At 68.0% G+C, this 56,637-nt stretch carries 50 protein-coding genes, 1 tRNA gene, 1 pseudogene and 3 riboswitches (2 of these 55 only partly in view); of the genes and pseudogenes, 26 read left to right on the forward strand and 26 right to left on the reverse strand.

What is annotated here, in order from left to right; genetic code table 11:
- Positions 1 to 116, forward strand: the end of a protein-coding gene (locus QE379_RS16930) for a bifunctional transcriptional activator/DNA repair enzyme AdaA (protein WP_307002272.1). It extends 718 nt beyond the left edge of the window; the window shows 116 of its 834 coding nt (coding positions 719-834); its start codon lies beyond the left edge, outside the window; its stop codon occupies positions 114 to 116.
- Here QE379_RS16930 and QE379_RS16935 read toward each other — a convergent pair.
- Positions 92 to 1,576: a S1C family serine protease gene (locus QE379_RS16935; protein WP_307002274.1), complete on the reverse strand. Its 1,485-nt coding sequence runs from the start codon at positions 1,574 to 1,576 to the stop codon at positions 92 to 94. The two genes, QE379_RS16930 and QE379_RS16935, sit on opposite strands and share 25 nt — an antisense overlap.
- A gap of 139 nt (positions 1,577 to 1,715) precedes the next feature.
- Between QE379_RS16935 and QE379_RS16940 the strand changes: the two genes are divergently transcribed.
- The 3 genes from QE379_RS16940 (at position 1,716) to QE379_RS16950 (ending at position 5,965) form a co-directional block, all read left to right on the forward strand.
- Positions 1,716 to 3,242: a CpaF family protein gene (locus tag QE379_RS16940; RefSeq protein ID WP_307002276.1), complete on the forward strand. Its 1,527-nt coding sequence runs from the start codon at positions 1,716 to 1,718 to the stop codon at positions 3,240 to 3,242.
- Between the two features lie 251 nt (positions 3,243 to 3,493).
- Positions 3,494 to 4,654 carry a diguanylate cyclase gene (locus tag QE379_RS16945; RefSeq protein ID WP_307002277.1) on the forward strand — a complete coding sequence of 387 codons (1,161 nt, stop codon included), beginning with the start codon at positions 3,494 to 3,496 and terminating at the stop codon, positions 4,652 to 4,654.
- Positions 4,655 to 4,720: 66 nt separating this feature from the next.
- Positions 4,721 to 5,965: an aspartyl protease family protein gene (locus QE379_RS16950; protein WP_307003278.1), complete on the forward strand. Its 1,245-nt coding sequence runs from the start codon at positions 4,721 to 4,723 to the stop codon at positions 5,963 to 5,965.
- Here the strand turns inward: QE379_RS16950 and QE379_RS16955 are convergent.
- From QE379_RS16955 to QE379_RS16970, 4 genes are all read right to left on the reverse strand, one after another.
- Positions 5,959 to 6,210 (reverse strand): 3TM-type holin, encoded by a 252-nt coding sequence (locus tag QE379_RS16955; protein ID WP_307002279.1) that lies wholly within the window; start codon positions 6,208 to 6,210, stop codon positions 5,959 to 5,961. The genes QE379_RS16950 and QE379_RS16955 overlap by 7 nt on opposite strands.
- On the reverse strand, positions 6,207 to 6,764 hold the full coding sequence (locus tag QE379_RS16960) for a glycoside hydrolase family 108 protein (protein WP_307002281.1): 558 nt from the start codon (positions 6,762 to 6,764) through the stop codon (positions 6,207 to 6,209). The genes QE379_RS16955 and QE379_RS16960 overlap by 4 nt, the downstream gene beginning before the upstream one ends.
- A 198-nt stretch (positions 6,765 to 6,962) precedes the next feature.
- Complete coding sequence (locus QE379_RS16965) at positions 6,963 to 7,862, reverse strand: ROK family protein (RefSeq protein ID WP_307002284.1); 900 nt, start codon at positions 7,860 to 7,862, stop codon at positions 6,963 to 6,965.
- A gap of 101 nt (positions 7,863 to 7,963) precedes the next feature.
- Positions 7,964 to 8,389, reverse strand: coding sequence for a MerC domain-containing protein (locus tag QE379_RS16970; RefSeq protein WP_307002286.1), 426 nt, complete (start codon positions 8,387 to 8,389; stop codon positions 7,964 to 7,966).
- Positions 8,390 to 8,528: 139 nt separating this feature from the next.
- Between QE379_RS16970 and QE379_RS16975 the strand changes: the two genes are divergently transcribed.
- The 6 genes from QE379_RS16975 (at position 8,529) to cobS (ending at position 17,037) form a co-directional block, all read left to right on the forward strand.
- Positions 8,529 to 11,642, forward strand: a complete 3,114-nt coding sequence (locus tag QE379_RS16975) for a glycoside hydrolase family 2 TIM barrel-domain containing protein (RefSeq protein WP_307002288.1) — start codon at positions 8,529 to 8,531, stop codon at positions 11,640 to 11,642.
- Positions 11,639 to 13,903, forward strand: coding sequence for a S9 family peptidase (locus QE379_RS16980; RefSeq protein ID WP_307002290.1), 2,265 nt, complete (start codon positions 11,639 to 11,641; stop codon positions 13,901 to 13,903). Before QE379_RS16975 ends, QE379_RS16980 begins: the two co-directional genes overlap by 4 nt.
- Before the next feature lie 170 nt (positions 13,904 to 14,073).
- Positions 14,074 to 14,266, forward strand: a riboswitch (cobalamin riboswitch).
- A gap of 89 nt (positions 14,267 to 14,355) precedes the next feature.
- On the forward strand, positions 14,356 to 14,763 hold the full coding sequence (locus tag QE379_RS16985) for a DUF1636 domain-containing protein (RefSeq protein ID WP_307002291.1): 408 nt from the start codon (positions 14,356 to 14,358) through the stop codon (positions 14,761 to 14,763).
- Positions 14,760 to 15,770, forward strand: coding sequence for a nicotinate-nucleotide--dimethylbenzimidazole phosphoribosyltransferase (cobT, locus tag QE379_RS16990; protein WP_307002293.1), 1,011 nt, complete (start codon positions 14,760 to 14,762; stop codon positions 15,768 to 15,770). Before QE379_RS16985 ends, cobT begins: the two co-directional genes overlap by 4 nt.
- A complete protein-coding gene (locus QE379_RS16995; protein WP_307002294.1) occupies positions 15,767 to 16,324 on the forward strand; it encodes a histidine phosphatase family protein in 558 nt (185 codons plus the stop codon). Before cobT ends, QE379_RS16995 begins: the two co-directional genes overlap by 4 nt.
- Entirely contained in the window at positions 16,321 to 17,037 is a 717-nt protein-coding gene (cobS, locus tag QE379_RS17000) for an adenosylcobinamide-GDP ribazoletransferase (RefSeq protein WP_307002296.1), read from the forward strand. Before QE379_RS16995 ends, cobS begins: the two co-directional genes overlap by 4 nt.
- Here the strand turns inward: cobS and QE379_RS17005 are convergent.
- Genes QE379_RS17005 through QE379_RS17015 form a run of 3 tightly spaced genes read right to left on the reverse strand, consistent with a single transcriptional unit; the run spans position 17,022 to position 20,381 of the window.
- A complete protein-coding gene (locus tag QE379_RS17005; RefSeq protein ID WP_307002298.1) occupies positions 17,022 to 18,476 on the reverse strand; it encodes a cobyric acid synthase in 1,455 nt (484 codons plus the stop codon). The two genes, cobS and QE379_RS17005, sit on opposite strands and share 16 nt — an antisense overlap.
- On the reverse strand, positions 18,464 to 19,402 hold the full coding sequence (gene cbiB / locus QE379_RS17010) for an adenosylcobinamide-phosphate synthase CbiB (protein WP_307002300.1): 939 nt from the start codon (positions 19,400 to 19,402) through the stop codon (positions 18,464 to 18,466). Before cbiB ends, QE379_RS17005 begins: the two co-directional genes overlap by 13 nt.
- Entirely contained in the window at positions 19,395 to 20,381 is a 987-nt protein-coding gene (locus QE379_RS17015) for an aminotransferase class I/II-fold pyridoxal phosphate-dependent enzyme (RefSeq protein WP_307002301.1), read from the reverse strand. The genes cbiB and QE379_RS17015 overlap by 8 nt, the downstream gene beginning before the upstream one ends.
- 27 nt (positions 20,382 to 20,408) lie before the next feature.
- Between QE379_RS17015 and cobU the strand changes: the two genes are divergently transcribed.
- Together cobU and cobO are read left to right on the forward strand one after the other, a co-directional pair.
- Positions 20,409 to 20,933 (forward strand): bifunctional adenosylcobinamide kinase/adenosylcobinamide-phosphate guanylyltransferase, encoded by a 525-nt coding sequence (gene cobU, locus QE379_RS17020; protein WP_307002302.1) that lies wholly within the window; start codon positions 20,409 to 20,411, stop codon positions 20,931 to 20,933.
- On the forward strand, positions 20,933 to 21,532 hold the full coding sequence (cobO, locus tag QE379_RS17025; RefSeq protein ID WP_373461871.1) for a cob(I)yrinic acid a,c-diamide adenosyltransferase: 600 nt from the start codon (positions 20,933 to 20,935) through the stop codon (positions 21,530 to 21,532). Before cobU ends, cobO begins: the two co-directional genes overlap by 1 nt.
- Positions 21,533 to 21,639: 107 nt before the next feature.
- On the opposite strand, the gene cobF is transcribed toward cobO, so the two are convergent.
- The 6 genes from cobF to cbiE are packed head-to-tail and all read right to left on the reverse strand — an operon-like array spanning position 21,640 to position 26,803.
- The gene (gene cobF / locus QE379_RS17030; protein WP_307002306.1) at positions 21,640 to 22,473 is read right to left on the reverse strand and encodes a precorrin-6A synthase (deacetylating); all 834 of its coding nucleotides are present in this window, start codon (positions 22,471 to 22,473) and stop codon (positions 21,640 to 21,642) included.
- Positions 22,470 to 23,195, reverse strand: a complete 726-nt coding sequence (cobA, locus tag QE379_RS17035) for a uroporphyrinogen-III C-methyltransferase (RefSeq protein ID WP_307002308.1) — start codon at positions 23,193 to 23,195, stop codon at positions 22,470 to 22,472. Before cobA ends, cobF begins: the two co-directional genes overlap by 4 nt.
- Positions 23,189 to 24,496: a cobyrinate a,c-diamide synthase gene (locus QE379_RS17040; RefSeq protein ID WP_307002309.1), complete on the reverse strand. Its 1,308-nt coding sequence runs from the start codon at positions 24,494 to 24,496 to the stop codon at positions 23,189 to 23,191. Before QE379_RS17040 ends, cobA begins: the two co-directional genes overlap by 7 nt.
- Positions 24,493 to 25,257, reverse strand: a complete 765-nt coding sequence (cobM, locus tag QE379_RS17045; protein ID WP_307002311.1) for a precorrin-4 C(11)-methyltransferase — start codon at positions 25,255 to 25,257, stop codon at positions 24,493 to 24,495. The genes QE379_RS17040 and cobM overlap by 4 nt, the downstream gene beginning before the upstream one ends.
- Positions 25,254 to 25,610: a cobalamin biosynthesis protein gene (locus QE379_RS17050; RefSeq protein ID WP_307002313.1), complete on the reverse strand. Its 357-nt coding sequence runs from the start codon at positions 25,608 to 25,610 to the stop codon at positions 25,254 to 25,256. Before QE379_RS17050 ends, cobM begins: the two co-directional genes overlap by 4 nt.
- Positions 25,604 to 26,803 (reverse strand): precorrin-6y C5,15-methyltransferase (decarboxylating) subunit CbiE, encoded by a 1,200-nt coding sequence (cbiE, locus tag QE379_RS17055; RefSeq protein WP_307002315.1) that lies wholly within the window; start codon positions 26,801 to 26,803, stop codon positions 25,604 to 25,606. Before cbiE ends, QE379_RS17050 begins: the two co-directional genes overlap by 7 nt.
- Between cbiE and QE379_RS17060 the strand changes: the two genes are divergently transcribed.
- Complete coding sequence (locus tag QE379_RS17060; RefSeq protein ID WP_307002317.1) at positions 26,802 to 27,545, forward strand: cobalt-precorrin-6A reductase; 744 nt, start codon at positions 26,802 to 26,804, stop codon at positions 27,543 to 27,545. The genes cbiE and QE379_RS17060 overlap by 2 nt on opposite strands.
- Here QE379_RS17060 and cobJ read toward each other — a convergent pair.
- The 7 genes and pseudogenes from cobJ to QE379_RS17095 all read right to left on the reverse strand — a co-directional run bounded on the left by cobJ (position 27,521) and on the right by QE379_RS17095 (position 36,624).
- Positions 27,521 to 28,270, reverse strand: coding sequence for a precorrin-3B C(17)-methyltransferase (cobJ, locus tag QE379_RS17065; RefSeq protein ID WP_307002319.1), 750 nt, complete (start codon positions 28,268 to 28,270; stop codon positions 27,521 to 27,523). The two genes, QE379_RS17060 and cobJ, sit on opposite strands and share 25 nt — an antisense overlap.
- A complete protein-coding gene (cobI, locus tag QE379_RS17070) occupies positions 28,267 to 28,992 on the reverse strand; it encodes a precorrin-2 C(20)-methyltransferase (RefSeq protein ID WP_307002321.1) in 726 nt (241 codons plus the stop codon). Before cobI ends, cobJ begins: the two co-directional genes overlap by 4 nt.
- Positions 28,989 to 29,618: a precorrin-8X methylmutase gene (locus tag QE379_RS17075; RefSeq protein ID WP_307002322.1), complete on the reverse strand. Its 630-nt coding sequence runs from the start codon at positions 29,616 to 29,618 to the stop codon at positions 28,989 to 28,991. Before QE379_RS17075 ends, cobI begins: the two co-directional genes overlap by 4 nt.
- The gene (locus tag QE379_RS17080; protein WP_307002323.1) at positions 29,618 to 30,730 is read right to left on the reverse strand and encodes a cobalamin biosynthesis protein CobG; all 1,113 of its coding nucleotides are present in this window, start codon (positions 30,728 to 30,730) and stop codon (positions 29,618 to 29,620) included. The genes QE379_RS17075 and QE379_RS17080 overlap by 1 nt, the downstream gene beginning before the upstream one ends.
- Complete coding sequence (cobN, locus tag QE379_RS17085; RefSeq protein ID WP_307002324.1) at positions 30,727 to 34,110, reverse strand: cobaltochelatase subunit CobN; 3,384 nt, start codon at positions 34,108 to 34,110, stop codon at positions 30,727 to 30,729. Before cobN ends, QE379_RS17080 begins: the two co-directional genes overlap by 4 nt.
- Before the next feature lie 5 nt (positions 34,111 to 34,115).
- Positions 34,116 to 35,153, reverse strand: coding sequence for a cobalamin biosynthesis protein CobW (gene cobW, locus QE379_RS17090; protein WP_307002325.1), 1,038 nt, complete (start codon positions 35,151 to 35,153; stop codon positions 34,116 to 34,118).
- A 178-nt stretch (positions 35,154 to 35,331) separates the two neighbouring features.
- A riboswitch (cobalamin riboswitch) is annotated at positions 35,332 to 35,530 on the reverse strand.
- A gap of 22 nt (positions 35,531 to 35,552) precedes the next feature.
- A pseudogene (locus QE379_RS17095) lies at positions 35,553 to 36,624 on the reverse strand (HoxN/HupN/NixA family nickel/cobalt transporter).
- A gap of 164 nt (positions 36,625 to 36,788) precedes the next feature.
- A riboswitch (cobalamin riboswitch) is annotated at positions 36,789 to 36,992 on the reverse strand.
- Between the two features lie 112 nt (positions 36,993 to 37,104).
- Here QE379_RS17095 and QE379_RS17100 point away from each other — a divergent pair.
- The gene (locus QE379_RS17100; protein WP_307002326.1) at positions 37,105 to 37,662 is read left to right on the forward strand and encodes a septal ring lytic transglycosylase RlpA family protein; all 558 of its coding nucleotides are present in this window, start codon (positions 37,105 to 37,107) and stop codon (positions 37,660 to 37,662) included.
- A gap of 198 nt (positions 37,663 to 37,860) precedes the next feature.
- Here QE379_RS17100 and QE379_RS17105 read toward each other — a convergent pair.
- Positions 37,861 to 37,937: transfer RNA gene (locus QE379_RS17105), tRNA-Pro, on the reverse strand.
- Positions 37,938 to 38,129: 192 nt separating this feature from the next.
- Between QE379_RS17105 and yajC the strand changes: the two genes are divergently transcribed.
- From yajC to QE379_RS17125, 4 genes are read left to right on the forward strand one after another with little or no spacing between them, the layout of a single operon-like run.
- Positions 38,130 to 38,465, forward strand: coding sequence for a preprotein translocase subunit YajC (gene yajC / locus QE379_RS17110; RefSeq protein WP_307002327.1), 336 nt, complete (start codon positions 38,130 to 38,132; stop codon positions 38,463 to 38,465).
- Between the two features lie 7 nt (positions 38,466 to 38,472).
- Positions 38,473 to 40,077: a protein translocase subunit SecD gene (secD, locus tag QE379_RS17115; protein ID WP_307002328.1), complete on the forward strand. Its 1,605-nt coding sequence runs from the start codon at positions 38,473 to 38,475 to the stop codon at positions 40,075 to 40,077.
- A gap of 16 nt (positions 40,078 to 40,093) precedes the next feature.
- Positions 40,094 to 41,074 (forward strand): protein translocase subunit SecF, encoded by a 981-nt coding sequence (gene secF, locus QE379_RS17120; RefSeq protein WP_307002329.1) that lies wholly within the window; start codon positions 40,094 to 40,096, stop codon positions 41,072 to 41,074.
- A complete protein-coding gene (locus QE379_RS17125; protein ID WP_307002330.1) occupies positions 41,071 to 41,454 on the forward strand; it encodes an Mth938-like domain-containing protein in 384 nt (127 codons plus the stop codon). Before secF ends, QE379_RS17125 begins: the two co-directional genes overlap by 4 nt.
- A gap of 253 nt (positions 41,455 to 41,707) precedes the next feature.
- Here the strand turns inward: QE379_RS17125 and QE379_RS17130 are convergent, their stop codons facing one another.
- Complete coding sequence (locus QE379_RS17130) at positions 41,708 to 42,895, reverse strand: glycosyltransferase (protein WP_307002331.1); 1,188 nt, start codon at positions 42,893 to 42,895, stop codon at positions 41,708 to 41,710.
- Between the two features lie 222 nt (positions 42,896 to 43,117).
- On the opposite strand from QE379_RS17130, the gene QE379_RS17135 reads away from it, so the two are divergent.
- Positions 43,118 to 44,560 carry a S41 family peptidase gene (locus tag QE379_RS17135; RefSeq protein ID WP_373461818.1) on the forward strand — a complete coding sequence of 481 codons (1,443 nt, stop codon included), beginning with the start codon at positions 43,118 to 43,120 and terminating at the stop codon, positions 44,558 to 44,560.
- A 135-nt stretch (positions 44,561 to 44,695) separates the two neighbouring features.
- Here the strand turns inward: QE379_RS17135 and QE379_RS17140 are convergent, their stop codons facing one another.
- A complete protein-coding gene (locus tag QE379_RS17140; RefSeq protein WP_307002332.1) occupies positions 44,696 to 45,520 on the reverse strand; it encodes a phosphoheptose isomerase in 825 nt (274 codons plus the stop codon).
- Positions 45,521 to 45,729: 209 nt separating this feature from the next.
- On the opposite strand from QE379_RS17140, the gene QE379_RS17145 reads away from it, so the two are divergent.
- The 7 genes from QE379_RS17145 to QE379_RS17175 all read left to right on the forward strand — a co-directional run bounded on the left by QE379_RS17145 (position 45,730) and on the right by QE379_RS17175 (position 55,860).
- Positions 45,730 to 46,662 (forward strand): outer membrane protein assembly factor BamD, encoded by a 933-nt coding sequence (locus QE379_RS17145; protein ID WP_307002333.1) that lies wholly within the window; start codon positions 45,730 to 45,732, stop codon positions 46,660 to 46,662.
- A 131-nt stretch (positions 46,663 to 46,793) separates the two neighbouring features.
- Entirely contained in the window at positions 46,794 to 48,458 is a 1,665-nt protein-coding gene (gene recN / locus QE379_RS17150; RefSeq protein ID WP_307002334.1) for a DNA repair protein RecN, read from the forward strand.
- Positions 48,459 to 48,548: 90 nt separating this feature from the next.
- Complete coding sequence (locus QE379_RS17155; RefSeq protein WP_307002335.1) at positions 48,549 to 48,770, forward strand: hypothetical protein; 222 nt, start codon at positions 48,549 to 48,551, stop codon at positions 48,768 to 48,770.
- A 90-nt stretch (positions 48,771 to 48,860) separates the two neighbouring features.
- Positions 48,861 to 50,999: an NAD-dependent DNA ligase LigA gene (ligA, locus tag QE379_RS17160; protein ID WP_307002336.1), complete on the forward strand. Its 2,139-nt coding sequence runs from the start codon at positions 48,861 to 48,863 to the stop codon at positions 50,997 to 50,999.
- Between the two features lie 274 nt (positions 51,000 to 51,273).
- Positions 51,274 to 53,826, forward strand: a complete 2,553-nt coding sequence (locus QE379_RS17165) for a TonB-dependent receptor (RefSeq protein ID WP_307002337.1) — start codon at positions 51,274 to 51,276, stop codon at positions 53,824 to 53,826.
- 100 nt (positions 53,827 to 53,926) lie between these two features.
- A complete protein-coding gene (locus tag QE379_RS17170; protein WP_267435250.1) occupies positions 53,927 to 55,066 on the forward strand; it encodes a sensor histidine kinase in 1,140 nt (379 codons plus the stop codon).
- Entirely contained in the window at positions 55,063 to 55,860 is a 798-nt protein-coding gene (locus tag QE379_RS17175) for a LytTR family DNA-binding domain-containing protein (RefSeq protein ID WP_307002338.1), read from the forward strand. The genes QE379_RS17170 and QE379_RS17175 overlap by 4 nt, the downstream gene beginning before the upstream one ends.
- 113 nt (positions 55,861 to 55,973) lie before the next feature.
- On the opposite strand, the gene queE is transcribed toward QE379_RS17175, so the two are convergent.
- Positions 55,974 to 56,606, reverse strand: coding sequence for a 7-carboxy-7-deazaguanine synthase (gene queE, locus QE379_RS17180; RefSeq protein ID WP_307002339.1), 633 nt, complete (start codon positions 56,604 to 56,606; stop codon positions 55,974 to 55,976).
- A 4-nt stretch (positions 56,607 to 56,610) separates the two neighbouring features.
- On the reverse strand, positions 56,611 to 56,637 hold the end of the coding sequence (gene queC / locus QE379_RS17185) for a 7-cyano-7-deazaguanine synthase QueC (protein ID WP_307002340.1). It continues 669 nt past the right edge of the window; the window shows 27 of its 696 coding nt (coding positions 670-696); its start codon lies off the right edge, out of view; it ends in the stop codon at positions 56,611 to 56,613.

Here is a 56,637-nt window from a genome sequence, read left to right on the forward strand (position 1 = left end):
TGGTCGCCGCCCTCCCGCTACCCGACCCCGCCCTGCCCGAGCAAACCCGGCGCCTCGCCCTGATCGAGGCGGTGACGCAGGGGCTGACCGCTCAGCGTGCCGAACGACAGCTATAGACCAGCTTTTCATTGGGCAGCGGCGGCAGTTGCTGGCGGATCTGAGCCTGTTCGCCTTCCAGATTCTGAAGCGCGGTGTCGGTCTTCACACAGCCCCTGGGCGTGGTCGGCTGGTGCAGCTTGCGGATCGCGTCCATCGTCGCGGCGGGCAGCAGATAGCGCGTCTGGGTATAGCTGCGCGTCACGGGATCGAAGCGCGCCACGGTCACGGTCGGTTCCTCGTCGGGAACGAGGATCCGCTGCCAGTTCCCCTCGCCTTCCAGGAACTGGGTGGTGCCGTCCGCGCAACCGTTCGCGCCCCAGTCGATGCGCGTTTCCGCCGTCGAGGAGATGGTGATCCGGCTGCGATCGGGTTGCAACGTGCAGATCATCGGCCCCAGCGCCTTGCCCGGCGGGGTCGCGCTGGGCAGTGCGGCGGTCTCGCGCGGCAGGGTGATCTCGCCCGAGGGGCGCAGCAGGAAGACGACCACCGCCGCGACGATCGCCACGCCACCGCCCGCGCCGGTCCAGATCGCCCGGCGCCGCTGCCCCCGCGATTCGAGCAGCCCCGCCCCGCCCAGCGCCAGCGCACCGCCGACCAGCAGCAGCGCGGCGATCGCCATGACATTCTCCCGCGTGCGCTCGGCCCCCGCGCGGGCGGCGTCGAGCGCCTCTTCCCGACGGATCGCGGCGGCATTGGCCGCCTCGCGCCTGGCCGCGGCGGCATCGGCGCGCGCGCGGGCATCCGCCGCGCTATCCTCGCGCAGCCGCTCCTCGATCGAGGTGCAGGGCATGCCGACCGAGGTGTAAGGCTGTTGCGCGGCCCGCAGGAATGCCATGAGTTCGGTGTCGGCGATCGCGAAGCCGAAGGTCGAATCGCCGTCATCGGCACGGGTCAGCGCGGAGTTGACCCCGATCACCCGCCCGCACGGATCGAGCAGCGGACCGCCCGAATTGCCCCGCGCGATGCTGGCCGTATGGAGCAGCACCTCGATACCCGTCAGCGCCCGGCGGCCCGAGGCGACACCCTGCGACCGGACGGGAGAGAGCGGGCGGATATAGTCTGCCGCCGATTGTGCCGTCGCCAGGTCGACATTGCCGGGATAGCCCAGTGCGATCACCTGATCGCCTTCGGTCACCGGACCGGTGAAAAGCGCGGCGGGCGGCAGCTTCGCCTCGCTCACCTCGATCAGCGCCAGGTCGCGGCGCGAATCATAGGCGACGACCCGGCCCTGATAGGATTTGCTGCCCTCCGACGGCACGACGCCGATCACGACATTGTCGGGATAGCGCTCCGCCAGTTCGACGACATGCGCGTTGGTGACGATCCGGTTGGGTGCGACGGCGAAGCCCGATCCATGGCCGAACCCCGCCACTTCGTTATCGACCATCGCGATGGTGACGACCCGCACGACGCCGCGCGCGGTCGCGGCGATGTCGTCGGCCCCGGCGACGGCGGGTACCAGTCCGACCAGGGTCAAAAGGATTGCGAGGACGAACCGGCTGAGCATCGGATCAGGGCCATATCCCGCCCTTTCCATCCCCCGCAACCGCGATCGGTTAGGCTTATGGTAAATCTTGGCATTTACTGACCGGGCGCATGTCATGGGAAATTGCGCGATGAATGCCTTTGGTCGTCGTCAGGGTTTGGGTAACGCAACGGGGAGCCGCCCGGCCTTCGGCGTCGCGCGACCGATGCACGGTCCCGGCCCCGCCCCCCGCCCCGAAAGCGAGGCAGGAGGCCCCGGCGGACAGCAATTTCCGCCGCTTGGCGCGCTGTCCGTGGCGGAACACGCGCTGCCCGCCACCGCCGCCGACGCGATGCAGCGGCTGGCCGACCGCCAGGCCGCCGCCGCCGAACCAGCCCCGGCGCGCGGGGAAGGGTTCGAGGCGTCGATCCACCGAATCAAGGAACAGGTGCTCCCCCGCCTGCTCGAGCGCGTCGATCCCGAAGCCGCCGCGACGCTGGGCAAGGACGAGCTGGCCGAGGAATTCCGCCCGATCATCGGCGAGGTGCTGGCCGAGCTGAAGCTGACGCTCAACCGGCGCGAGCAGTTCGCGCTGGAAAAGGTGCTGGTCGACGAGCTGCTGGGCCTGGGTCCGCTGGAGGAATTGCTCGCCGATGCCGACATCACCGACATCATGGTCAACGGCCCCGAGCAGACCTATGTCGAGCGCAAGGGCAAGCTGGAACTCGCCAATATCCGCTTCCGCGACGAGGAGCATCTGTTCCAGGTCGCCCAGCGCATCGTCAATTCGGTCGGCCGCCGCGTCGACCAGACCACGCCGCTGGCCGATGCGCGCCTGAAGGACGGCAGCCGCGTCAACGTGATCGTGCCGCCGCTGTCGCTTCGCGGCACCGCCATCTCGATCCGCAAATTCTCGGCGAAACCGATCACGCTCGACATGATGGCGGCGGGCGGGTCGATGAGCCAGGACATGGCGACGTTGCTGAAGATCGCGGGCGCGTCGCGGTTCAACATCGTGATTTCGGGCGGCACCGGCTCGGGTAAGACGACGATGCTGAACGCGCTGTCCAAGATGATCGACCCGGGTGAGCGCGTGCTGACCATCGAGGACGCCGCCGAACTCCGCCTGCAACAGCCGCACTGGCTGCCGCTGGAAACCCGGCCCGCCAATCTGGAGGGTCAGGGTGAGATCAGCATCCGCGACCTCGTCAAGAACGCGCTGCGCATGCGCCCGGACCGCATCATCCTGGGCGAAATTCGCGGCGCGGAGTGTTTCGATATGCTCGCGGCGATGAACACCGGCCATGACGGGTCGATGTGCACGCTCCACTCCAACTCCCCGCGCGAGGCGCTGGCCCGCATGGAGAATATGGTGATGATGTCGGACATCAAGGTGCCCAAGGACGCGATCAGCCGTCAGATCGCCGACTCGGTCGACATGGTGATCCAGGTCAAGCGCCTGCGCGACGGCAGTCGTCGCGTGACCAACATCACCGAAGTCATCGGCATGGAGGGCCCCGTCATCGTAACGCAGGAGCTGTTCAGCTTCGAATATCTGGACGAAGGCACCGACGGGAAGATCATCGGCGAGTACCGGTCCGCAGGATTGCGCCCCTATACCCTTGATAAGGCGAAGCAATTCGGGTTCGACAAGGCCCTGTTGGAAGCATGTCTGTAACGTTCCGCAACATGGGGAACAATTAATCCGCTATGCCTGCCGAACATTCGGTCCATTTACGACCAGAAGTAAATCGCCGCAATACAGAATGATAGAGAATAGTGTCCATGTGATGGCCATGACGGTGTTGCCGCAGCGTCATTTTTTATACTATTTTCCATCCACGCTTTCTATTTCCCTGGTCGACATTTCGCTCGTCGATGCAGGACGACAGCGGCTGGTCAGGCAGATATATGGAAGGAATGGCGCTGGTGACATATCGCGCGCCTCTGGCGGCCGTCGCAGCCCGGCACAGCGCGCGATATCGCTCGACGGAGGCAGGCTGGGTCGCCTGGCTGACCGCGCCGCTCGATCCGGCGGCGGAAACCCTTCGCCCCGAACTGACGGACCTTCTATTCGGCAACCGGGTCAGCATCCTCTTCGCCGCATTTTGCCTCAGCGCGCTGCTGCTTTGCTACGCTGTGTTCCTCGATGTCGAACTGGCCGTGCTTCTGCTGGCCTTGTTCGCGCCCGCCGCGATCCTGCGCTACGTGACCATCGGCGCGAGCCCCAGCCGCTCCTCGCTCAGGACGCTGTTGTTGGCCGGTCTGTTCTGGGCGGCCACGGTCGGGCTGTTATGCGGCGAGGGGGCCCGAACCGATAACGTCCTGTTGACGGCGCTCAGCGGCATTATCGGCGTCGCTGTCGCCTTTGGCGGCGCCTATAACAACGCTGGCGCGCCGCGCTTCGCGTTTATCCAGACCATTCTCTTTCTTGCGCCCTATTCGATCTTCGCCGCCTCGTCCGGCGTGCCGGGAATGCAACTCTTCCCGATCCAACTGCCGTTCTGGATCGTCGGGATATTCACCCTGATCCGCCAGATCCATGCCACCCATGTAAAGCTCATCCAAGCCCGGCATCTCGCCAGCCATCTGGCGTTGCACGACAGTCTCACCGGCCTGCCCAATCGGGCGCATTTCATGGAAGCATTGGCCGCCGAATGCCAGCGCGCGTCGCGCGACAGTACGAATCGCAGCTATATCCTCTATCTCGACCTGGACGGGTTCAAGCCGGTCAACGACACATACGGGCATCTGACCGGCGACGACCTACTGCGCGCCGTGGCCGATCGATTCCGCAAGGTCGTCCGGGGGCAGGACGTGATCGGTCGGCTGGGCGGCGACGAGTTCGCGGCGATATTGCGCGGCGTCAGCCAGAAGGAGGCCGAGCAGATCGGCGAGAAACTGATCGCGGCGGCACGCGACCCCTTTCATCTCGATGGCCATCCCCCGATCAGCATCGGGGTCAGCATCGGCGGTGTCGCACTGGGCCTGCCCCCCGATGTCCGTCGCACGCTCCATGCCGCCGACACCATGCTCTACGCCGCCAAACGCGGCGGCAAGGGCCTGCTCCGTATCGCCGAGGCGGCCTGAGCCCGATCCCTCCCCCACCGATTTGTCGCGCGCGCAGCTTCCGCTTCGGCTAGGCGTTGGGCCGTGATGCCTCGGTCGATCTACCTGCTTCCCCTGCCCTTGCTGCTTGCCGCCGCGATGATGGCGCCGCTCGCCTCGCGCTCGCCCAGACCCGCCCCTGCCACCGAGGAGGATGTCGTCGCCGCCGCCGCGCGCGATCCCGGCACCATGACGCTGGCCCCCGATGCCGAGGCCCGCTGGATCCCGTTCCAGCTGACGCCCGGCAACCAGGTCCGCTTCAAGATGACCATCGACGGACAGGCCGTCACCGCGATCCTGGATACCGGGGTCAGCTTCACGCTGTTGGCGCAAAATTCTCCCCTGGCGGCGAAGGGCAAGGTGCGCCCCGGCGGGCAGGCGAGCGCGATCGGCGGCGCGGTCGCGATCGGATGGATGCCGACCCGCACCCTGTCGCTCGGCGGATTGAGCCGCAAGGGCGGCGGAGTGGCGGTCGCGCCCCTGCCCGCGCTGGCGACGGGCGATGCGACAGCGGTGGACCTGCTGGTCGGGCGCGACCTGCTGGCGGGGCATGCGCTCGACATCGACTATGCCGCCAAGCGGTTCCGGCTGATCGCGTCGGGCCGGATGCCCTTCACCGGCGCGACCGCCCCCCTGGTCGTCTCGCCCGAGCGGCGCGTCTATGAAAGCGCGGTCGGGCTCGGCGCGGCAAAGCTGTCGCCGGTCATCGTCGATACCGGCGACGGCTCCGCACTGACCGTGACCCAGGCAGCCTGGCGGGCGGCGCGGCTGACCAGCCTGCCGACCACCACGGCGATCGGCTTCGGTTTGGCGGGTCCCTCGGTCAACGATCTCGCCATCGCGCCGACCGTCCGGCTCGGCAAGCTGACCGCACGCGAGGTCGAGGTACGGATCGAGCCGCCCCAGGGTTTCAGCGAGTCGGTGGGCGTCGCCGGGCGGATCGGGTCGGGCTTTCTCCAGCGCTATCGCGTGCTGCTCGACTCCGGCGCGGGACGGATGATCCTGGCGCCGGGGCCGCAGGCCGATGCGCCCGCGCCGCGATCCACGGTCGGGTTGCTGCTGGGCGTGGCGAGCGACCGGTTGCGGGTCCTGCACGTCATGCGCGGCGGCCCCGCCGACAAGAGCGGCTGGCGGGAGGGCGACACCATCTGCGCCATCGATGGACAGCCCATCCCCCGCGACTATGTCGACAGCCCGATGGCACGCTGGACGGTCGGCCAGCCGGGCACGCGCGTCACCTTGCGGACCTGCGACGGACAGGATCGCGTGCTGACCCGCGCCCGCTTCTACTGACGCCGCTTTCCCCATTCGCGCGCGACCGTATAGCCGAGATAGCCGGTGCCGAAGAGCGCGTAGAGCGGCTCGGGAATGGCGGCCAGATACGCCGCCATGCCCCGGATCATCGCCGCCGCCATGGCGGGGCGAAACCCGGCGAGCACCCCCATGGGCACGCTCCAGAGCAGCAGCGCGTACATGACATAGAGGAAGGTCGGCCGCGCCCGGCGGGTCCACGCATCGGCGCTGTCCTCGGCAGTCATGACAGGCGATCCGCCAGCCAGCCATAGAGGAAGGCTTCATTGGCCGGACGCCGCTCGGCCAGGGTCAGATAGCGTTCACCCTGCAACGCCTCGACCGCCTTCAGCAGCACCTCCTCCCCCGGCGGCCCGCGATGGCGCAGGAAGGCTTTCAGCGCGGCGAGCGTCGCCGGGCCGATCCGGCCATCGGGCACCAGATCGGCATAATCGCGCCCGCCGCGATTGAGCGCGTTCAGCGCGCGTTGCAGGAAGCCCGTCGCCACCGCCGGGCCCATATTGACCCCGGTATCGAACAATTCCTCGGCCAGCCTGGGGGCCAGCTCCGCCACTTGGTCAAAGCCCGGCGCGCGCCAGTAAAGCCGGCGATAGAGGGATTCCGCCCGCGCCAGCGGCAGGCGGCGCATCGGCCCGTCATAGCCGTCCGCCCGCGCCATCGCCTCGGTAATGCCGAAGCGGGTCGCGCCGCCGCGATCGGCGGGGTGGTCGCTATAGTCGCCCTCGCGCGCGATCACCTGCGCGATCAGCGCCTCCACCCGTGCCTCGTCCTCGTGCCCCATCTCATCCCTCCCCCATGACGGAGGAATAGGAACCATATCGGTTCGCTGTAGGACAGCGGATTCTGATCCTCCCCGGCACGGGGAGGTGGCAGCGCAAAGCGCTGACGGAGGGGGGCTTCCACCAAAGTCACCCCTGGCGGCGATCCCCCTCCACCATGCTTCGCATGGTCCCCCTGCCCGCACCGGGGAGGAATGGGTTTAGGGTAACACCGACCGCGCCAGCGCCAGCGTGCCCAGCGGCCCCGCCTGATCGCCGAGTTGCGCATGGACGATCCGGTTGGCGACCTGCGCCGCGTCGACGAAGGGCAGATAGCCCGACAACTTCTCGACGGTGGCGGTGCGCACCATGTCGAGCAGATGCGGCTGGCCGACGCCGACACCGCCGCCGATCACGATCCGGCCGCAAGCCAGCGTCAGGAACAGCCCCGCGAAACTTTCCGCCAGCGCATCGGCGACGAAGGCCCAGACGGGATCGTCCGCTGCCAGTTCCTGTGCAGGACGGCCCGCACGCGCGGCGATGGCGGGTCCGGCGACCAGCCCTTCCAGGCAATCGCCATGGAAGGGGCAGGCCCCGGCGAAATCGTCGCCCGCAACGCGGCGGACGCGGACATGTCCCGCCTCCGGGTGCATCCGGCCCGACACCGGCTGGCCGTTGACGATGATCCCCATGCCGACGCCCGTGCCGACCGTGACATAGACATGGTCGGCCAGTCCGCGCGCCGCGCCCCACTGCCCCTCGGCCAGCGCCGCGCCGGTCACGTCGGTATGGATCGCGACCCGATCGCCGAACCCGTCCGCCAGCGCGCCGACCACGTCCGCCCCCGCCCAGCCCGGCTTTGGGGTGGCGAGCATATGGCCATAATCCATGCCGGTCTTGTCGAGCGCGATGGGCCCGAAGCTGCCGATGCCCAGCGCCTCGGGCTTATACTGCTCGTGCCACTCGGCCAGCCGCTGCGCCAGCGCCGCCAGGGTGATCGCGGGAGTGGTGGTGGGCAGGCGTTCGGACACCAATATGTCCCGCCCGCGCCCGATCAGCACAATCGATTTCGTACCGCCCAGCTCGACGCCCGCGACGATCCGATCCTGTGCCTCGGTCATTCCATTCTCCCGCCAGATGCCTTGCGTTTTTGGTATGTCGCGCCTGCGCGAAACCGTGCATCCAGGTCAAGAGGAGCGTCGCAAAAAGCCGGACAGGCGGGTTATAGTGCGACCAGTGCCGCCAGCCGATCCGCGCGAAGGTTCAGGACATGTGCGGCGGCCAGAACCATGCCACCCGCGACGGTCAGCCACGTCCCCGCCGCGCCGCCCTCGAACACCACGCCGAGGATCAACAGGGTCAGGCCCAGTACGCCGCCGATGGCGGGGCCGACCTGACCATGCCGCCGCCACGCCCGCCATAGCGCGATGGTGCTGAGCGGCACGGCGATGGCCAGCATGACGATATGAAAGCCCTCGCCCAGATCGGCCCAGGCCGCGATCGACGGCAGGAAGGCGATCAGGACAGGCAGGACCAGGCAATGGATCAGGCACAGGGTCGAGGCGGAGATGGCCAGCCGGTCCAGTCCCCCATGCGCGCGCGGTGGCAGCGTCATCGCCGCCGTCTCGCCATTGCCTCGTCCGGTCATGCCATGCCTTTCCGTCACCTAGCCCACGCACATGATATTTTGTATCACTGATAACAAGGGGCAAATCGTGTCACCGTCACGCTTTAAATTGTATTCCGTATAATCTAGCATGGGTCGGATAGCGGAGGAGAGACGGCATATGGCGATGAAACGATGGGCCCTGTGGGCGAGCCTTTCGGCCATGCTGGCGCACACCGCATCGGCGCAGACGACCGAACCCCGGCCCGACTGGGAAAATCCCGCCATCAACCATATCGGCGCGGAGCCGATGCACAGCAGCTTTGCCGGGTTCGAGACGCGCGCGACGGCGCTGGCAGGCGACGTGGCGAAGTCGCGCTATCACCTCTCGCTCGACGGGAGGTGGAAGGTGCACATGTCGCCCAATCCCGAGGCGCGACCGGTCGGCTTCCAGGACCCGGCGCGCGACGTCTCGACCTGGCGCGAGGTCGCGGTTCCCGGCATCCTTCAGGCGCAGGGGCTGAGCCGCCCGGTCTTCGTCGGCAGCGGCTATCCCTTTCCCCGCAACGCGCCGTTCATCGAGCACCGGCTGAACGAAGTCGCCTCCTATCGCCGCGACTTCACGGTTCCCGCGCATTTCGCCGGACGTCGGCTGCTGCTGACCGTCGGCGCGGCGGGGGCGGCCTATTATCTGTGGGTCAATGGCGAGAAGATCGGCTATTCCGAGGACTCCAAGCTTCCCACCGAATTCGACATCAGCCGTGCCGCCAGGCGCGGCCGCAATGTCATCGCCATCGAACTCTACCGCCATTCGGACGGCAGCTACCTTGAAGATCAGGATTTCTGGCGGGTCAACGGGATCGAGCGGTCGATCACCCTCTATGCCGCGCCGCAGATCCATATTCGCGACCTGGGAATCGAGGCCGGGCTGACCAACGAGTATCGCGACGGCACGCTGTCGGCGGAGGTCGATCTGGCGGGCGCGGCGCAGGCCACCAGCGTGCGGGCGACCCTGCTCGACGGCAAGCGGACGGTGCTGACCCGGACCGCGACGCCCAGCGGCACCAGCGCGACGATCACGGCGCAGGTTCCGGGCGTGAAGACGTGGAGTGCGGAGGCCCCCAATCTCTACACCCTGCTGGTCGAACTGCTCGACGCGAAGGGCAAGTTGATCGAGGCGACCAGCCGCCGCATCGGCTTCCGCACGGTCGAGGTCGCAGGCGGCGAGGTCCGGGTGAACGGGAAGCGGATCATGATCCGCGGCGTCAACCGGCACGAACATGACCCGCACACATTCCGCATCGTGTCCGAGGAGACGATGCGCAAGGATATCGAGTTGATGAAGGCCGCGAACATCAACGCGGTCCGCACCTCCCACTATCCCAACGATCCGCGCTGGTACGACCTCGCCGACGAATATGGCCTGTACGTGATGGACGAGGCCAATATCGAGAGCCACGGCTATCTCAGCCTTACCCAGGAAAAGAACGACCCGACGCTCAATCTGGGGCACAAACCCGAATGGGCGGCGGCGCATCTCGACCGGGTGCAGCGCATGGTCGAGCGCGACCGCAACCACCCGTCCGTCATCTTCTGGTCACTGGGCAATGAAAGCGGTGTCGGGCCCAATTTCGAGGCGGCGGCGAAATGGATCCGCCAGCACGACAGGACGCGGCTGATCAACTTCCTCGGCTATAGCATGAGCGGCTGGCGACATCCGACCAACGCCTATGTCGATATCTTCGCGCCCATGTATGACGATGTGGAGAAGCTAGCCGACTATGCCCAGCGGCCCGAATTCACCCAGCCGCTGATCCTGTGCGAATATGCCCATGCGATGGGCAACAGTCTGGGCGACTTTCAGGGTTATTGGGACGTGTTCCGCAAATATCCGAAGTTGCAGGGGGCCTTCGTCTGGGACTGGGTCGACCAGACGATGATCCTCAAGGACAAGGACGGTCACCCCTATTGGGGCCAGGGCCTAGACTATGATCCCGATCCCAAGGATGCGGGGCTGCATGGCGACGACAGCCCCGTGGGCGACGGCGTGATCCAGTCAGACCGCACCCCCGACCCCGAATATTATGAGATGGCGCATGTCCAGTCGCCGGTCCACTTCACCCATGAGGGCGGCGGCTGGCAGGTGGTCAACCGCCACGACCATATCGACCTGTCGCGCTTCACGCTGGACTGGACGGTGCTGGAGAATGGCGTCGAGACGGCGCGGGGCAGCATCGCCACGCCATCGGTCGCGGCCGGAGCGAGCGCTCCCCTGTCCTTCGCCCTGCCCCCGGCGAAGGACGCCACGGCCGAACGCTCGCTGATCCTGCGCGCGCGGACCAGGGCGGGGGCGATCCCGCCGCTACCCGCGGGTCATGTCGTCGGCTGGGAGCAGTTCGCGCTCTCCGCCCCGGTCTTCGTCGCCGCCCCCGCCGGATCGGCCGTGCCGGAGGAAAGCCCCGATGCGATGACGCTGAAGGCTGGCAACGCCGTGCTGGAGATCGACCGCGAAACGGGCCTCGTTCGCCGCTATGCCCGTGACGGCAAGACCTTGCTGACCGGCGGCGCGCCCAATTTCACCCGCGCGCCGACCGACAATGATGTGGGTGCTGGCGTGCCCAAGAGCCATGCGATGTGGCAATATTTCTCCGAGCATCGCCGCCTCGACGATATCCAGCGCGACGGCAACGCCATCGTCGTCGATCACGACATGGGCGTGGGATCGGTCAAGATGCGGACCCGCTGGACCATGGCCCCGGACGGCAGCGCGACCGCGACGGTGCGCTTCACGCCGCTCCGCGCGACCTTGCCCGATCCCTTGCGCGTCGGCCTCGCCTTCGCGACGCCGGGGCAGCAATTCGGCCAGGTGAGCTGGTTCGGGCGCGGCCCCTGGGAAAGCTATGCCGATCGCAAGACCGGTGCGATCATCGCCCGCTGGAGCGGCGCGCTGGCGGACCAGTATCACGACTATGCCCGGCCGCAGGAGAGCGGCAACAAGACCGATGTTCGCTGGCTGCAACTGACCGGCACCGGCGTGGGGTTTCGCGTGACGGGGGCGCAACCGCTGTCGGTCAACGCCCTGCCCTTCCCCTATGCCGACCTCGCGATGAAGCCGCCGGGCAAGGCGCATAGTTCGGATATCCGCCCGCATGGCGACGGCACGCTGCTGATCGACGCCGCGCAGGTCGGGGTCGGGGGCGATACCGGCTGGAACCTCGATGGCCGCGCGCACATGCCCTATCGCATCGCGCTCCAGCCGCTGACCTACAGCTTCACGATCGGAGCCGCCCAGTGAAGCGACTTTCCCTCCTCGCCCTGTTGCTGACCACCTCGCCCTTGGCGGCGCAGACCGTGCCCGACCGTATCGCCACGTCGCTGGCGCTTCGCGACCGGTGGCAATGGCTGACCCGCGATATCGCCTCCCCCGCCGAATGGGATGCGGACGGGCGGCATTTCCATTATCGCAAGACGGTGGCGGGCGGCTTCGCCTTTGTCGATGTCGACGCCGCCACCCGCGCCAAGGCTCCCGCCTTCGACGCCGCCGCGCTCGCCCCCGCGCTGTCCAAGGTGACGGGCAAGCCGGTCGAACCTTCCCGCCTGCCCTTCGAGCATTTCGCCTATTCGCCCGACCGTTCGGCGATCCGTTTCTCGATCGGTTATGAGGAGACCGTCTATCGCTGCACTCTCGTCCAGCCGGTCTGCGCGGTCGTCCCGCCCGAGAATCCTGCCCGCCCGCGCGGCTTCGGCGTGGTGCGCGACCTGCGCGTTCCCGCCGACAACCATCCCCGCCTTTCCCCCGATGGCAGGCTGGAGGCGCTGGTCCTCGACGACAATCTGGTCGTGCGGACCGCGAGTGGCGGCAAGGAGGTCTGGCGCTCCCAGGACGGCAGCCCCGCCAATTTCTACGACCCCGAAACCATCGCCTGGAGCCCCGACGGTCAGCATATCGCGCTCCAACGTGTCCGCCCCGGCTATGCCCGCATGGTCACCCGCGTCCTCGCCGCGCCGCCGGGCAAGGTCCAGCCCGAGGTCGTCCAGCAACTCTATCCCAAGCCCGGCGATGCGGTGGATCAGGAATCGCCCGTCCTCTTCCGCGTCGCGGACGGCCAGCGGACCGAGATCGATCCGGCGCTGTTCGCGGGTGCCTATACCCTGTCCGCCCCCGAATGGCGCGCGGACAGCAAGAGCTTCGCCTTTGACGACCTGAAACGCGGCTTCGGCGAGGCCAAGATCATCGCGGTCGATGCCGACACCGGCGCGGCCCATGCCGCCGTCACCGAAACCGCGAAGACCTTCGTCTTCCGCGACCGCATCTGGTCGCACGACGTGAAGGGGCTGGGCCGCGAGATCCTCTGGGCGTCGGAGCGGGACGGCTGGCGGCATCTCTATCTGGTCGATGGCGCGACCGGGCGGGTGGTGCGCCAGATCACCAAGGGCCATTGGCTGGTCCGCGACATCGGACACGTCGATGACGAAAAGCGGCAAATCTGGTTCTCGGCCAGCGGCTTCGTCCCCGGCGAAGACCCCTATTACAAACACTGGTTCCGGGTCGATTTCGATGGCCGCAACCTGACCCGCTTGACGCGCGAGAATGCGACTCACGAAGTCCGCTTCTCTCCCGACATGACCACTTACGTCGACGTCTTCTCCCGCACCGACCTGCCGGAGACGATGGAATGGCGTGACGCCCGCGATGGCCACCTGATCCAGACGCTGGAAAAGGGCGACATCACCGCGCTGACCGCCGCCGGGTTCCGCCCGCCCGAACGCTTCACCGCCAAGGGCCGCGACGGCAAGACCGATATCTACGGCCTGGTCGTCCGCCCGCGCGACTATGACCCGGCCAGGCGCTATCCGGTGATCGAGAACATCTATGCCGGGCCGCACGACAGTTTCGTGCCCAAGGGCTTCTGGCCGTTCGGTGCCTTCTCCGGCGGCGACAAGGTCATGGGGATGCAGCAGCTCGCCGATCTGGGCTTCGTCGTCGTGATGATCGACGGCATGGGCACCGCCAACCGCTCCAAGGCCTTTCACGACGTCGCGTGGAAGAACCTGGCCGATAGCGGCTTTCCCGATCGCATCGCCTGGATGAAGGCGCTGAACGCCAAGGACCCCGCCGCCGATATCACCCGCGTCGGCATCTATGGCGGCTCGGCGGGCGGGCAGAGCACGCTGAACGCGCTGCTCTTCCACCCCGAATTCTACAAGGCCGGGGTCGCCTATGCCGGGTGTTTCGACAACCGGATGGACAAGATCGACTGGAACGAACAATGGCTCGGCTATCCGGTCGACCGGAGTTACCTGGACGCCTCGGGCGTGGTCCATGCCCACCAGTTGCAGGGCAAGCTGATGCTGGTCGTCGGCGAGCAGGATTCCAACGTCGATCCCGCCAGCACGACGCAGGTCGTCGATGCGCTGATCAAGGCGGACAAGGATTTCGACCTGCTGGTCGTCCCCGGCGGCGAGCATACCGCCGGGCGCTCCACCGGCCCGGTCGCGTATGCCATGCGGCGGCAATATGCGTTCTTCCTGAAGGCTCTGCGCGGCGAGGAGTGACTTTCTTCCGCATATCGTGCGCACCACCCCGGCGCAGGCCGGGGTCCAGTTTCGGCGCACAATGGAGCGCACCACATCGCGAACGGCGCCTGGACCCCGGCCTGCGCCGGGGTGGAAAAGAGGAGGAAGGGGCCGGAAGGAAAGAATTGCCTCCCCTCCTCCACACGCCTATCGCTCCTCCCGCGACAGGTTCCCCTTGGCGGGGGATGAAAAGGGAATGGGGTGCGATGCCCCGGCTGCCCCTGCAACTGTAAGCGGCGAGCCGTTCGCCATCACGCCATTGGGGGCAGAACACCCCCGAGAAGGCGGCGGACCGGCCCCGACCCGCGAGCCAGGAGACCTGCCCGTCGCGGTCGTCCTTCGACCGGTCAGGGTGTGCCGGACGGACGGGGGTTTCCCCTCGCGCGGGCGACGGCGCTTTGTGGAGAATGCCCCGTGACCGAGTCCTTCCCATGCTGAAACCCGCCACCAACGGCCCCGCCGTGGTCGCCTGCAACACCTGTCGCCTGTCCGACGACGTGCGCGAGAATGACGAGGGCAAGCGCGGCGGCGCGCTGCTGGTCGAGGCGTTGCGCCGCGTCCAGGCGTCCGACCCCGCTTATGCCGAGGTGGCGGTCGAGGAGATGCCCTGCCTGTTCGCCTGCCAGTCCTTCTGCACCGTCCATCTGCGCTGCCCCGGCAAGGTCGGCTATGTCATGGGCAAGTTCGCCCCCGATGACGATGCCGCCCGCGCCATCCTGGACTATGCGCGGGCCTATGCCGCCAGCGACTGGGGGCAGGTGCCGTACAAGCAATGGCCGCAAGGGGTGAAGGGCCATTTCCTCACCCGCACGCCGCCCGAAGGATTCGTCGTCGAATGAAGGCTTTCCCCACCGTCGCCGCGTTCGAGGCGACACTGGCCACCTTGCCCGAACCCGATGCGGCCGCCCGCGACGCCGCGACGGCACGGCAGGGCCAGTTGACCAAGCCCCCCGGCTCGCTGGGCCGGTTGGAGGAGATCGCGATCTTCCTCGCCGGATGGCAAGGCCGCGAGCGTCCCCGGATCGAACGGGGCCGCGCCGTCATCTTCGCCGGGAATCACGGCGTCGTCGCGCGCGGGGTCAGCGCCTTTCCGGCGGAGGTGACCGCGCAGATGGTCGCCAATTTCGCCGCCGGAGGGGCCGCGATCAACGCGCTGGCGGCGGCGGCGGGGCTGGCACTGTCGGTGGTGCCACTCGATCTCGACCGGCCCACCATGGACTTCACCACCGCACCGGCGATGAGCGAGGCGGAATGCCTCGCCGCGCTGAACGCCGGGGCCGAAGCGGTGGGCGATGCCGACCTGCTGGTGCTGGGCGAGATGGGGATCGGCAACACCACCCCCGCCGCCGCGCTCGCCGCCGCCAGTTTTGGAGGCGATGCGTCCGACTGGGTCGGCCCCGGCACCGGCGTCGATGCGCAAGGCCTGTCGCGCAAGGCTGTCGCCGTGGCCGATGGCCTGTCCCTGCACCGCGACCATCTGGGCAGCGCCTTTGAAATCCTGCGCCATCTGGGCGGGCGGGAGATTGCGGCGATCGCGGGCGCGGTGCTGGCCGCGCGGGCGAAGCGCGTACCCATCGTGCTGGATGGCTTCATCGGCACCGCCGCGATCGCCCCGCTCGCTTTCGCCAATCCCGGCATCGCCGCCCATTGCCTGGCGGGCCATTGTTCGGCCGAGCCGGGGCATGTCCGACTGCTCGACCGGCTGGGGCTGACGCCGATCCTGTCGCTCGACATGCGGCTGGGCGAGGGTAGCGGCGCGGCGGTGGCGGTGCAGGTGATCCGATCGGCGCTGGCCGCGCATGACGGCATGGCGACCTTTGCCGAAGCGGGGGTCGCCACCGCGTGACCGGGTTCCGCCTCCATCTGCTTCGTCACGGCGAGCCCGAACTGACGGGGCGGATGCTGGGACGCACCGACAGCCCGGCGACGGCACGGGGCATCGCCGCCTGTGTCGACCGGGCGCGCGGGGTGGAGGTCGTGCGGCGGATCGGCTCCGACCTGTCGAGAGCCCGCGCCTGCGCCGAGGCGATCGGCCCGGCCGAAATCGATCCCCGCTGGCGCGAACTGGACTTTGGCGACTGGGACGGACTGGCCCCCGACGCGATCGACCGGGCCGCGCTCGATCGTTTCTGGCATGACCCCGACGCCGCACCGCCCCCCGGCGGCGAGCGCTGGTCCGATCTGGTGGCGCGGGTCGCGGGAACCCTGGCCGAGTTGCGCCCCGAACCGACGCTGATCGTCACCCATGGCGGGGCGATGCGCGCCGCCTTGCATGTGCTGTGCGGCTTCGACTTCCGCGCCGTCTGGGCCTTCGCCCTGCCCTATGCCAGCCTGTTGACACTGGAAGTGTGGGACGGCGTGCCGCGCACGGCGCAGGTGACCGGGCTGGTCACGACATGAGGACGCTGGTCGTCGCGCTGGGCTTCCTGACCCGCCTGCCCATGCCGCGGGTGGAGGCGGATTCCGAGGATTTCGCGCGGGCGATCCGGCTCTATCCGGTGGCGGGCTTGGCTATCGGGGTGATCGTCGCGGGCGCGGGCTGGCTGGGGGCGCGGGTCGATCCGTGGATCGGGGCACTGGCGGCGCTGATCGCCTGGGTCTGGGTGACGGGGGCACTGCATCTGGACGGGCTGGCGGATGTCAGCGACGGGCTGGGCGCGGCGCATGGCGACCGGTCGCGGCTGCTGTCGGTGATGGCCGATCCACATATCGGCAGCTTCGGGGTGGTGGCGCTGGTGATGCAGTTGCTCGCCAAGCTGGTGCTGCTCCACCGCGTGCCGCCCGAAGGCTGGACATGGATCGCGCTGATCCCGGCGGCGGCGCGGATCGGGCCGTTGGTCTGGGCCCGGTTCCTCCCGCCGCTCCGACCCGGCGGCCTGGGGGCGATGGTGGCGCGGGCGGTGCGTCCCTTCGACCTGATCCTCTCGGGCGTCGTCGTCACCGCGATCATTGCCTTCTGGCCGCCGCTGGCCGCCCTGCCGCTCGCCATCGGTGCGCTCTTCCTCTGGTTCCGGCGCAAGCTGGGCGGGATGACCGGCGACGTGCATGGCGCGGGGATCGAATGGACCGAGACCGCCCTCCTCCTCGCCGCCGCGCTCTATTCCCTGCCCTGAGCGATCCGCAGCAGCGCGTCGCCATCGACATGCGCCTCCAGCGTGGCGGCGATGGCGTCGAGCGCTTCGTCCATATCGGCCCGGTGATCCGGCCCCGCCCCCTCCACCCCGATCCGCGCGAGCCACGCCGCGCGCTGCGCCGCTTCACCCAGCAGACCGTGGATATAGCTGCCCGCAACCAGCCCATCGGCGCTCATCGCGCCCTCCGCCCGGCCATCGGCCAGATGCCCGATGGGCCGGAGGGTGTCGGGGCCGTTCGTGCGCCCCAGGTGGATCTCATATCCCGAAAAGCCCGCCCCGAGCGCCTCGCCGGTGACGGGGCGAACGGTCTTCTCGCCGGTCAGCACCGTCTCCACGTTCAGCAGCCCCAGGCCATCGACCCGGCCCGCCGGCCCCTCGATCCCGTCCGGGTCCGCGACGCTCCGCCCCAGCATCTGGTATCCGCCGCACAGCCCCAGCACCGGCCGCCCGCGCCGATGATGCGCCGCGATGTCGATATCCCAACCCTGCGCGCGGATGAAGGCGAGGTCGGCGATCGTCGCCTTGGACCCCGCCAGCACGATCATCGCCGCATCGGGGATCGGCTCGCCGGGGCGGACCATGACGAGGTCGACCTGCGGCTCCAGCCTTAGCGGATCGAGATCGTCGAAATTGGCGATGCGCGGCGTGATCGGACAGGCGATCACCACCTGCCCCCCGGCCCCGGCGCGCGACCGTTCCAGCACCACCGCATCCTCGCTGGGCAGGCGCGCGGCATCCGCCAGCCACGGGATCAGCCCCAGCGAGCGCCAGCCGGTATGCTGCGCGATCACGCCCAAGCCATCGGCGAACAGCGCCGGGTCGCCGCGAAACTTGTTGACCAGGAAACCCCGGATCATCGCGGCATCCTCTGGGTCGATCACGGCTTTCGTCCCGACCAGCGAGGCGATCACCCCGCCCCGGTCGATATCCCCCGCCAGCACCACCGGCACCCTCGCCGCGCGCGCGAAGCCCATATTGGCGATGTCGCCCGAACGCAGGTTGACCTCGGCGGGCGAGCCCGCGCCCTCCACGATGACGAGGTCGCACTGCACCTCCAACCGGCGATAGCATTCGACCACCTCGGGCAGCAGCCCGATCCGCCCCTCGCGCCATTTCGACGCAGGCAGCATCCCCCGCACCTGCCCGCGCACGATCAACTGTGAGGTGCGGTCGCCCTGCGGCTTCAGCAGCACCGGGTTCATGTCGACATGCGGAGGCACCCGCGCCGCCAGCGCCTGGGTCGCCTGCGCCCGTCCGATCTCGCCGCCATCCGGCGTGGCGGCGGCGTTGTTGCTCATATTCTGCGGCTTGAAGGGGCGGACGCTCAGGCCCCGATTGGCGAAGAGGCGGCACAGCCCCGCGACCAGCACCGACTTGCCGACGTCCGAGCCCGTGCCCTGGATCATCACGCCAGCCATGCGACACCCCCCGCGATCACCCAGAGGAGCAGACACGCCCGCGCATAGATTTGCAGCGCGGTGACGATATCCTTCGGAGACGCCGCCCGCCCCTCGCGCCCGATCCATGGCTTGATCTGGGTCACGCCGTCATAAGCGACCGGCCCCGCCAGCGCGACGCCCAGCGCGCCCGCCATCGCCGCTTCCGGCCAGCCCGCATTGGGCGAGGCATGGGCGCGTGCATCCCGCCGCATCACCCGCCAGCCCCGCGCGCCCGCAACGCAGACCAGCGCTCCCGCGATCCGGGCGGGCACCCAGTTCGCCCCATCGTCGATCCGCGCCGCCGCCCAGCCGAACGCCCGCCAGCGCGGCTCCTTATGCCCGATCAGGCTGTCGGCGGTGTTGATCGCCTTATAGACCCACGCGCCCGGCAGCCCGAGCAGCAGCAACCAGAATAGCGGCGCGACGATGCCGTCGCAGAAGCTCTCCGCCAGCGTCTCGATCGCGGCGCGCGAGACGCCCGCCTGGTCCAGCCGCCCGGTATCGCGCCCCACGACCCGAGCGACCAGCGATCGGGCGGCAGGCAGGTCGCCGCGAAGCAGGGCCTCGGCGACGGGCCGGACATGGATGTACAGGCTGCGCTGTGCGAGCGCGGGCCAGGCGAGGACGGCGCTGGCGATCCACCCCCAGCGACCGAACAGAAGGTGCGATTCCCGGTCGAGCCACCATGCCACTCCGCCGGTCAGGGCGATCAGGACCACCATGGTCAGGACGCCCAGCCCCCGCCGCACGCCCTCCGGCCGCTTGGGGGAATTGCCCAGCCGCTCGGCACAATTCAGGAACCGCGCGAACGCTCCCACCGGATGCCCGACCCGCGCATAGAGCCGATCCGGCCAACCGATCGCGGCGTCCAGCGCCAAGGCCGCCAGCGCTACGGGGTCAGCCATGGTGCAATGCCCTATCGAGCCGGTTCAGGTCGTCAGCGACCGGCACGCCGAACCGCAACCGCTCGGGTGCGTCGGCAAAGGGCCGGACCAATATCCCCGCCGCCGCCAGTCGCGCGAAGATCGCCGGGGCGTCGGGCGTCTCGACCATGCGGAACAGCGGGCACGCGCCCCGTGCGGTCAGTCCGTGCCGGGCCAGCACCGCGTCCAGCGCGACCGCCCGCGCGGCCAGCGCATCGCGGGTCGCGGCGATCCAGCCGCGATCGGCATAGGCGGCGCTACCCCAGACGATGGCATGACTCGCCACCGGCCAATCGCCCAGCAGGGCGCGCAACCGCGCGAGCCACTCTGGCTCGGCGATGACGAAGCCCAGCCGCAATCCCGCCAGCCCGAAGAACTTGCCAAAGGAGCGCAACACCACCACCCGCTCGCCACCCGCAAAGCCGGGTCCGAGCATGGCGTCGGCGAAGGCTTCGTCCAGGATCAGCCAGCCGCCCGCCCGCGCCTGTGCGTCCGCCAATTGGGTCAATTGCTCCGGTGAGCGATGGACGCCATCGGGATTGTTGGGATTGGCGAGCAACAGGCTCCCCGCCCGCCCCGGCCATTCCTCCAGCACGGCGTGATCGACCCGTGCCGTCGCCACCGCCCCATGCGTGCCATAGCCGGGCCGCACCGCGACGATCGGTTGCGCCACGCCCAGCAGGGGCAGCAACCGAAGCGCCATCTCGCTCCCCGGCACCGCTGCCACCCGTTCCGGCGCCGCACCGAAATGCGCCGCCGCCAGGGCCTCCAGCCGGGCGAGCGTGCTTCGATCCGGCAGCGGCGCGGCATCGACCGCCAATCCGGCAGGCGGCTGCCACGGCACCGGGTTGATTCCGGTCGACAGGTCCAGCCAAGGCTCGGTGACGTGCGGGAACAAGGCCTTGGCCGCATCGATCCGCCCGCCATGATGGGTCAGCGCACCCATTTCCGCTTGCGTCACAGCCCCGCTCCCGCGATGCGGGCGGGCATGACGAAGCCCCGCACCCTATTGGTTCTCGGCGGTGCCCGGTCGGGCAAGAGCCGCCACGCCCAGGCGCTGGCCGAGGCGATGACGCCCACCGGCTGCTTCATCGCCACTGCACAGGCCTGGGATGACGAAATGCGCGAGCGGATCGCACGCCATGTCGCCGACCGCGATGCGCGCTGGACGACGGTGGAAGCCCCGCTCGCTTTGCCCGAGGCGATTGCCAAGCACACCCGCGCCGATCGGGTGGTGCTGGTCGACTGCCTGACGCTCTGGCTCACCAACCTGTTGCTAGGGGAAGCGGACATGACGGCGGCGGGCGAGGCGCTGGTTGCGGCGCTGGAGGGGGCCCCCGGCCCCGTGGTGCTGGTCAGCAACGAGGTCGGCTTCGGCATCGTGCCCGACAATGCGCTGGCGCGGCGCTTCCGCGATGCGCAAGGGTCGCTCAACCAGCGGCTGGCGCGGGTGTGCGACGCGACCGATCTGGTCGTGGCCGGCCTTCCCTTGCGGCTTTCAGGAGAGAAATGATGCGGACCGACGCCGAACATGCCGAGCGCATGGCCAAGAAAAAGGCCGCGCAGGACAAGAAGGTCGCCGCGCGCGACGTGGAAAAGGGCCTGCTGATCGTCCATACCGGCAAGGGCAAGGGCAAGACCACCGCCGCGCTGGGCATGGTGATCCGCGCGGTCGGCCATGGGATGCGCGTCGGCATGGTCCAGTTCGTGAAGGGCGCGATGACCACCGGCGAGGCGGCGGTGCTGGCCCGTTTCCCCGAAGTCGATTTCCACGCGATGGGCGAGGGCTTCACCTGGAACACGCAAGACCGCAGCCGCGACATCGCCACCGCGCGCGCCGCCTGGGACGAAGTGAAGCGGATGATCGCCGATCCGTCCTATGACCTGATCGTCGCGGACGAACTCAACATCGTGCTGCGTTACGAGTACCTTCCGGTCGACGAGGTGCTGGAGGTGCTGGCGACCAAGGGGGCGATGACACATGTCGTCATGACTGGCCGCAATGCCCCCGAGGCGCTGGTCGACGCGGCGGACCTGGTGACGGATATGACACAGGTGAAGCACCCCTTCCGCGAACAGGGCGTGAAGGCGCAGAGGGGGATCGAATTTTAGGCTGCGGCTGGGAAGGATACACCACAAAGCGTTTGGCGTGGGGCCCTGCCCTCCCCCACCCCCTCCCGCCTGCGGGAGGGGAGATGCTTGTGGCGCGGCGATCGGCATTAAGCCCCTCCTCCCGGCAGGGGGGAGGGGTTTGGGGTGGGGGCTATGCCACAAGCAACACCGCTCGGCGCAAAACCCTCCCCCACCAAATCCCCGCCCCGCCGCAGCAGGTACACATCCATGATCCACCCATGCGCCCGCCGCAGTTCGGCCCGGCGCGTGACGATCCGCTCGGCGATATCCGCCAGCCGCCCCGCCTCGACCGCCTGCTGCGCCATGCCCAGATACGCCCCCCACCAGATGACCGCATCCGGCTGATCCAGGGTCGTAAACGCACATCCCCCGTCCAGCATCACCGCGACGCTGTCCGCCCCCTCGGGCCAGCCACCCTCACGCAACCGCCGCCCCGTCGTCACCATCACGGGCGCGGCCACCGCGTTGAATGGAATGGCATGCGCGGCACACAGCAATTGCAGGCTGGTGATCCCCGGCACCACCGTCACCCGCTCCACCGCGATCAGCCGCCGGGCGATACGGATCGTGCTGTCGTAGAGCGACGGATCGCCCCAGACGAGCAACGCCACCCGCCCGCCTTGCGGCAACGCCCGCGCGATCTCCGCCGCCCAGCATTGGGCGATCGCGTCATGCCAACGCTCGACATTGTCGAGATAGTCGCCCTCCCCCGCGCGCACCGGCAGGTCGAACTCCACCACCCGCGTCGCGGCCCCCGCCAGCACCTGCACGCAGATGTCGCGGCGCAGGTCGATCAGTTCGGCCTTGTCCTCTTTACGGGGCAACAGGATCAGGTCGGCGGCGCGCATCGCGGCTTCGGCGGCGCGGGTCAGGTGATCGGGATGGCCCGTGCCTATGCCGATCAGGTCGAGATGGATCACAGATCCTCCATCAACGGGCCATAGAGGATCAGCGCCGCCTTGTCCGACACGCCCTCCGACAGTTGCGCCGCGAGGTCACCTACGGTCGAACGGGTCAGCCGCTGGTCGGGACAGCCGACATGCTCGGCCATCAGCGCGGGCGTCTGCGGCGACAGGCCGTGCGCGATCAAAGCCTCCGCCAGCGCGGGGAAGGTCCGCTTGGGCATGAACACCACGGTCGTCGCGCCCGCATCGGCCAGCGCGGCCATGTTGCGGTCGGCAGGCAGCGCGCCGGTGACGTCGTGGCCGGTCACGAACTGCACCCGCCGCGCCGCGTTACGCCGGGTCAGCGGGATGCCCGCCGCCGCCGCCGCCGCACTCGCCGCGCTGACGCCGGGGACGATCTCATAGGCAATGCCCGCCGCCTCCAGCGCGACGATCTCTTCCTCCAGCCGCCCGAAAATGCCGGGATCACCCGACTTCAACCGCACCACTTGGCTGCCGCCCAGCGCATGATCGACCAGCAGCCGGTCGATCTCCCCCTGTTTGGGCGAGGCACGCCCCGCCCGCTTGCCGACCGCGATCAACTCGGCATCGGCGCGACAATGGCTCAGCATCGGCCCGGCCGCCAGGTCGTCGAACAGCACGACATCGGCCTCGGCCAGACAGCGCACGGCCTTCAGCGTCAGCAGTTCGGGATCGCCCGGCCCCGCGCCGACAAGGGAAACGAACCCCCTCACCACCAGCGCGCCACCAGATGGAAGAAGGTGCCCGTCACTTGCGCCCGTCGCGATCCGGTTTCGGGCACCGCTTCACCCTGCGCATCGACGACATGGGCGAGCGGGGCATCGGGCTGTTCGAGGACGGTCGAGTAGTGAAACTCATGCCCGCCCAGCACCGCGCCCTCGGGCATCCCCGCCACCTCGCCGAGCAGGGTCGCGCGGCGATAGCCGAGGTGCATTTTCCGCCTGGCATAGCTGGTGACCAGCCCGAGCAGCCCGGCCATGCGGTGGCTGACGCCCTCCGCATCGACCAGCGCCTCGCCCAGCGCCATGTACCCGCCGCACTCGCCATGGATCGGTTTCGTCGCGGCATGCGCGATCAGCCCCGCACGGAACCGCTCCGCCGCCGCCAGCCGCCCGGCATGAAGTTCGGGATAGCCGCCGGGCAGCCAGACCAGATCGGCCGACGCATCCGGCGCTTGGTCGGCCAGCGGCGAGAAGGGCAGGATTTCCGCTCCCGCGCTCCGCCAGCCTTCGAGCATATGCGGATAGACGAAGGAAAAGGCCGCATCCTGCGCCAGCGCGATCCGATGTGCGGGCGGCGGCGGCAGGTTACCGGGTGCAGCGGCCACGGGCTTGCCATAGGCCGCCGCGCGCACCGCCGCCAGATCGACATGCGCCGCCAGGAACGTCGCATAGTCGCCGATCAGCCGGTCGAGTTCGGGGTGCTCCACCGCCTGCACCAGCCCCAGATGCCGTTCGGGCAGCACCAGATCGCCGCGCCGGGGCAGCGCGCCGAAGACCGGCAGGCCGATCTCCTCGAAGCCGAGTTTCGCCAGCCGCTCGTGACGCGGGCTCGCCACGCGGTTCAGGATCACCCCCGCCACCCGCAATTCGGGGTCGTAGCGCGCGAAACCGAGCGCGGTGGCCGCCGCCGATTGCGCCTGTCCCGATACGTCGATGACCAGCACCACGGGCCAGCCCATGCGTTTGGCCGTCTCCGCACTGCTGCCCATGCCGGTCGCACCGGGCCTGGCGACGCCGTCGAACAGCCCCATCGACCCTTCCGCCAGCATGAGGTCGGCATCCGCCCCCCGCTGCCCCAGCGTGTCGAACATTGCGGCAGGCATCGCCCAGCCGTCGAGGTTGAACGACGACCGCCCGCAGGCCGCGCGGTGAAAGGCCGGGTCGATATAGTCGGGGCCGCTCTTGAACGGCTGCACCGCCACGCCCGCATCGCGAAACGCGCGGAGCAGGCCGAGCATCACCGTCGTCTTTCCGGTGCCCGAAGCGGGCGCGGCGATCATCAACCCTGAGGTCATTCGACGCTGTTCCCCGGACGATAGCGACGGTCATAGCCCTCGGCATATAAACGGCTCTCGGCGAAATCGCTCTGGGAGAGGACGCGGCCGACCAGGATCAGCGCGGTCCGCTCCGGCCCGTCGGCGGCGGCCTGCTCGATGGTGGCCAGCGTCGCCCGGACGATCCGCTGCTCGGGCCAACTCGCGCGCCAGACGATCGCGACCGGGCAGTCCGCGCCATAATGCGGGGTCAGGTCGGCGACCACCTTGGCCAGATTGTGGATCGACAAATGGATGGCCAGCGTCGCGCCGGTCGTGGCAAAGGCGGATAGCGACTCCCCCTCCGGCATGGCGCTGGCGCGGCCGGGGGTGCGGGTCAGCACCACCGACTGGGCGATGCCGGGCAGGGTCAACTCGCTTTCCAGCACCGCCGCCGCCGCCGCGAAGGCGGGCACGCCCGGCGTCACCGAAACTGGAATGCCGAGTTCGCGCAACCGCCGCACCTGCTCGCCCATCGCCGACCAGACCGACAGGTCGCCCGAATGGAGCCGGGCGACGTCCTGGCCCTTGGCATGTGCTTCCGCGATCTCGGCCATGATCTCGTCGAGCGTCATGGGCGCGGTGTTCACGATTTTCGCGCCCGGCGGGCAATGCGCCAGCACCGCTTCCGGCACCAGCGACCCGGCATAGAGGCACACCGGGCAAGCGGCGATCAGGTCGCGGCCCCGCAAGGTCAGCAGATCGGGAGCACCGGGTCCGGCACCGATGAAATGAACGGTCATAATCTAAGTCCCTGAGCAATGGCGCAGGTCGCCATGCGGTCGGAGGAAATGACGCGAGTCACGGTGATCCGCGCGCCCGGCCCGGCGGCGGCGAGCGCGACGGCTTCGGCGACGCTGCCGACGCCGCGATGGGTCAGGCTAAGGTCGGATTGGGTGGGTGTGTCGATACCGCTCAACTGGTCAGCGGTTATGGCGGTGACGGACAACCCCTCCCCTTCGGCGAAACCGGCGATCAGCGCGGCGCGGTCCTCCGGCACGGCGAGGCCATCGGGCCGAACGCCCGTCGCCGCCAGCGCGCTGCGGAACGACGCCACCGTTGCATCCGCCCGGCATCCGAACCCGGCGATCACCATGCGACCCGCCATTGCACGATGGGATAGCTCGCCTTCCACCCGCGCTTGGTGCCCAGCGGCCGAGCCCGCGCCAGTTCGATGCGCAGCAACTCGCCGCCGAAACGCGAATGGCACTGGGTCAGCAGCGCCTCGGTCTCCAGCGTCACGCCGTGCGCGACCAAGCGGCAATGCGGCAGGGTGCGCAGCGCGTCCACCAGTTGCGGCGACAGACCGCCGCCGACGAACACCGCATCCGGGTGCGGGCGGTCGGCAAGGCTCATGACCGCATCCCCCTCGATCAGGTCCAGCCGCTCCACGCCCAGCCGCGCGGCATTGGCGGCGGCGCGGGCCAGGCGGTCGGGGTCACGCTCGAAGCCGACCGCGCGGGTGGTGGGGTCGCTCAGCAGCCATTCGATGGCAACCGATCCCGATCCCGTGCCGATGTCCCATAGCAACTCGCCCGGACGCGGGGCCAGCGCCGACAGCGCCAGTGCGCGGACGGGGCGCTTGGTGATCTGTCCGTCATGATCGAACCAGTTGTCGTCCAGACCGCTCGCACGGGGAAGGACGCGGCCCTCTCCGGCGGGCTCGATCGCAACGGCCACGGGATGCGCGATGTCGGTCCAGTCGAGCGCGCGCGCCGTCACCCGCCGCACTCGCTCACGCGGGCCGCCCAGCGCCTCCAGCACGGTCAATGCGCTGTCGCCGAACCCGTGCTCGGCCAGCCACGCCGCCAGCCCCGTGACCGAGGCCCCGTCGCGCATCAGCGCCAGCACCCGCTGTCCCGGTGCCAGATGCTGGCGCAGCGTCTCGACCGGGCGGGCGTGGAGTCCAACGCTTCGGATCGTCTCGACCGGCCAGCCGAGCCGGGCCGCCGCCAGCGACAAAGTGGACGCCGCCGGATAGGCGACCCATTCGCCCGGCTCCAGATGACGGGTCACGACCGACCCCGCCCCGAACCAGAAGGGATCGCCCGAAGCGAGCATCACCACCCGCTCCCCCCGCCGTTCGAGAAGCATCGGCACGCCATCGGCAAAGGGCACCGGCCAGACGATCCGCTCCGCACGGCCTTGCCGGGGCAGCAGCGACAGGTGACGGGGTGCCCCCATCACGCTATCGGCCGTCTCGATCGCGGCACGGGCGGGGGCGGTCAGGCCATCCCAGCCATCCTCGCCGATGCCGATAATCGTCAGCCAGGGTTCGGAGTCAGCCATGCGCCATATCCTTCTGCTCGGCGGCACGACCGAGGCCAGCGCCCTGGCCACCGCGCTGGCGACGCGCGGCGAGCGGGCGGTGCTGAGCTATGCGGGCCGCACCGAGGCTCCGCGCGCGCAGGCGATCCCGACGCGCGTCGGCGGGTTCGGCGGCGTCGAGGGGCTGGCGGAGTACCTGACCCGCGAAGGCGTGACCCATCTGGTCGACGCGACCCATCCCTTCGCCGCGCGGATCAGCGCCAATGCCATCGCGGCGGCGGAGCGGGCGAGCGTAAAGCTGCTCGCCCTGACCCGTCCCGAATGGGTGGATGGGCCCGGCGATCGCTGGACCCGTGTGGCGGATACGGCGAAAGCGGTGGCCGCGCTCGGCACCGACCCCGCGCGCATCTTCCTGGCGCTCGGTCGCCAGACCATCGCCGATTTCGTTCATGCTGCGCAGCATTTCTATCTGTTGCGCTTCGTCGATGCCGCCGAGCCGACCTTGCCGAACCATCATCTGGTGGTGGATCGCGGTCCCTTCACGCTGGCGGGCGAACTGGCACTGCTGCGGGAACACCGGATTCAGACGATCGTCGCCAAGAATGCGGGCGGCTCGGGCGCGCGGGCCAAGCTGGATGCGGCGCGCGAACTCGGGCTGCCGGTGGTGATGATCGACCGGCCCTTCATTCCCGACCGGCCACAGCTGGGCAGCGTCGCGCAGGTGCTGGACTGGCTGGATCACGGCGTCGTCCGGGGGGTGTAGAGGATCGGCCGCCCTGCGTGCGGGATCGTCCGCGTGCGGCCGGACCCGATGATGACGACGGTGCGCATATCGGCCATCTCGCCGCGCGCCTCCGTCAGCGGCACGATGCGCAGCGACTCCTCGGGCGTCGAGACGGCGCGGGCGAACAGCACCGGGCGGTCATCGCCGCACACCTCCCGCAACAGCGCGAAAGCGGCGTCCAGCGCATCGGGCCGCGCCTTGGACCGGGGGTTGTAGAGCGCGATGGCGAAGTCCGCCTCCGCCGCCAGCTTCAACCGCCGCTCGATCAGCGCCTGTGGCTTCAGGTTGTCCGACAGGTTGATCGCGCAGAAATCATGCCCCAGCGGCGCGCCCGCCCGCGCGCTCGCCGCCAGCATCGCGGTGATGCCCGGCAGGACCCGGATGTCGAGATCATGCCAGCGCGCAGGGTCTTCCTCCACCCGCTCGAAGATCGCCGCCGCCATCGCGAACACCCCCGGATCGCCCGAGGAAACGACGACCACACGGCCCCCCGCCTCCGCCATCTCCAGCGCGTGAAGCGCCCGGTCGCGCTCGACCCGGTTGTCGCTGGCATGGCGGGTCAGGCCCGGCCGCTCGGGCACCCGCGCGACATAGGGGATATAGCCGACCACGTCCGTGGCCTCGGCCAGCGCCGCCGACACCTCGGGCGTCACCATCGCCTCCGCCCCCGGCCCCAGCCCCGCGACGATCAGCCAGCCGCTCATGGCCGCCGCCCCTGGCCATGGATCAGCGCGATCGAGAAATAGGGGGCGGGGGCATCCTCCACCTCAACCAGAGGGCGCACCCGCTCCCCGGCCTGGGCGGCATGTTCGACCAGCCACGCTTGATCGGTCCGCCCCGCCGCCGCGATGGCGCGGCGCAGCTTGGGGAGGTGGCGGCCGATCTTCATCACCACCAGCGCATCGGTCTCGGCGATACGCCGCGTCAGTTCTTCCTCAGGCAGCGTCGCCATCGCGACGGTCAGCACATCGTCGCCCCAGGTGATCGGCGCGCCGCTGGCCGTCCAGGCCCCCGACATGCCGGTGATGCCCGGCACCACCGCGACGGGGGCATGATCCTTCAACCGGCTGTGCAGGTGCATGAACGAGCCGTAGAAGAACGGGTCGCCCTCGCACAGCACGACCACATCCTCCCCGCCCCGCACCAGCGACAGGATATGCGCGGTGCATGTCGCATAGAAGGCCGACAGGCATTCATTATAGCGCGGGTCGGTGAAGGCGATCTCGGTCGTGACCGGATAGTCCATCGGATATTCGACCACATCGGGGCGCAACATGCCCTCGACGATGGTGCGCGCATGGCCCCGCCGCCCGCTTTTACGGAAATAGGCGACGTGGCGAGCGCCTCGAACCAGTCGGTCGGCGCGGACGCTCATCAGGTCCGCCGCGCCCGGCCCCAGGCCGACACCATGAACGGTCCCCGTCATTCGGCGCGGCTCGCCAGCGCGTTGATCGCGGCCACCGTGATCGCGCTGCCGCCCGGACGCCCCTTCACGATGGCGCAGGGGACGGGCTGGGCTTCCCATAGCGCATCCTTCGATTCCATCGCGCCGACGAAACCGACCGGACAGCCGATGATCGCCGCCGGGCGCGGGCAGTCGGGGTCTTCCAGCATGGTCAGCATATGGAAGAGCGCGGTCGGCGCATTGCCGATCGCCACCAAGGCCCCCGCCAGATGCGGCCGCCACAGTTCCAGCGCGGCGGCGGAGCGGGTCGTGCCCATCCGCTTGGCCAGTTCTGGAACCGAGGGATCGCGCAGCGTACAGATCACCGGATTGTCGGCGGGAAGGCGCGCGCGCGTGACGCCTTCACTGACCATATGCGCATCGCACACGATCGCGGCTCCGTTCGCCAGCGCCTGCCGACCCGCCACCGCGAACCCCGCTGAGAAGTGGATCGACGGCGCGAGTTCGACCAGCCCGGCGGCATGGATCATGCGCACCGCGACCGGTTCCTCCTCCGCGTCGAAGCGGGCCAGCTCCGCCTCCGCGCGGATGATGGCGAAGGACTGGCGATAGATCGCCGCGCCATCGGTTTCGTAAGTGTACGGCATCAACAGGCTCCGAGAAGCGCGACCGCCCGCTCGGGCGTCAATCCGGTGTGAAGGGGCGCGGCCCCGGCACGGGCGTGTCTGGCCAGATCGAAAGCCCCCTCCCGCCCGGTCAGCACCCAGTCCGCCGCCCGTGCCCGCGCGCAGCCCTTCGCGCAACCCGATATGTGCAGTTGGCCGTCGATCAGGGGCGCGAGCCGGGCGGCCAGTTCGCGCGTTTCGACGCTGGCCTGCGGACAGGCGGGCGCGCCGACACAGGCGTCGACATGGAGGATGGGGGTGTCTTCGAGCACCATCCCGGCGGCCGGTATCGGAGCGACACCCTCGGCCAGCAGCATCCGCCACGGGGTCAGGCGGATAGGGGCGCGTCGGTCCACCAACGCCTGAGCGTCGAGGCGACCAAAGGGCAGACCATAGACCGCCCCCATAGGATGCGCGCCGGGGCGCATCGGCGGCGCGGGCATGGCGGGCATGGCATCGCCGCTCGCCCAATCGGGCAGATCGGCCTTGTGCCGCGCCATCCGCCGGGCGTCGCGCCCATCGCTATCGACGAACCACTGCGCCAGCCGGATCAGCGCATCGACCGCGGTTGCGCGCGAGATGGCGACACCGGCACTCCGCCCATCGGCGCGCACCAGCAACGTGCCGGTCGCGGCCCGCTCGATCCGAAAATCACCCGGCGCATCGAACAGCATCGGGGCCTGTCCCGCATCGACCACGAAGCCGACCTTGCCCGGCAGGTCGGGCAATTCGCTCAGCCGCGCGCGCAGTTCGGTCGCGATGGCGTGGCTATCCTCCCCCTCGCGCCAGTCGGGGTTGATGAGGATCACCCCGCGCCCTTCCCGCATCGGATCGGGATCGACCAGCCCCAGCGCCTGTAATTCGGTGAGCAGCGCGGGCCAGCCTTCCTCGCTGACACCCCGGATTTGCAGGTTCGCGCGTGACGTCAGGTCGATCTGGCCATTGCCATGACGGATCGCCGCCCGACCCAGCCCCTCGACTTGGGGGGCTGTCAGCCGCCCCAGCGGCGGCCGGACGCGCACGAGCAGCCCGTCGCCCGCCATCATCGGCCGCCACGCATCGGGGCACCAGTCCTTGACGACGAACCCGCTCATGCCACGCCGTCCAGCATCGCCAGCACCGAATTGCGCCGCGTCCGCCACAGTCCCGCCTTGTGAAGCGCTACGAACCGCGCCTGCATCGCCGCGAGCGCCGCTGGGTTCGCCTGCGCCATGAAGTCGCGCACCGAATCCTGCGCCAGCGTCGCCTCCCAGTACAGGTCGATCAGCGCGGCGGGCACTGCGTCCGCCAGATGCGCGAAACTGCCGAGATGGTCGAGCGTCGCGGCGATCTCCGCCGCGCCGCGAAAGCCATGCGCCATCATCCCCTCGACCCAGCGCGGGTTGGCGGCGCGGGCATGGACGGTGCGGGCGATTTCCTCGGCCAGCGTCCGCGCCTTGGGGTTGGCGGGGTCGCGCGTGTCGAGATGATAGAGCGAGGCCGCCCCCGCCCCCAGCGCCGCGCGCGCCGCCGCGAAGCCCGCCTGATGTGCGGCATAATCGGCGGCGAGCAGCAGGTCGCTTTCGGGCAGGTCGTGCAGGTGGACGAACGCCTGCGCCCCCGCCACCCGCGCGGCGATTCCGTCCGCATCGCGCCGGTCGCCATCGTCGAGCGCGGTCGCCGAGGCGGCGAGCCAGCTCTGCCCCGCCTCGATCCGCGCGGCTTCGTCATAGCCCGCATTCGGGTCCAGCCCGATGCCATAACGGCCCGGCGCGGGACCATAGACGCGTGGGGTCGCCTGGCCGACATAGGGGTTCCAGCCCGGCTCTTCGTCGCGCTGGCCCAGCGCGCGGACCGCCTGCCCGAACAGCGCGACCAGATGGGGAAAGGCATCGCGGAACAGCCCCGACACGCGCAAGGTCACATCCACACGCGGCCGGTCGAAGCGCATCAGCGGCATCACCTCGAACCCCGTCACCCGTTCGGAGCGGGGGTCCCAAGCCGGCTCGACCCCGATCAGGTGCAGCGCCATGGCGAACTCCTCGCCCGCGGTCCGCATCGTCGCCGAGCCCCAGAGATCGACGATCAACGTACGGAGGTGATCGCCCTCGTCCTGCATATGGCGGCGGATCAGTTCTTCGGCGAGCTTGATTCCCTGAAGATGCGCCGCCCGGCTCGGCACCGCGCGCGGGTCGATGGCGTAGAGGTTACGCCCGGTCGGCAGCACATCGGCGCGGCCACGATAAGGCGACCCCGAAGGCCCCGCCGCGACACGCTTTCCGTTCAATCCGGCGAGCAACCCGGCCCGTTCGGCCACGCCTTGTTCGCCGCGCCCGAAGACGTGCAGCCCCTCGCCGAACTGGCTGTCCTTCACGTCGCACACGAACCCGTCGATCCGGGCGAGCGGATCCTCCGCCCCCGCCAGCCCCAAAGTCTCGCCCAGCCCGACGCTCTCCGCCTCCTCGGCGATGCTGGCGCGCAGCCGGTCGCGGCGCGCGGGGTCGAGGCCATCGGCATTGGCATATTCGTCGAGCAACGCCTCCAGCTGCCCCAGCCCCGCGCCAGTCCCGGCCTGCGCCAAAGCCGGGGGCACATGGCCGATCGTCACCGCCCCCAGCCGCCGCTTCGCCTGCGCCGCCTCGCCCGGATCGTTGACGATGAAGGGATAGAGGACCGGCCAGTCGCGCGTCAGCGCCTCGGGCCAGCAGGCATCGGACAGCGCCACCGCCTTGCCGGGCAACCACTCCAGCGTACCATGCGCGCCGACATGGACCAGCGCGTCGATCCCTTGCGCCCGCAGCCAGAGATAGAAGGCGACATAGGAATGGCGCGGGCAGCGGGAGAGATCGTGATAATCGTCGGCCCGCGCGTCTTGCCGCCCGCGCTCGGGCTGAAGCGCGACGATGGCCTTGCCCAGCGCGAGCGCGGGGAAATGGAAGGCGTCACCCTGAACCAAGGGATCATCCCCGACCGCGCCCCAGCTTTCCAGCAGGTCGGCGCGCAAGGGTTCGGGCAAGGCAGCCAGCGCTTCGCAATAGGCCGCGACCGGCCAGGCGATCCGGTTGGCGAGCAGGGCGGCGGGAAGATCGGCCTGCGTCTCCACATCATATCCGGCCTCGCGCAGATCGCTCAGGATCGCCTCCGTCGAGGCAAAGCCGTCCAGCCCGACCGCATGGGCAGCCTGCCAATCCTTGCCCGGATAGGTCGACAGGAGGATCGCCAGCCGCCGCTCCGCCGCCGGGGTCGCGGACAGCTTCGCCCAGCCCGCCACCTTGTCCACCACCGCCGCGATGCGTTCCGGCTCGGCGCGGTGGAGGCGTAGCGCCACGTCGAAATCGGGGTCGCGCGTCCCCGCCTGCTTGAAGCTGACCACGCCCGCGAAGAGGCGTCCGTCGATCTCCGGCAGGACGACATGCATGGCGAGGTCGGCGGGCGACAGGCCGCGTGGCGAGCCCTTCCAGCCCTCGCGATCGCTGGTGGCCAGCGCGACCTGGAACACCGGCATGCCCGCGCCGTCGAGCGGGGTGGTGTCATCCTCGCCCCGCGCGGAAAAGGCCGTGGCGTTGACGATGGCGACGGGGGTGAGGGCCTTGGCCCAGCGCGCGATCCAGGGGCCTGCGCCCTCGGCTTTCAGCGAGGGGATGAACAGGGCGACGGGGTCGAAGCCGCGCTGGGTCAGAGCCGTGTGGAGGGCGGCGATGGGTTCCAGATCGGCGGCGGCGAGATAGGCGCGGTAGAAGACAATCAGGACGCGGGGGCGGGAGGATGTCAGCGGGGTTGCAGCGGGGCAGTGCAAAACGTCTGGGGTCCAACCACCAACCGGCGCCAATTCAAAGCCCCTCTCCCGGCAGGGGGAGGGGTTGGGGAGGGGCGAGGCCGCAGGCGACATCGCTTGGGGCGAGGGCCCTCCCCCATCCCCTCCCGCCTGCGGGAGGGGCGTGCTTGTGGCGAACGTACCAGCGAAAAGCCCCTCTCCCGGCAGGGGGAGGGGTTGGGGAAGGGCAAGAGCCACGGGTGACACTGTCGCCAACGCCGCCAAAGCCACCGCGGCCGCATCCGCCCCACCCGCATCGCACAGCACCGTCAACCGCCGCACCACCGCCTCGTCGACAGTGGATGCCGCCATCAACCGCCGGTCCTCGCGCCCATCCGCCGCCAGCACGGCGAGCGCGATACCCCGCTCGCGCGCCAGCCGTTCGACTTCGCGCAGGCCGTAATCCCAGTACGCCGCCCCGCCGATCAGCCGGATCAGGATCGCCTTCGCATGGACCAAAGTCCGCTCGACATAGGTGTCGACCGACAGCGGATGGACCAAAGCCGCCAGATTGGCGAGCCGCAGCGACCAGGGAAATCCCCCCGCCCGCCAGCCCGCCGCAAAGGCGCTGAGGTCGCTGTCCGAGAAGGACAGCACGACCACGTCGCCGGGGCGTTGCCCCAGATCCTGTGGAACCGCCTGTTCCTCCAGCCCATGGCTCTCGCGAAAGACGAGATGCACCGCGTTCAGCCCTTCAGCACGGCCTCGATCGCAGGCCGGTCGATCCGGTCATGCTCGGCGATGACGACAAGCTGCGTGCCGCGCGGCTCGCCAGCGCCCCAGGGTCGGTCGTAAGTGGTCCGCACCCGGCGACCGACCGCCTGGACCAGCAAACGCATCGGCTTGCCCGCGACCGCCGCATAGCCCTTCACGCGCAGGATATCCTGCTGTTCGGCCAGCGTGACGATGCGCGCGGCGATCACTTCGGGGCTATCCACCTCGCCCAGCATCACCGAGATGCTGTCGAAATCGTCATGCTCGTGATCGTCCGCGCCGTCATGGTGCGAAGGGCGCGCGGCGATGTCGTCCTCGGCGGCGGCTTCCAGCCCCAGCACGATCTCGGCGGAGACGATACCGTCCACCGCCTCGACCATCGGCAGCGGGCGGGGGGCTTCGGCGGCGATGATTTCGCGCGCCCTGGCGACGCCTTCCGGCCCGGCGAGATCGGCCTTGGTCAGGAGGACAAGGTCGGCACAGGCCAACTGGTCCTCGAACACTTCCGACAGCGGCGTTTCATGGTCGAGGCTGGGATCGGCGGCGCGCTGGGCCTCCACCGCGTCCAGATCGGGGGCGAAGCGGCCCGCAGCCACGGCCTCCGCATCCGCCAGCGCCACCACGCCGTCCACCGTGATCCGCGAGCGGATGGCGGGCCAGTCGAACGCCTTGAGCAGCGGCTTGGGCAGCGCCAGCCCCGACGTCTCGATCAGGATATGATCCGGGCGCGGCTCCATCGCCAGCAGCTTTTCGACCGTCGGGATGAAGTCGTCGGCGACGGTGCAGCAGATGCAGCCATTGGCCAGTTCGACGATATTCTCCGCCGGGCAGTCGGGAATCGCGCAGCTTTGCAGGATGTCGCCATCGACGCCCAACGTGCCGAACTCGTTGACCACCACCGCCAGGCGACGGCCGCCCGCGTTGCGGATCAGATGGCTGATAAGCGTGGTCTTGCCCGCGCCCAGAAAGCCGGTGACGATGGTGACGGGAACCTTGGAAAGGTCGCGCATAGTGTTTCTCCGACGCGCCGGACGAGCGAGCGCGGACGGGACCCATCGCCGGAGCGGTGACGAACGGGCGCTGTCGAATGCGTCCGCCCCGCTTGTCGGCGACCGATGCGGCCCCGGCCGCATGGCTTCGTCGCTCCCCGACGGAGAACCGTGCCCCGACCATCCCCTGGGTCCAGGCAAGAGCGACCATGACGCCGGCAGGTCTCCTGGCTCGCGGGTCGAAGCAAGGGGATGCGCCTTCCCGGATCACTCCAGTGGCCGTGCCTCAATGGGCACCAGCATCGCTCGCTCACCGCTTACAGTTGCAGGGACAGCCGGGGATTTGCACCCCATTCCCGTTTGAAGCCCTTGCGGGCACCGGCGCGATCTTCGGAGACTTTCGCCCCCGATGTGCGGCATTTATCCCGCCGCGCCGGGCTTGGCAATTCGCGCCTCCATCGCCGCGAACCCGCGCCAGCGATAGAGGAGGAAACTCGCGCCCCAGCACAGAACGAACAGCCCGACGATCGCAAAGCCCAGCACGTTGAAATGCTCGGACAGCGCGCCCGCATAACGGAACGGCCCCGCCGTCCAGCCGAACCGCTCGGCCAGCAGGGCGGTCGCCTGAATCCCCCCGATCACCAGCGCCACCAAGGCAGAAACCAGCGTGATCGTCATATTATAGTAGAGCTTGCGCAGCGGATGAACGAACGCCCACTCATAGGCCCCCAGCATCACCAGCCCGTCGGCGGTGTCGATCAACGCCATGCCGACCGCGAACAGCACAGGGAAGACCAGGATCGTCGCCAGCGACACGCCATCGGCGGCATGTGCCCCGGAAAGCCCCAGAATGGCCACCTCGGTCGCGGTGTCGAAGCCCAGCCCGAACAGAAAGCCGAGCGGGGCCATATGCCAGCTTCGCCGGATCAGGCGGAACAGCGGGCGGAACAGCCGCGACAGCGGCCCCTGTCCGGAAACACAGCATGTCGGCGTCGGCCTCCGCCATCGGCTCGCCGCGCGCCACCCGGCGGAACCGGGTCCAGACGTCGCGCAGGATGATGAGGTTCATGATCGCGATGGCGAACAGGAAACTGGCCGAGACGATGGTGGCGATGGTTCCGCCGCTCTGCCCGAACGCCTCGAAATCGGCGAGCGTGCTGGCGGCGAGCGCCACCGTGGTCGCCGCGATCAGTACGATGGCGGAATGGCCGATCGCGAACCACAGGCCGACCGCGATGGGTCGCTGGCCATCCTGCATCAGCTTGCGGGTGACATTGTCGATGGCGGCGATGTGATCGGCATCGACCGCGTGGCGCAGCCCCAGGCTATAGGCGAGCAGGGCGGTGCCCAGCATCAGGCTGTTGCCCGCGAACACGCCCAGCGCCCAGCCCCAGACGGCGATATTGACGATAATCAGCGCGCCCATCAACAGCGCGACCCGCTTTTTCAGCGGCGACCGGGCGCGGGGCGCTCCGGCAGGATGGTCGGACATGGGTGATACCCCTGGCGTCATTGCGACAAAGGCCGAACTCCGCGATCGCGGTCGCCATCCCGCCCCACGGACGCACGCCGGGCAAGATGGCCGATTCGTATCGGCCGATGGGCGTCGCTCGCATGATACAATATATCCTGGCCATGACCATCCCCTGGATCGCGGCAAGAGCGACTCGCACCGGCAGGTCTCCTGGCTTGCGGGTCGAAGCGTCGGCGATGCGGCCTTCCCGGATGGCTCCAGTGGCTGTTCCCCGTTGGCAGGAACCGGCATCGCTCGCTCACCGCTTACAGTTGCAGGGACAGCTATGGATTTGCACCATATTCCCGTTTCAAGCCCCGAAGGGCACCGGCGCGAAAGACCGGTCTGGGCTGAAAGCCCGTTCCGGTCGTCATGGGGATAGTCTGCGGCGGATGGAGGCGCAAACGGCTTTATCCGGCGGCGCGCGCGGCTTAATCGACATCCATGATAAGGAAAGCGATGCGCCGATGGACACCGGTGGCGGCCTGTCTGGTCGCGGCCTGCTCCGGCGGGAACTACCGGCCGGTCAGCGACTATCCGGTGCGGATCGGCAAGCCCTATTCGGTGCGCGGCGTCACCTATGTCCCCGCCGAGGACGCGACCTATGACATGTTGGGCTATGCCAGTTGGTATGGCGGCGAATCGGGCAAGCGCACCGCGAATGGCGAACGCTTCCGCCCCGGCTGGGCGACGGCGGCGCATACCACTTTGCCGCTGCCCAGCTATGTCGAGGTGACGGCGCTGGACACCGGGCGGCGGATCATCGTGCGGATCAACGATCGCGGGCCGTTCGCCGGATCGTCGCGGATCATCGACCTGTCGCGCGGCGCGGCGGAGCAACTGGGCCTGCGCGCGGTGGGCAAGGCGGCGGTGCGGGTCCGGCGGGTCGAGCCGGACGAAAAGGACCGCGAACGCCTGCGCCACGGCAAGGCGGCTCGGCCATTACCTCCGGTATCGGATGCGGTGCGGGCGAATTTGCTGTCGCAGATCGCGGCGGCCGGGATGACGGTGCGGTAACCCATTCCTCCCTGCGCGAGAGCGCGGGGAGGGGGACCGCCGCGAAGCGGTGGTGGAGGGGCATTCGCCCCCGCCCCTCCACCATTCGGCTGACGCCGAGCGGTTCCCCTCCCCAAGCAAGCTTGGGGAGGATAGAGCACAACGAAAAAAGCGGGCTTCCGCCCGCTCCGCCGTCATCCGCCCATGTAGGAAGAAGATTGGTCGGGGCGACAGGATTCGAACCTGCGACCCCCACACCCCCAGTGTGATGCGCTACCAGGCTGCGCTACGCCCCGACCGAGCGGCGGCCTCTAGGCGGGTTTTCCGTGGGATGCAAGCCTTGATGTTGCAATGGTGCCGACACCACATCCGGCTCTCCATTGCGCCTGTCCGCCTGCGATGGTAGCGGGCAGGCTATCCGACATGGGGGCTTGTCGATCGTCATCGGTCGGCCGGTGCCCGTGCCCATTCAGCATAGACGGGTCCGAATGTTCATTCCCTTCACCGCCCAGGCAACCACCGGGGCCGCCGCGTCCAGCGGCGCCGCCTCGTTCCTCAGCCTCGCGCCGCTGCTCCTCGTCTTCGTCGTCTTCTATTTCCTGATGATCCGCCCGCAACAGCGCCGGATGAAGACGCTGCAAGCGGCGGTCGAGGGGGTCAAGAAGGGCGATCAGGTCACCACGGCGGGCGGCATCGTCGGCAAGGTGACCCGCGTCGAGGACACGCTGGTCGAGGTCGAGATCGCCCCCAATGTCCGCGTCCGCGTGGTCAAGGCGACGCTGACCGACGTGGTCGATCCCACGGCCAAGCCCGCGAACGACTGATCCACCGATGCTGGATTTCCCCCGCTGGAAGGTCGCTTCCATCGTCGCGCTGCTGGCGGCCCTGTGCCTGCTGGCGATCCCGAGCTTCCTGCCCGAGAGCATGACCGACAAATGGGGGGCGATCCCCCATCCGCGCGTCAACAAGGGCCTCGACCTGGCGGGCGGCAGCTATCTGCTGCTGGAGGCGGACACCGCCGACCTCGCCAATACCCGGCTGGAGACGATGCGCGATCAGGTCGCGGCCGAGATGCGGCGCGGCAATCCGCGTATCGACATCGGTGACATCTCGGTCCGTGGCGGCCAGCTCAGCTTCATGCTGCGCGACCCGTCCCAGGTCGATGCGGCGCGCGAGCGGCTGCTGACGATCACCGGCGGCGGGGCGGGCATGACCGGCCAGCGCGAATGGGATATTCAGGTCGTCGACACCTCGCGCTTCGTCCTGAAGCCGACCCAGGCCGGACTGACCCAGGCGGTCGATACCGCGATGAAGACCGCGACCGAGGTCGTGCGTCGCCGCATCGACGCGCTGGGCACCAAGGAGCCCACCATCCTCCAGCAAGGCTCCAACCGCATCGTGGTGCAGGTGCCCGGCCTGCAAAATCCGCAGGCGCTGAAAGACCTGATCGGCAAGACCGCCAAGCTGGAATTCAAGCTGGTCGACACCACCGCCAACCCGGTCGAAGTGGTCAAGGGCAATGCCCCCGCCGGCAGCCAAGTCCTGCCCTATCCCGGCAACCCGCTGGGCGCGCCGGTGATCGCGGTGAAGCGCCCCGTCATCATCTCGGGCGACCAGTTGATCGACGCGCAACAGACCTTCGACCAGCAGACCAACGCGCCGCAGGTGGCGATTACCTTCGACGCGCAGGGCGGCCGCAAGTTCGCGCGGATCACGCAGGAAAATACCGGCAAGCCCTTCGCGATCATCCTCGACGGCCAGGTGCTGTCGGCCCCCAACATCAACGAACCGATCCTCGGCGGTCGCGCCCAGATCAGCGGCAACTTCACCGTCGATACCGCCAACCAGCTTGCCATCTCGCTGCGTTCGGGCAAGCTGCCGATCGACCTGAAGGTCGTCGAGGAACGCACCGTCGGTCCTGACCTGGGCGCCGACTCGATCCGCGCGGGCATTCTCGCCTCGGCGATCGCGGCGGTCGCGGTGATCGTCTTCATGACCCTCACCTATGGCCGGTTCGGCATCTATGCGAACATCGCGGTCGTCATCAACGTGCTGGTCATCCTGGCCGTCATGGCGATGCTCAACGCGACGCTGACCCTGCCGGGTATCGCGGGCTTCATCCTGACCATCGGCACCGCGGTCGACGCCAATGTACTGATCAACGAGCGGATTCGCGAAGAGCGACGGCGCGGGCGCAACGTCGTCCAGGCGGTCGAACTGGGTTACAAGGAAGCCAGCCGCACCATTTTCGAGGCGAACGTGACCCACGCCATCTCGGGCGTCATCATGCTCGTGCTCGGCTCGGGCCCGGTGAAGGGCTTCGCGGTCGTGCTGCTGATCGGCATCGTGACCAGCGTGTTCACCGCCGTTACCTTCACGCGGATGCTCGTGGCGCTCTGGTTGCGCCGCGAAAAGCCCAAGACCATCAACATTTGAGGCAGGAGAACAGATCATGCGCCTCCTGAAACTCGTCCCCGACAACACGAACATCGACTTCGTCCGCCTGCGCGGCTGGGCGTTCGGGCTGACGCTCGCGCTCACCCTGCTGGCGGTCGGCGTCACCTTCGCCAAGGGCCTCAATCTGGGCGTCGACTTTGTCGGCGGCCTGATGATCGAAGAGAAATTCCCCACCCCGCCCTCCGCCGACCGGGTTCGCTCGGTCGTCGATGGGCTGGGCGTGGGTGAAGCCAATATCCAGACGGTCGGCGACGGCCGCACCATCAGCATCCGCCTGCCGGTGCCCGCCTCCAAGGACGAAGGCGCGACCAACGCCGTCGTGCGCAAGGTCGAGACCGCGCTGGGCCAGCAATTCCCCGGCGCGACCTTCAGCCGTTACGACACGGTGTCGGGCAAGGTATCCGACGAGCTGATCAAGCACGGCGTGCTGGCGGTGGTGCTGGCGATCCTGGGCATCGGCCTGTTCGCCATCTTCCGCTTCGAATGGCAGTTCGGCGTGTCGACCATCGTCGCGATCGTCCACGATCTGCTGGTCACGCTCGGATTCTTCGCGGTGACCCAGTTCGAACTCGACCTGACGATCATCGCGGCGTTCCTGACCATCATCGGCTATTCGATCAACGACAAGATCGTCATCGACGACCGCATCCGCGAGAATATGCGCCGCTATCGCAAGATGGAGATGCGCGAGATCATCAACCTGTCGGTGAACGAGACGCTGCCGCGCACGGTGATGACCTCGGTCACCATCCTGCTGGCGCTGATCGCGCTGCTGCTGCTGGGCGGCCATGTGCTGCGCGGCTTCACCGCGGCGATGATCCTGGGCATCGTGGTCGGCACCTATTCGTCGATCTACGTCTCGTCCTCGCTGCTCATCACGCTGGGCCTGCGCGCCGAGCCCAACCGCGAGAAGCCGGGCACCACCGACAAGCGCAAGGTCTCCGATGCCGAGCGGATCACCCCGCGCGAGCCATGAGCGATTCGATCCGCATCACGCGCGATCCGACCGCGCCCGGCCCGATCGTCCGTGGCTTCGCCGCCACGGGCTTTCGGGTCGGCGACATCGCCTATCCCGCGCTGCTGCTCTCGCCCGACTGGCATGAGCCGTGGAGCCCGCCACCGTTCGAATCGCTGACGGCGGATGTCGTCGCCGAACTGGTCGATGAAGCGCCGGAATTCCTGTTGCTCGGCACCGGCGCGACCCTGCGCCGCGCCCCCGCCGCCTTCGCCGCCGCCCTGGAAGCGCGCGGCCTGGGTGTCGAAGTGATGGACAGCCGCGCCGCCGCCCGCGCCTGGGGCGTGCTGCGCAGCGAAGGCCGCAAGATCTGCGCGGCGCTCTACCCGCTCGACGCCTGACGCTTCGGCGCGGGCGGCGACCCCTCATCTGACGAAGCGTGACATCCGCCGAGTATCCCGGCTTTCGCCCGGATAGCGGCGCATCGTCATTTATCGCGAAGAGCGGAAGATTTTTGTTCGCGCAGAGGCGCAGAGGACGCAGAGATGGCTCGCAAAGGGCCATGCCCCACCTCACCAACAGCCGATAATCGCAGGTTGAAGGCGCAGCAGGCGAAACCCCTCTGCGTCCTCCGCGCCTCTGCGCGAACAGCCTTTAAGACCGCATGCCGACAACGTTACGCGACACCAGTTCCGCCAGATGCGAGTGTAGCGCCGCCGCGTTGGTCGGCCAGGTGAAGTCGCGCACCGCCGCCCGAACCGCCCAGGGATCGGGGGCCTGGTCCAGCACGTCGCGGATCGCCACTGCGAAGGCTCCCGGCTCGGCCTGGGTGATCCGTCCGGCGGTGCGGCTGGTGACGACGTCCCCCGCTCCGCCCGCCGGCGTGATGACGATCGGCGTACCGCAGGCGAGCGATTCGACCCAGGCATTGGCCAGCCCTTCGGATGCCGATGCCAGCGCCATCACGTCCGCCGCGCCCAACAGTCCGGGCAATTCGTCATGCGGGATCGCCCCGATCAGACGAACCCGATCCGCCACCCCCAGCCGCTCGGCCCGCGCCTGCAAGGCGGTGCGATCGGCCCCCTCCCCGACGATCATCAGCGTGACGCCGGGCAAACGCGCCACCGCGTCGATCACCACGCCATGTCCTTTACGCGGGATCAGCGCCCCCAAGGACAGAATAAGCGGCCCGGAAACACCCAGCCCAGCCTTGGCCTCGCCCCGGTCGATCGGCTGGAAGCGCGCCTGATCCACGCCGGTATGATGAACCCGGATACGCCCGCGCGGGACGCCCAGCGCGGCGATGTCGTCCGCCATCGCGTCACTGACCGCCAGCAGGCCGTCCGCCGCCGCCGCCGCTCGCGCGACCTGGTGACGGGTCGCGGGCATATGGCCCCAATGGTGGATGTCCGCTCCCCGTGCCTTGATCGACACCGGCACGCCGTAACGCCGCCCCAGCGCCACCGCCGCCGGGCCGTCGGGGAAGAAGAAGGACGCGTCGATCACGTCAAAGGCCCGTTCGTCGCGCAGCCGGTCCAGCACCGGGACCAGCGCACGGATCAAAGCGGGGACATGAAACCGCCCCCCCGTCCCCGGCAGGGTGGTGAAGCGCGGACGGCTGACATCCAGCCCGCGCCATACCTCCCGCAACGGCAAGGCCGCCTGGGCCCGGAAACGATCCGATCGCGCCAGCGGCCAGACAGGCAGGCCGATCGGCGCCACCACGCGCACCCCGACGCCCGGTCGCATCGCCAGCGCTGCGGTCTGCCGCTGGACGAAGATGCCGAAATTGGGCCGAGTCGAGTCGGGAAACAGGCTCGACAGGGTCAGCACATTCAGCATGGATGCTCTTAGCCTCTACCGACCGGCAAAATGCATGTCGATCGACAGTGTTTCTGGAAGCATCGTGTCCGGATGTCTGCAACATTTGTCCGGATCGAGGGCGTTTCACCATAAGCTTAGCGAAATTAACGACAAAGACGGGATTCATTCATGCCCTCGACAGATGCGTCCTGACAGATTTGGGCCGTTGGGCTATCCGATGGACGGCTTCAGGGGGCGAGGATGGCGATGGGGCGATTCGGACGTTGGGGTGCTGCGCTGGCGCTGGCGGCGACGCTGGCGGGATGCGGTGACGGGGGCGGCAGTGCCACGGGATCGATGGCCACCGGCGGCGGGAATTCGCCCAACGGCACCACGGAATCGGCCTGCTCGCTACGCAATCGCCAGAACTGGGTCTCGGCCCAGATGAACGAATGGTATCTCTTTCCCGAAACGCTGCCCGCCTCGCTCGACCCGTCGCCCTATGCGACGGTCAGCGACTATATCGACGCGCTGACCGCGACCGCGCGGGCGCAGCGCAAGGACCGGTATTTCACCTACATCACCTCCATCAAGGAGGAGGATGCCTATTACAACTCGGGCGCGGATGCGGGCTTCGGCTTTCGCCTGACCACCGATGCGACGCAGAGCAAGCTGTTGATCGCCGAGTCGTTCGAAAGCGGCGTGGCCCTGGCGGCGGGGATCGATCGCGGCACCGAGATCCGGGGGATCGGCACCACCGCCTCCGATATCCGGTCGATCCAGGCCATCGTCAGCGCCGATCCCAATAACGGCATCTCCGACGCGCTCGGCCCCGATACGGCGGGAACCACGCGTTATTTCACGGTTGCTGATACATCGGGCGCGGTGCGCACCGTCGCGCTCACCAAAGCGGCCTATACGCTGCAACCCGTATCGCCCAATTACGGGACGCAGATCATCACCGACAACGGCCAGCGCTATGGTTATATCAACCTGCGCACCTTCATCGGCACCGCCGACCCGCAGCTTCGCGCCGCCTTCGCGACCTTCAAGCAGCAGGGCATCACCCAGGTCGTCGTCGACCTGCGCTACAATGGCGGGGGCAGCATCGACATCGCCGACCTGTTCAACAACCTGCTCGGCGGGACGCGCCAAACTTCGGACGTGATGGGCTATATCGCCTTCCGCCCGAGCAAGGCGTCGAACAACCGGACCACCTATTTCGCGCCCCAGCCCGAATCGATCGCGCCGACCCGGATCGCCTTTATCGGCACCGGCGGCACGGCCTCGGCCAGCGAACTGGTCCTCAACCGGACCCTGCCCTATCTGGGATCGGCCTCGGGGCTGATCGGTGCCAACACCTATGGCAAGCCGGTGGGCCAGATCGCGCGCGACAATGCCCGGTGCGACGACCGCCTGCGCGTCATCGCCATCTCGCTTCAGAACGCCAACCGGCAGGGTGATTATTATAATGGCCTGGCCGGGATCGTCCCCGCCAGTTGCCGTGCCAGCGACGACCTGACCCGCCGGATGGGCGATCCGCAGGAAGCCTCGACCCGCGCCGCGCTCGACTTCCTGCAGGGCAAGAGCTGTACGCCGATCAGCGTCGGCGCTTCGGGGCAGTCGGCAGGCGACGGCCCGCGCAAGCTGGTCCAGCCCCCGCGCCCCTCGGCCGCGCAGCGGGATGTGCCTGGACTGTTCTAGGACCTGTTTGATTCCTCCCCTGCAAGGGGAGGGGGACCGCCGCGAAGCGGTGGTGGAGGGGTGTTCCCGCTGATGGTGACACCCCTCGTCAGTCCTTCGGACTGCCGCCTCCCCTTCCCGGGGAGGAATAGGCGCTTACTTCCGCTTCGTGCCCGAATAGGCGAACAGCGCGTCGCCGTCCGCCGACAGGGTGATCGTCTCGGCTCCCGTCACGGTCAGGCACTGGCCCGCCTGGAACGCGACGCCCGCGACCTCGCCGCTGCCGGTGATCGGGATCAGCCAGGCGGTGCGCCCCTCGGGCAAAGCGACGGCGTGGTCGCCCGCCGCCCAGCGCTCCAGCACGAATTTGGGCCCTTCGACCAGGATATCGCGCCCCTCGCCCGCCGGTCCCGGCGAGACGATCGGCTGATACGGGGTCAGATGCGCGACATCGACGCCGTCCTCCAGATGCAGCTCGCGGTCGCTGCCGTAATCATAGAGGCGATAGGTCGTCTCGCTGTTCTGCTGCACCTCGATCACGGTCAGCCCGGCGCCGATCGCATGGATGGTGCCCGAGGGCGCGTAATAGAAATCGCCTTCCTTCACGGGCACCCAGTCGAGGTCCGCCTCGACAGAGCCGTCCAGCGCATCGGCCCGCAGTTGCTCCTTGGTCATCGGCGCCTTGGGGCCCAGCGCGATGGTCGAATCGGGCTCGGCGGTCAGGATCGTCCAGCATTCGTCCTTGCCGCGCGGCAGGCCACGGGCATGGGCCTGTTCGTCATCAGGATGGACCTGCACCGACAGCTTCTCGCTGGTGAACAGATATTTGATGAGCAGGTCGGGCGAGGTGTCGCCGGGTTCCTGGAACCAGACCTCACCGATCGGCGCGCCGTCGGGGGCGGCATCCTCGAACCCCGGATACAGCGTGTGGCGACCCCAGGGCTTTTCGACGCGGTGGGTGTGGAGCATCGTGGCGGGCATGGTGGCGTGATTCCTTCCGATCGGGCGGCGGTTCAACCGCTTGGACGGGCGGGCCGTTCCGCCGCCCGTACCTTCGCCACCCCCATGCCGCGCGCATCGCGGCGAACGCAATAGGGCGCGCGCATCTGGGCGATGGCAAGCCGTCTGTCGCAAAGCGGGTGCGCGGAGGGACTGTTCCCCGCCCTCATGCTGCGCTAAGGACATGCGCGATGCGTAACCCCCGTTCCCGTGCGCTGTCGCTGGCGCTCATCGCCGTCATGGCCCTTCCGATCGCGGGTTGCGCCCGCAACCGTACCCGCACCGACCTGCCCTATGTCGCCCGCGACGTCGGCACGCTGTATACGGCCGCCAAGAACCGGCTGGACCAGCACCGCTACAAGGAGGCGGCGCTGCTGTTCGACGAGGTGGAGCGTCAGCACCCCTATTCGATCTGGGCCCGCCGCGCGCAGTTGATGAGCGCTTTCAGCTATTATCTGGGTCGCGACTATACCCAGTCGATCCAGTCGGCGCAGCGTTTCATCTCGGTCCACCCCGGCAATCGCGACGCGCCCTATGCCTATTATCTGATCGCGCTCGGCTATTACGAGCAGATTCAGGACGTGACCCGCGACCAGAAGATCACCCGCCAGGCGCTGGACGCGCTGGGCGAGTTGATGCGTCGCTATCCCAACACGCGCTATGCCGCCGACGCGCGGTTGAAGGTCGATCTGGTCAACGACCACCTGGCGGGCAAGGAAATGGAGATCGGCCGCTTCTACGAGGATCGGCACCAGTGGCTGGCCGCGTCGATGCGCTTCCGCACCGTCATCGACAAATACCAGACGACCAGCCACACGCCCGAGGCGCTGTTGCGGCTGACCGAAGCCTATCTGGCGCTGGGCGTCCGCCCCGAGGCCGAGCGCGCCGCCGCCGTGCTGGGCGCCAATTATCCAGGCAGCGACTGGTATAACCGCGCCTACAAGCTGATGCGCGAATATCCGGTCCAGCCGATCCCCGCGATCCAGCCGGGCCAGCCCGTGGTGCCGACCGGCACGCCGGGATCGGTCAATATCGGCCTGCCGGGCACCGGCACCGCCACCCCCAGCGCGGCGGCACCGGGCCGTCCCACCCCGACCGGCAACAACAGCTCCCCGACCAGCTGAGCCCAGCGCGACGCTTCCTTCCCTCTCCCCTCCCTGAGGGGAAAGGGAAAGGATAGCCACCCGAACAAATCGGGATCATTTTCGCGCGTGGGGGATAACATCGCGCGGCGTTTCGCTCTATATCGCCCGCCATGCTGACCGCGCTGTCCATTCGTGATGTCGTGCTGATCGAGGCGCTCGACCTCGATTTCGGCCAAGGCCTGGGCGTTCTGACCGGGGAGACCGGCGCGGGAAAATCGATCCTGCTCGATGCGCTGGGTCTGGCGCTGGGCGGACGCGGCGACAGCGGACTGGTGCGGCATGGCGCAGGGCAAGCGATCGTTACCGCCAGCTTCGAGCCGCCTGCCCCCGACAGCCGCCTGTCCGCCATCCTGGACGAAGCGGGTATCGAGATCGAACCCGGCGAACCCCTGATCGTCCGGCGACAGGTCAAGGCCGATGGCGGCAGCCGGGGCTTCGTCAACAACCAGCCCGCCTCCGCCGCCTTGCTGCGCGAGATCGCGCCCTTTCTGGTCGAGATCCATGGCCAGCATGACGATCGCGGCCTGCTGAACCCGCGCGGGCATCGGACGATGCTCGACAGTTTCGGGCGGATCGACACCCAGGCGGTCGCCGCCGCCTGGACGCGCCTTCGCGAGGCGGAGGCGGCGCTGACCAGCGCACGCGAGGAGATCGAGACGGCGGCGCGTGATCGCGAATGGCTGGAACATGCGGTGGCCGAACTGACCAAGCTGGCGCCCGAGCCAGGCGAGGAAGAGGCGCTGGCCGATCGCCGCCGCACCATGCAACGGTCGGAGAAGATCGCGGGCGAACTCGGCGCGATCGAGGAGCATCTTCAAGGATCGGACGGCGCACTGGCGGGCCTGCGCCAGGCCGCTCGGGTGCTGGAGCGGATCGGTGAGGACCATCCCGCGCTGGCCGACGCGCTGGCGGCGATCGATCGCGCGGTGATCGAGGCGTCGCTGGCCGAGGAACGGCTGGTCGAGGCGCAGCGCGAACTCGCCTATGATCCGCGCGCGCTGGAAGAGGATGAGGCACGACTGTTCGAATTGCGCGGCATGGCGCGCAAGCATCGGGTGCAGCCCGACGATCTGGCCGAACTGACCGAACAGCTTCGCGGGCGTCTGGAACGGCTGGACGCGGGCGAGGAAGGCATCGGGCGGCTGGAGGCGGCGGTCGCGACCACGCGCGCGGCCTATGACAAGGCCGCCGCGCAGGTGTCGAAGGCGCGCGCTGCCGCCGCCGAACGCCTCGACCAGTCGGTGAAGAGCGAACTCGCCCCGCTCAAGCTCGACGCCGCCCGGTTCCGCACCACCGTCGCGCCGGTCGAACCTTCGGGTTGGTCGGCAGCGGGCAAGGACCGGGTGGAGTTCGAAATCTCGACCAACCCCGGCGCGCCCTTCGCCCCCCTGATGAAGATCGCCAGCGGCGGCGAATTGTCGCGCTTCATCCTGGCGGTGAAGGTCGCGCTGGCCGAGGAGGGCGGCGCGACCACCATGATCTTCGACGAGATCGATCGCGGCGTCGGCGGCGCGGTGGCCTCGGCGATCGGCGACCGGCTGCACCGGCTGGCGGGGCGGACGCAATTGCTGGTCGTCACCCACAGTCCCCAGGTGGCGGCACGGGGTGCGGCGCATCTGCTGATCGCCAAGAGCCATGACGGCACCGTCACGCGCACCGGGGTTCGCGCGCTATGCGAGGCGGAGCGGCGCGAAGAGATCGCCCGGATGCTGTCCGGCGCGACCATCACCGATGAGGCACGCGCCCAGGCGGACCGTCTGTTGGAGTCCCAGTGACATTGATAGAAATCAATTTTATATCAGATACGGACCCGATACGCTTCCAGGACATTATGTATCCCATAGCCTGAACTTCGGATGCGCCGCATGCTTGCAAAATTCACCTCGACCGTGTTGCAAGACAATACAAACGATATGACGCAACTCGTCGCCGGACTTCAGTCCTGTCTTGCCCTGACGGACAAGCTCGATCTGGCGATGGTCGCCATCCATATCGAACAGGCCCGATCATGGCTGATCGAGCATGGTCTTGACGGCCCGGTTGGGCCTGAGCCGTTTTCCGATCCTCATGCCGACCCCGTACCCTGAGCGATCGGCATACATGCCGCCCTGCGGCTTGATCCAGTTATCGGTCCACCATCTTGATCCCCGAGCGGAGGGTGGACTAGCACGGTCGGCGTGACGCCCCAGACCCTCTTGCCGCAAACCGATCTCGAAGCCGCCGCCGAGCTCAACACGCTCGCCCGCGAGATCGCCCATCACAACCGCCTCTATCACAGCGAGGATGCGCCCGAGATTTCGGACGCCGATTATGACGCGCTAGTCCGCCGCAACCGGGCGATCGAGGCCGCCTTTCCGCATCTGATCCGCACCGACTCGCCCAGCACCCAGGTCGGTGCCGCCCCCGCCGCGCATCTGGCCAAGGTCGCCCATGCCCGGCCGATGACCAGCCTGGACAATGCCTTTTCGGACGAAGAGGTCGAGGACTTCGTCGGTCGCGTCCGCCGTTACCTGAAGCTGCCCGAGGACGAACCGGTCACCCTGACCGCCGAGCCCAAGATCGACGGCCTGTCCTGCTCGCTGCGCTATGTCGATGGCCATCTGGTCCAGGCGCTGACCCGGGGGGACGGCATGATCGGCGAGGATGTGACGGAGAATGTCCGCACCATCGCCGACGTGCCCAAGACCCTGCCCCATCCCGCCCCCGCCGTATTCGAGGTGCGCGGCGAGGTTTATATGAGCAAGGTCGACTTCGCCGCGCTCAACGCCCGGCTGGCGCAGGAAGCGGCGGAGACGAACAAGGAGGCGCGCCAGTTCGCCAATCCGCGCAACGCCGCCGCCGGTTCGCTCCGCCAGAAGAACCCCGCGATCACGGCGGGCCGTCCCTTGCGCTTCCTGGCGCATGGCTGGGGCGAAGCGAGCGAGGTACCTGCCGAAACCCAGTTCAACATGGTCGAGACATGGCGCCGCTGGGGCTTTCCCATCGCCGACGCCTTCGCCCGCGTGCCCGATGCTGCCGCCGCTTTGGACATCTATCGCACGATCGAGGCGCAACGCGCCGACCTGCCCTTCGATATCGACGGCGTCGTCTACAAGGTCGATCGGCTCGACTGGCAGGCGCGGCTGGGGATCGTCGGGCGGACCCCGCGCTGGGCGATCGCGCACAAATTCCCCGCCGAGCGGGCGCAGACCACGCTGGAAAGGATCGATATCCAGGTCGGCCGCACCGGCGCGCTGACCCCCGTCGCGCGGCTGGAGCCGGTGACGGTCGGCGGTGTCGTCGTGACCAACGCCACGCTGCACAATGCCGACGAGATCGAGCGGCTGGGCGTCCGCCCCGGCGACCGGGTCGTGCTGCAACGCGCGGGCGACGTCATCCCGCAGATCGTCGAGAACCTGACCCGCGAGACGCCCCGCGAACCCTTCGTCTTCCCCGATCACTGCCCCGAATGCGGCAGCCTCGCCACCCGCGAGGAGGGCGAGGTCGTCATTCGCTGCACCGGCGGCCTGATCTGCCCGGCCCAGCGGGTCGAGCGGCTGATCCATTTCGTCTCGCGCCATGCCTTTGACATCACCGGGCTGGGGCTGGTGCGGATCGAGGAGTTCTTCCGCGATGGCCTGATCGCCTCGCCCGCCGATATCTTCCGGCTGCACCACCACCGCGACGCGCTGATCCAGCGGGAGCGCATGTCGGAGCTGGTGGTCGACAAGCTGCTCGCCGCGATCGACGCACGGCGGCGGATTTCGCTCGACCGCTTCCTCTTCGCGCTCGGCATCCGCCATGTCGGCGAGATCACCGCGCGGGACCTGGCCCGCCGCTTCGTCTCGATGGCGGGCTTTCGCGCGATGATCGACGCCGCGTTGACCGTGCGAGCCGAAACCGTCCCCGCCCTGGGCGAGCCGGACCGCAAGTTCGAGCTGCGGCGCCAGCGCGCCATCGTCGCCGCGATTGACACGCCCCAGATCGGCCCCGAGGTCGCCGACGCGCTGCTCGACTTCTTCGCCGAGGAGCATAACCGCGAGGTCGTCGACGACCTTCTGCGCGAAGTCACGCCGCAGGACGTGGTGCACCGCACGCGCGAATCGGAGGTGAGCGGCAAGACCCTGGTCTTCACCGGCACGCTCGAAACCCTGTCGCGCGACGAGGCCAAAGCCCAGGCGGAGGCGCTGGGCGCGCGCGTCTCGGGTTCGGTGTCGGCCAAGACCGACCTGGTCATCGCCGGGCCGGGCGCGGGGTCGAAGCTGAAAAAGGCGCAGGATCTGGGGATTCCCGTGATTGACGAAACCGACTGGAACGCGCTGGTCGCGGGCGGCTGAGCCATGGCGGATGCATCCTGAACGTCTTCTCCATCCCGCCCGCAGGCCCGGACGTCACTAGACCCCAGAATTTCCGACGCCTATTGAATGCGATAGAGCCGTTACCGTGTTTGAAAGCGTTGCCAAACTGCAACGCCCGCCAACCGAGTGAAACACCCCCTGTCGGCGCCCCGCCCTTTGTAACATAACGGCAATGTTCGGAGCGCAGGGGCACGCCTAACCGAGCCGCACGAGCGGTCGGAACGCGCCGCCCGGTGCGAAAAGGGGACCATTGATGCGTACTACTCTGTTCTTGAGCACGGCTGTTGCTGCGCTCGTGTTTCCGACCGCTGCCTTTGCTCAGTCTACTGGCACGGTCGACGTCGAAGAAGAAGTCGTCGTCACGGGCGAGCGCGGGCCCTCAAGCGTCAACGGGATCCAGATTCCCGATTCGCCCAAGGCGAAGGCCGTCATCACCCAGGAGCTTATCGAACGCAGGGCGCCCGGTCAGACCATCCTGGACACGCTCAACCAGATTCCGGGCGTGAGCTTCACCAACTCCGACGCTTACGGTTCCTCAGGTGGCCAGATTCGTATCCGCGGCTTCGACGGCAATCGCATCGCGTTGACCTTTGACGGCATTCCCCTGAACGACTCGGGGAATTACGCCATCTACTCGAACCAGCAGCTCGATCCCGAGCTGATCGAGCAGGTAAACGTCAATTTCGGCGCGACCGACGTCGACTCGCCGACGGCCGCGGCTTCGGGCGGCACGGTCAACTACCGCTCGCTGACCCCGACCGACGATCGCCATGCCGCCGCCGTCTATTCGCACGGCACCAACAACATGAATCGCGTATTTGGCTTGGTGAACCTCGGTGAGCTGACCTCGTTCGGCACCAAGGCCTGGGTGTCGGCCAGCAACCAGCGTTACAATCAGTTCCGCGGTCCCGGCGAGATCCACAAGACCCAGTTCAACGGCAAGATCTATCAGCCGATCGGCAGCAATGGCGACTTCATCTCGCTGGCGGCCCACTACAACCAGAATCGCAATAATTTCTACAGCAACCCCAGCCTCGGCAACATTCGCACGGTGCTGGGAACAGGCGTGGTGCCGTCCACCGGCATTTCGCCCGCTACCCCCTATACGCTGGATCTGAACCGCGATCAGTATGACACGGTGTTCAACAACACCTCGTCGCTCTATCGGTACGACGCCAACTGCACCTTGCCCTCGGGCAATGCGGCAGCGGGCAACAACAGCTCGCAGGACGATCGCAACGCTTGCGGCAACTATTATGGCTATAACGCCAATCCGTCGAACACCGGCAATGTCCGCCTGAACTCGCGCTGGACGCTCAGCGACAAGCTGCTGTTCACCTTCGATGGCGCCTATTCTTTCACCCGGGCGAACGGCGGCGGCACGGCCGTGTTCTCGGAACGCGATGCGTTCCTGTCGAACGTCTATACCAACCAATATACCCGTGTCGGCGCGGGCGTCGCGGCAGGTGCCGACCTGAACGGCGACGGCGATACGCTGGACTATGTCCGCGTCTACTTTCCGTCGAACACCCGCACCCAGCGCTTTACCGCGATCGCGGGCCTGCGTTACCAGATCGACGACAATAACCTGATCCGCATCGCCTATACCTGGGACCGCGCGCGTCATCGTCAGACCGGCGAAGCCAGCCTCCTAACCCCATGGGGCGATCCACGCGAGCCGTTCAGCGCGCTTGACGGCGAAGGCCCCTATGCCGTCAAGGACGCCGCAGGCAATGTGCTGAACAAGCGCAACCGCCTGTCCTACGCAATCCTGCACCAGATTTCCGGTGAGTATCGCGGTTCCTTCTTCGAAGACCGCTTCAAGATTGCGCTGGGTCTGCGCGCGCCCTTCTTCCGCCGCAATCTCAGCAACTATTGCTGGACGATTGCCGGCAGCTCGAACGACGCCTATTGCACGTCGCAAACGGTGGCACAGGTTCGCGCGCTGGACACCTCTCTTGCCAGCGTGCAACTGGCCGCGCCGTACAACAACCGCATCGAAACCTATAGCGCAGTACTGCCCAATGTCGGCTATACTTATAACTTCACCGATAAGGTCAGCATGTTCGGCAGCTATTCCAAGGGTTACTCGGTGCCGCGCACCGACAACCTTTATGGCTTCGATGACGTCGAAGTTTCGCCGGTCGCGGCGGTGAAGCCGGAAAAGACCGACTCGTTCGATCTCGGGCTGCGCTACACCTCGCGTTTGATCCAGGCACAGGTGGCCGGTTGGTACATCAAATATGACAACCGGATCATCTCTTCGCTGGTGCAGCTCGATGGCGGCGGCACGCTGAACATCGACCGCAACGTGGGCGCGACCAAGACCAAGGGCATCGACGCCAGCCTGGGCATCAACCCGAGCCGCCACTTCTCGATCTATGGCTTCGTGTCCTATCTCGATTCCGAACTGCTTTCGGACGCGGTCAATCCGTCCAATGGACAAGTCCTCGCCGCGACCAAGGGCAAGTTCGTGGTCGAGACGCCGAAGTGGCAATATGGTGGCCGTGCGCAGTTCAACTTCGAACCGCTCTCAGTCGGCGTTCAGGCTAAGCACACCGGCGACCGTTTCGTAACGGACGTCAATGACCTGATCAGCAAGGGCTACACCTTGGTCGATCTGGACGCGCGGTTCAGCATGGCATCGCTGGGCCTGAAGGACAGCTTTTTCCAGTTGAACGTGTCGAATCTGCTCAAGGAGCGTTATTTCGGCAACCTCAGCACCGGCACCACCAACACCAGCACGACGCGCTATACCTTTGGTGCGCCGCGCACCATCATCGGGTCGATACACTTCGGCTTCTGATCGAAGCCAAGCAAACGCATAGTCGGGGCCGCCCCTCCTTCGGGAAGGGCGGCCCCTTTTTTTGCCCTTCCGGGCCCAGCCGTGTAGATGTCGCCCGGCCATGGCCACCCATTCGCCCGTCGCGTCGTTCGTCGCTTCACCTTCCGCATCCGATCAATTGTCGGTGCGGCCGTTTTTCGAGAACAAGGCGCGCGCCTTCTGGATCCTCCAGGCGGTCGGCTGGTCGGGTTATCTGGTCCAGCGGTCGGTCGTCGGCATCTCCAACGGCTTTTCGCTGGAGAAGATCATCCCGGTGATCATCGAGGCGATCCTGGGCTATTGCATCACCCTGCTGCTCTCGACGCTCTACGGCTATTATCGCCGCCTGCCGCGGATCATGGGCGTGTTCCTGACGCTGGCAACGCTGGCGGCGGCTACCTTCCTCTATGCCGCACTCAACGCCTTCTCCTTCTCGTTCATCACCACGACCCAACCGGGGGTGACGGTCAGCCTGCTGATCGGCAATTTGTTCATCACCTTCAACGTGTTGGCGGGATGGTCGGCGCTGTATTTCGCGATCAACTATTATCTGATCGTCGAAAGCCAGATCGACGAGATGCGCGCGCTGGAGCTTCAGGCCTCGACCGCGCAACTCGCGATGTTGCGCTATCAGTTGAACCCGCATTTTCTGTTCAACACGCTCAATTCCATCTCGACGCTGGTGCTGCTGAAACAGACCGAGCGGGCGAACGCGATGTTAAGCCGGCTGTCAGCCTTCCTCCGCTACACCCTGGCGAACGAGCCCACGGCGCATGTCACCGTGGCGCAAGAGGTTGAAACGCTGAAACTCTATCTTGAAATTGAGAAGATGCGCTTTGAGGATCGCCTGCGCCCGAGTTTCGAGATCGACCCGCGGGCCGAGCGGGCCCGGCTGCCCTCGCTGCTGCTGCAACCGCTGGTCGAGAACGCTATCAAATACGCCGTCACGCCGCAGGAAGAGGGCGCGGAAATCCGCGTCGATGTGCGACTGGTCGGGCAACGGGTGCGGATCGCCGTATCCGACACCGGCCCCGGCTTGCACGAAATCCGTCATTCCTCAAGCGTTTCGACCGGCGTTGGACTGTCCAATATCCGCGAAAGGCTGGCCCAGGCTTACGGCCCGGACCATCGTTTCGAATCCCGCTCCGCGCCGGCTGGAGGGTTTTCGGTCGAGATCGAGATCCCCTTCCAGCTTGAGAATGTGAACAGAGAGGCCGCATGACCATCCGCACCATCCTCGTCGACGACGAGCCCCTGGCGATCCAGGGACTGGAGATCCGTCTCCAGGCGCACGAAGACGTCGAGATCATCGAGCGCTGCTCGAACGGGCGCGAGGCGATCCGCGCGATCAAGACGCACAAGCCCGACCTCGTCTTCCTCGACATCCAGATGCCGGGTTTCGACGGCTTTTCGGTGATCCAGGGCCTGATGGAGGTCGAGCCGCCGCTGTTCGTCTTCGTCACCGCCTATTCCGACCACGCCCTGCGCGCGTTCGAGGCGCAAGCGGTGGATTATCTGATGAAGCCGGTCGAGGAGGCGCGGTTGGCCGACACGCTCGACCGCGTGCGCCAGCGCCTCAGCGAGAAGCGTGGCGCGGGTGAGATCGAGAAGCTGAAGGAAGTGCTGGCCGAACATGCGCCCGAGGCGGTGGCCGAGTTGAACGAAGGCGGCGAAGTGGCCTCCAGCCGCTTCGAGAAGCTCATCAACATCAAGGATCGCGGCCAAATCTTCCGCGTCGATGTCGACACGATCGAGATGATCGAGGCGGCGGGCGATTACATGGTCATCAACACCGGCGACAACTCGCTGGTGTTGCGCGAGACGATGAAGGACCTGGAAAAGCGGCTCGACCCGCGCCGGTTCCAGCGGGTCCATCGCTCCACCATCGTCAATCTGGACCTGGTCAAGCAGGTCAAGCCGCACACCAATGGCGAGTGTTTCCTGCTGCTCGAATCGGGCGCGCAGGTGAAGGTATCGCGCAGCTATCGCGACGTGGTGGCGCGGTTCGTTCACTGATCTGAGGTCCGTCCCTAACCTTCGCTCAGGCTGAACGGAGGTTGGGATTTATCTCAACAGCCGTTCACGCTGAGCGAAGTCGAAGCGCACACGACAAGTTCAGCCGAACGAACTTATCGCAATCCCAGCATCTTGTGCGTTTGAAGCGTCAACCGCCAACGCGGGCGCTCCATCACCATGGCGATACACGCTTCGCGATTGTCCTCCGCGCGGGGATCGTCCAGCGGCTGGAGCAGATGGTTCGCGAACGCCCAGCCTTCGACGTCCGCCGGATCGATCCCCGCCTGAGGCCAGACCAGCTTCAACTCCTGCCCCGAACGCTGGATGACCTCCGACCCCGCCTTGGGGCTGATGCACACCCAGTCGATGCCCGGATGTGCCGCGATCGTCCCGTTGCTCTCGATCGCGATGAAGAAACCGGCGGCATGAAGCGCATCGACCAGCGCATCGTCGACCTGGAGCATCGGCTCGCCCCCGGTCAGCACGACGAAGCGCTCATCCCGCGACTCGCCCCAAAAACCCTCGACCGCCGCGACCAGCGCCGCCGCATCGGCGAATCGCCCGCCACCCAAACCGTCGATCCCGACGAAATCGGTGTCGCAGAACCGGCAGATGGCGGTCGCCCGGTCCTGTTCGCGGCCCGACCACAGGTTGCACCCGGCGAAGCGCACGAATACCGCCCGCCGCCCGGCCTGCACGCCCTCGCCCTGGAGCGTCAGGAACATCTCCTTGACGGCATAGCTCATGCGCTTAGTCCTGCGGCTTGACCGCATAGGC

It is taken from the genome of Sphingomonas sp. SORGH_AS_0879, from assembly GCF_030819175.1.
Classification (GTDB): domain Bacteria; phylum Pseudomonadota; class Alphaproteobacteria; order Sphingomonadales; family Sphingomonadaceae; genus Sphingomonas.

Bases quoted from the DNA above. Each gene is read 5' to 3' on its own strand.
- cobO (WP_373461871.1), top strand. From the start codon at position 20,933: ATGCGGACCGACGCCGAACATGCCGAGCGCATGGCCAAGAAAAAGGCC.
- QE379_RS16955 (WP_307002279.1), bottom strand. From the start codon at position 6,210: ATGACTGCCGAGGACAGCGCCGATGCGTGGACCCGCCGGGCGCGGCCG.
- cobW (WP_307002325.1), bottom strand. From the start codon at position 35,153: ATGCGCGACCTTTCCAAGGTTCCCGTCACCATCGTCACCGGCTTTCTG.
- recN (WP_307002334.1), top strand. From the start codon at position 46,794: ATGCTGACCGCGCTGTCCATTCGTGATGTCGTGCTGATCGAGGCGCTC.
- yajC (WP_307002327.1), top strand. From the start codon at position 38,130: ATGTTCATTCCCTTCACCGCCCAGGCAACCACCGGGGCCGCCGCGTCC.
- QE379_RS17175 (WP_307002338.1), top strand. From the start codon at position 55,063: ATGACCATCCGCACCATCCTCGTCGACGACGAGCCCCTGGCGATCCAG.
- QE379_RS17050 (WP_307002313.1), bottom strand. From the start codon at position 25,610: ATGGTGATCGCCGGGTTCGGATGCCGGGCGGATGCAACGGTGGCGTCG.
- QE379_RS17080 (WP_307002323.1), bottom strand. From the start codon at position 30,730: ATGAGCGGGTTCGTCGTCAAGGACTGGTGCCCCGATGCGTGGCGGCCG.
- cobM (WP_307002311.1), bottom strand. From the start codon at position 25,257: ATGACCGTTCATTTCATCGGTGCCGGACCCGGTGCTCCCGATCTGCTG.
- secF (WP_307002329.1), top strand. From the start codon at position 40,094: ATGCGCCTCCTGAAACTCGTCCCCGACAACACGAACATCGACTTCGTC.
- QE379_RS16960 (WP_307002281.1), bottom strand. From the start codon at position 6,764: ATGGGGCACGAGGACGAGGCACGGGTGGAGGCGCTGATCGCGCAGGTG.
- QE379_RS16985 (WP_307002291.1), top strand. From the start codon at position 14,356: ATGCTGAAACCCGCCACCAACGGCCCCGCCGTGGTCGCCTGCAACACC.
- QE379_RS16950 (WP_307003278.1), top strand. From the start codon at position 4,721: ATGCCTCGGTCGATCTACCTGCTTCCCCTGCCCTTGCTGCTTGCCGCC.
- QE379_RS17060 (WP_307002317.1), top strand. From the start codon at position 26,802: ATGCGCCATATCCTTCTGCTCGGCGGCACGACCGAGGCCAGCGCCCTG.
- queE (WP_307002339.1), bottom strand. From the start codon at position 56,606: ATGAGCTATGCCGTCAAGGAGATGTTCCTGACGCTCCAGGGCGAGGGC.
- QE379_RS17125 (WP_307002330.1), top strand. From the start codon at position 41,071: ATGAGCGATTCGATCCGCATCACGCGCGATCCGACCGCGCCCGGCCCG.
- cobJ (WP_307002319.1), bottom strand. From the start codon at position 28,270: ATGAGCGGCTGGCTGATCGTCGCGGGGCTGGGGCCGGGGGCGGAGGCG.
- cobI (WP_307002321.1), bottom strand. From the start codon at position 28,992: ATGACGGGGACCGTTCATGGTGTCGGCCTGGGGCCGGGCGCGGCGGAC.
- cobS (WP_307002296.1), top strand. From the start codon at position 16,321: ATGAGGACGCTGGTCGTCGCGCTGGGCTTCCTGACCCGCCTGCCCATG.
- QE379_RS17170 (WP_267435250.1), top strand. From the start codon at position 53,927: ATGGCCACCCATTCGCCCGTCGCGTCGTTCGTCGCTTCACCTTCCGCA.
- QE379_RS16975 (WP_307002288.1), top strand. From the start codon at position 8,529: ATGGCGATGAAACGATGGGCCCTGTGGGCGAGCCTTTCGGCCATGCTG.
- QE379_RS17145 (WP_307002333.1), top strand. From the start codon at position 45,730: ATGCGTAACCCCCGTTCCCGTGCGCTGTCGCTGGCGCTCATCGCCGTC.
- QE379_RS17130 (WP_307002331.1), bottom strand. From the start codon at position 42,895: ATGCTGAATGTGCTGACCCTGTCGAGCCTGTTTCCCGACTCGACTCGG.
- cobU (WP_307002302.1), top strand. From the start codon at position 20,409: ATGACGAAGCCCCGCACCCTATTGGTTCTCGGCGGTGCCCGGTCGGGC.
- QE379_RS16965 (WP_307002284.1), bottom strand. From the start codon at position 7,862: ATGACCGAGGCACAGGATCGGATCGTCGCGGGCGTCGAGCTGGGCGGT.
- QE379_RS17165 (WP_307002337.1), top strand. From the start codon at position 51,274: ATGCGTACTACTCTGTTCTTGAGCACGGCTGTTGCTGCGCTCGTGTTT.
- cbiB (WP_307002300.1), bottom strand. From the start codon at position 19,402: ATGGCTGACCCCGTAGCGCTGGCGGCCTTGGCGCTGGACGCCGCGATC.
- QE379_RS16970 (WP_307002286.1), bottom strand. From the start codon at position 8,389: ATGACCGGACGAGGCAATGGCGAGACGGCGGCGATGACGCTGCCACCG.
- QE379_RS17005 (WP_307002298.1), bottom strand. From the start codon at position 18,476: ATGGCTGGCGTGATGATCCAGGGCACGGGCTCGGACGTCGGCAAGTCG.
- cobT (WP_307002293.1), top strand. From the start codon at position 14,760: ATGAAGGCTTTCCCCACCGTCGCCGCGTTCGAGGCGACACTGGCCACC.
- cbiE (WP_307002315.1), bottom strand. From the start codon at position 26,803: ATGGCTGACTCCGAACCCTGGCTGACGATTATCGGCATCGGCGAGGAT.
- QE379_RS17135 (WP_373461818.1), top strand. From the start codon at position 43,118: ATGGCGATGGGGCGATTCGGACGTTGGGGTGCTGCGCTGGCGCTGGCG.
- QE379_RS17040 (WP_307002309.1), bottom strand. From the start codon at position 24,496: ATGACCTCAGGGTTGATGATCGCCGCGCCCGCTTCGGGCACCGGAAAG.
- QE379_RS17100 (WP_307002326.1), top strand. From the start codon at position 37,105: ATGCGCCGATGGACACCGGTGGCGGCCTGTCTGGTCGCGGCCTGCTCC.
- QE379_RS17155 (WP_307002335.1), top strand. From the start codon at position 48,549: ATGCTTGCAAAATTCACCTCGACCGTGTTGCAAGACAATACAAACGAT.
- QE379_RS16940 (WP_307002276.1), top strand. From the start codon at position 1,716: ATGAATGCCTTTGGTCGTCGTCAGGGTTTGGGTAACGCAACGGGGAGC.
- QE379_RS17140 (WP_307002332.1), bottom strand. From the start codon at position 45,520: ATGCCCGCCACGATGCTCCACACCCACCGCGTCGAAAAGCCCTGGGGT.
- secD (WP_307002328.1), top strand. From the start codon at position 38,473: ATGCTGGATTTCCCCCGCTGGAAGGTCGCTTCCATCGTCGCGCTGCTG.
- QE379_RS17075 (WP_307002322.1), bottom strand. From the start codon at position 29,618: ATGCCGTACACTTACGAAACCGATGGCGCGGCGATCTATCGCCAGTCC.